Source organism: Mycolicibacter sinensis, from assembly GCF_001667375.1.
Lineage (GTDB): Bacteria > Actinomycetota > Actinomycetes > Mycobacteriales > Mycobacteriaceae > Mycobacterium > Mycobacterium sinense_A.
This window is the reverse complement of sequence record NZ_LZIN01000094.1, coordinates 1-55,911: the sequence shown is the minus strand read 5'-3', so window position 1 is coordinate 55,911 and position 55,911 is coordinate 1. Positions and strand designations below refer to the sequence as shown.

At 70.1% G+C, this 55,911-nt stretch carries 55 protein-coding genes, 1 pseudogene and 3 riboswitches (1 of these 59 only partly in view); of the genes and pseudogenes, 33 read left to right on the top strand and 23 right to left on the bottom strand.

The genetic code is table 11. The features are described 5' to 3' along the window. Positions 1–891: the 5' portion of an amidohydrolase gene (locus A5771_RS18835; RefSeq protein WP_064856714.1), read on the bottom strand. 288 nt of this gene lie to the left of the window's left edge; the window shows 891 of its 1,179 coding nt (coding positions 1–891); its start codon is at positions 889–891; the stop codon falls past the left edge of the window. Positions 892–934: 43 nt separating this feature from the next. On the opposite strand from A5771_RS18835, the gene A5771_RS18830 reads away from it, so the two are divergent. Continuing rightward, positions 935–1,723, top strand: a complete 789-nt coding sequence (locus A5771_RS18830; protein WP_064856713.1) for a purine-nucleoside phosphorylase — start codon at positions 935–937, stop codon at positions 1,721–1,723. After that, on the top strand, positions 1,720–3,327 hold the full coding sequence (locus A5771_RS18825) for a phospho-sugar mutase (RefSeq protein WP_064856712.1): 1,608 nt from the start codon (positions 1,720–1,722) through the stop codon (positions 3,325–3,327). Before A5771_RS18830 ends, A5771_RS18825 begins: the two co-directional genes overlap by 4 nt. Before the next feature lies 1 nt (position 3,328). Here the strand turns inward: A5771_RS18825 and upp are convergent, their stop codons facing one another. The 4 genes from upp to A5771_RS18805 form a co-directional block, all read right to left on the bottom strand. Next, positions 3,329–3,952, bottom strand: coding sequence for a uracil phosphoribosyltransferase (upp, locus tag A5771_RS18820; RefSeq protein ID WP_064856711.1), 624 nt, complete (start codon positions 3,950–3,952; stop codon positions 3,329–3,331). An 18-nt stretch (positions 3,953–3,970) separates the two neighbouring features. Next, on the bottom strand, positions 3,971–5,326 hold the full coding sequence (locus tag A5771_RS18815) for a PE-PPE domain-containing protein (RefSeq protein ID WP_064856710.1): 1,356 nt from the start codon (positions 5,324–5,326) through the stop codon (positions 3,971–3,973). Between the two features lie 4 nt (positions 5,327–5,330). Then, positions 5,331–6,746, bottom strand: a complete 1,416-nt coding sequence (locus tag A5771_RS18810) for a PE-PPE domain-containing protein (RefSeq protein WP_234783115.1) — start codon at positions 6,744–6,746, stop codon at positions 5,331–5,333. Between the two features lie 135 nt (positions 6,747–6,881). Continuing rightward, positions 6,882–8,351, bottom strand: a complete 1,470-nt coding sequence (locus A5771_RS18805) for a PE-PPE domain-containing protein (protein WP_082947321.1) — start codon at positions 8,349–8,351, stop codon at positions 6,882–6,884. A gap of 207 nt (positions 8,352–8,558) precedes the next feature. Between A5771_RS18805 and satS the strand changes: the two genes are divergently transcribed. Continuing rightward, complete coding sequence (gene satS / locus A5771_RS18800; protein ID WP_064856708.1) at positions 8,559–9,827, top strand: protein export chaperone SatS; 1,269 nt, start codon at positions 8,559–8,561, stop codon at positions 9,825–9,827. Positions 9,828–10,048: 221 nt separating this feature from the next. Continuing rightward, positions 10,049–10,570 (top strand): LGFP repeat-containing protein, encoded by a 522-nt coding sequence (locus tag A5771_RS23620; protein WP_234783114.1) that lies wholly within the window; start codon positions 10,049–10,051, stop codon positions 10,568–10,570. Between the two features lie 90 nt (positions 10,571–10,660). Here the strand turns inward: A5771_RS23620 and A5771_RS18790 are convergent, their stop codons facing one another. Genes A5771_RS18790 through A5771_RS18780 form a run of 3 tightly spaced genes read right to left on the bottom strand, consistent with a single transcriptional unit; the run spans position 10,661 to position 13,409 of the window. Then, positions 10,661–11,749 carry an adenosine deaminase gene (locus A5771_RS18790; RefSeq protein WP_064856707.1) on the bottom strand — a complete coding sequence of 363 codons (1,089 nt, stop codon included), beginning with the start codon at positions 11,747–11,749 and terminating at the stop codon, positions 10,661–10,663. Continuing rightward, positions 11,746–13,026: a thymidine phosphorylase gene (locus A5771_RS18785; protein WP_064856706.1), complete on the bottom strand. Its 1,281-nt coding sequence runs from the start codon at positions 13,024–13,026 to the stop codon at positions 11,746–11,748. The genes A5771_RS18790 and A5771_RS18785 overlap by 4 nt, the downstream gene beginning before the upstream one ends. Then, entirely contained in the window at positions 13,017–13,409 is a 393-nt protein-coding gene (locus A5771_RS18780) for a cytidine deaminase (RefSeq protein WP_064856705.1), read from the bottom strand. The genes A5771_RS18785 and A5771_RS18780 overlap by 10 nt, the downstream gene beginning before the upstream one ends. 229 nt (positions 13,410–13,638) lie before the next feature. Between A5771_RS18780 and sdhC the strand changes: the two genes are divergently transcribed. From sdhC to A5771_RS18750, 6 genes are all read left to right on the top strand, one after another. Next, positions 13,639–14,073 carry a succinate dehydrogenase, cytochrome b556 subunit gene (sdhC, locus tag A5771_RS18775; RefSeq protein ID WP_207545479.1) on the top strand — a complete coding sequence of 145 codons (435 nt, stop codon included), beginning with the start codon at positions 13,639–13,641 and terminating at the stop codon, positions 14,071–14,073. Then, on the top strand, positions 14,070–14,537 hold the full coding sequence (locus A5771_RS18770) for a succinate dehydrogenase hydrophobic membrane anchor subunit (RefSeq protein ID WP_064856703.1): 468 nt from the start codon (positions 14,070–14,072) through the stop codon (positions 14,535–14,537). The genes sdhC and A5771_RS18770 overlap by 4 nt, the downstream gene beginning before the upstream one ends. 31 nt (positions 14,538–14,568) lie before the next feature. Then, entirely contained in the window at positions 14,569–16,323 is a 1,755-nt protein-coding gene (sdhA, locus tag A5771_RS18765; RefSeq protein ID WP_064856702.1) for a succinate dehydrogenase flavoprotein subunit, read from the top strand. Then, on the top strand, positions 16,323–17,192 hold the full coding sequence (locus tag A5771_RS18760; protein ID WP_234783113.1) for a succinate dehydrogenase iron-sulfur subunit: 870 nt from the start codon (positions 16,323–16,325) through the stop codon (positions 17,190–17,192). Before sdhA ends, A5771_RS18760 begins: the two co-directional genes overlap by 1 nt. Positions 17,193–17,297: 105 nt before the next feature. Further along, positions 17,298–18,089 (top strand): 3-oxo-5-alpha-steroid 4-dehydrogenase, encoded by a 792-nt coding sequence (locus A5771_RS18755; RefSeq protein ID WP_064856701.1) that lies wholly within the window; start codon positions 17,298–17,300, stop codon positions 18,087–18,089. A gap of 49 nt (positions 18,090–18,138) precedes the next feature. After that, the gene (locus tag A5771_RS18750; RefSeq protein ID WP_064856700.1) at positions 18,139–18,732 is read left to right on the top strand and encodes a carboxymuconolactone decarboxylase family protein; all 594 of its coding nucleotides are present in this window, start codon (positions 18,139–18,141) and stop codon (positions 18,730–18,732) included. Here A5771_RS18750 and A5771_RS18745 read toward each other — a convergent pair. From A5771_RS18745 to A5771_RS18735, 3 genes are read right to left on the bottom strand one after another with little or no spacing between them, the layout of a single operon-like run. Continuing rightward, positions 18,720–19,211 carry a PPOX class F420-dependent oxidoreductase gene (locus A5771_RS18745; RefSeq protein ID WP_064856699.1) on the bottom strand — a complete coding sequence of 164 codons (492 nt, stop codon included), beginning with the start codon at positions 19,209–19,211 and terminating at the stop codon, positions 18,720–18,722. The two genes, A5771_RS18750 and A5771_RS18745, sit on opposite strands and share 13 nt — an antisense overlap. Before the next feature lie 2 nt (positions 19,212–19,213). Beyond that, complete coding sequence (locus A5771_RS18740; protein WP_064856698.1) at positions 19,214–20,137, bottom strand: sigma-70 family RNA polymerase sigma factor; 924 nt, start codon at positions 20,135–20,137, stop codon at positions 19,214–19,216. 26 nt (positions 20,138–20,163) lie between these two features. Beyond that, complete coding sequence (locus tag A5771_RS18735) at positions 20,164–20,601, bottom strand: hypothetical protein (RefSeq protein ID WP_064856697.1); 438 nt, start codon at positions 20,599–20,601, stop codon at positions 20,164–20,166. 85 nt (positions 20,602–20,686) lie between these two features. Here A5771_RS18735 and A5771_RS18730 point away from each other — a divergent pair, with 85 nt between their 5' ends. From A5771_RS18730 to A5771_RS18695, 8 genes are all read left to right on the top strand, one after another. Further along, complete coding sequence (locus A5771_RS18730) at positions 20,687–21,688, top strand: SMP-30/gluconolactonase/LRE family protein (RefSeq protein WP_064856696.1); 1,002 nt, start codon at positions 20,687–20,689, stop codon at positions 21,686–21,688. Between the two features lie 33 nt (positions 21,689–21,721). After that, complete coding sequence (locus tag A5771_RS18725; RefSeq protein WP_064856695.1) at positions 21,722–21,946, top strand: hypothetical protein; 225 nt, start codon at positions 21,722–21,724, stop codon at positions 21,944–21,946. Next, entirely contained in the window at positions 21,939–22,280 is a 342-nt protein-coding gene (locus A5771_RS18720) for a type II toxin-antitoxin system PemK/MazF family toxin (protein WP_082947320.1), read from the top strand. The genes A5771_RS18725 and A5771_RS18720 overlap by 8 nt, the downstream gene beginning before the upstream one ends. A 72-nt stretch (positions 22,281–22,352) precedes the next feature. Next, the gene (locus tag A5771_RS18715; RefSeq protein ID WP_064856693.1) at positions 22,353–23,564 is read left to right on the top strand and encodes a D-alanyl-D-alanine carboxypeptidase family protein; all 1,212 of its coding nucleotides are present in this window, start codon (positions 22,353–22,355) and stop codon (positions 23,562–23,564) included. 41 nt (positions 23,565–23,605) lie between these two features. Then, on the top strand, positions 23,606–25,018 hold the full coding sequence (locus tag A5771_RS18710) for a sugar porter family MFS transporter (RefSeq protein ID WP_428844424.1): 1,413 nt from the start codon (positions 23,606–23,608) through the stop codon (positions 25,016–25,018). Further along, positions 25,009–26,136 carry an N-acetylglucosamine-6-phosphate deacetylase gene (nagA, locus tag A5771_RS18705; protein ID WP_064856691.1) on the top strand — a complete coding sequence of 376 codons (1,128 nt, stop codon included), beginning with the start codon at positions 25,009–25,011 and terminating at the stop codon, positions 26,134–26,136. The genes A5771_RS18710 and nagA overlap by 10 nt, the downstream gene beginning before the upstream one ends. Before the next feature lie 7 nt (positions 26,137–26,143). Further along, entirely contained in the window at positions 26,144–26,419 is a 276-nt protein-coding gene (locus A5771_RS18700; RefSeq protein ID WP_064856690.1) for a GNAT family N-acetyltransferase, read from the top strand. Between the two features lie 61 nt (positions 26,420–26,480). After that, positions 26,481–26,786, top strand: coding sequence for a DUF2563 family protein (locus tag A5771_RS18695; RefSeq protein ID WP_064856689.1), 306 nt, complete (start codon positions 26,481–26,483; stop codon positions 26,784–26,786). Positions 26,787–26,813: 27 nt separating this feature from the next. Here A5771_RS18695 and yhjD read toward each other — a convergent pair whose 3' ends face one another. Further along, positions 26,814–27,761 carry an inner membrane protein YhjD gene (gene yhjD / locus A5771_RS18690; RefSeq protein ID WP_064856688.1) on the bottom strand — a complete coding sequence of 316 codons (948 nt, stop codon included), beginning with the start codon at positions 27,759–27,761 and terminating at the stop codon, positions 26,814–26,816. Next, entirely contained in the window at positions 27,758–28,780 is a 1,023-nt protein-coding gene (gene trpS, locus A5771_RS18685; protein WP_064856687.1) for a tryptophan--tRNA ligase, read from the bottom strand. The genes yhjD and trpS overlap by 4 nt, the downstream gene beginning before the upstream one ends. A 78-nt stretch (positions 28,781–28,858) precedes the next feature. Here trpS and A5771_RS18680 point away from each other — a divergent pair, with 78 nt between their 5' ends. The 6 genes from A5771_RS18680 (at position 28,859) to cobM (ending at position 34,069) form a co-directional block, all read left to right on the top strand. Then, positions 28,859–29,476 carry a TetR/AcrR family transcriptional regulator gene (locus A5771_RS18680; RefSeq protein WP_064856686.1) on the top strand — a complete coding sequence of 206 codons (618 nt, stop codon included), beginning with the start codon at positions 28,859–28,861 and terminating at the stop codon, positions 29,474–29,476. Next, a complete protein-coding gene (locus A5771_RS18675) occupies positions 29,460–30,119 on the top strand; it encodes an enoyl-CoA hydratase-related protein (RefSeq protein WP_064856685.1) in 660 nt (219 codons plus the stop codon). The genes A5771_RS18680 and A5771_RS18675 overlap by 17 nt, the downstream gene beginning before the upstream one ends. A gap of 164 nt (positions 30,120–30,283) precedes the next feature. Then, positions 30,284–31,126 carry a nitrite reductase gene (locus A5771_RS18670; protein WP_064856684.1) on the top strand — a complete coding sequence of 281 codons (843 nt, stop codon included), beginning with the start codon at positions 30,284–30,286 and terminating at the stop codon, positions 31,124–31,126. Further along, positions 31,123–31,788 carry a precorrin-8X methylmutase gene (locus tag A5771_RS18665; RefSeq protein WP_064856683.1) on the top strand — a complete coding sequence of 222 codons (666 nt, stop codon included), beginning with the start codon at positions 31,123–31,125 and terminating at the stop codon, positions 31,786–31,788. The genes A5771_RS18670 and A5771_RS18665 overlap by 4 nt, the downstream gene beginning before the upstream one ends. Further along, a complete protein-coding gene (gene cobJ / locus A5771_RS18660) occupies positions 31,785–33,305 on the top strand; it encodes a precorrin-3B C(17)-methyltransferase (RefSeq protein WP_064856682.1) in 1,521 nt (506 codons plus the stop codon). The genes A5771_RS18665 and cobJ overlap by 4 nt, the downstream gene beginning before the upstream one ends. Then, on the top strand, positions 33,302–34,069 hold the full coding sequence (cobM, locus tag A5771_RS18655; protein ID WP_082947323.1) for a precorrin-4 C(11)-methyltransferase: 768 nt from the start codon (positions 33,302–33,304) through the stop codon (positions 34,067–34,069). The genes cobJ and cobM overlap by 4 nt, the downstream gene beginning before the upstream one ends. On the opposite strand, the gene A5771_RS18650 is transcribed toward cobM, so the two are convergent. Both A5771_RS18650 and A5771_RS18645 read right to left on the bottom strand, forming a co-directional pair. Beyond that, complete coding sequence (locus tag A5771_RS18650) at positions 34,055–35,263, bottom strand: bifunctional cobalt-precorrin-7 (C(5))-methyltransferase/cobalt-precorrin-6B (C(15))-methyltransferase (protein WP_064856680.1); 1,209 nt, start codon at positions 35,261–35,263, stop codon at positions 34,055–34,057. The genes cobM and A5771_RS18650 overlap by 15 nt on opposite strands. 2 nt (positions 35,264–35,265) lie before the next feature. Then, positions 35,266–36,063: a dienelactone hydrolase family protein gene (locus tag A5771_RS18645; RefSeq protein ID WP_064856679.1), complete on the bottom strand. Its 798-nt coding sequence runs from the start codon at positions 36,061–36,063 to the stop codon at positions 35,266–35,268. A gap of 23 nt (positions 36,064–36,086) precedes the next feature. After that, positions 36,087–36,216: riboswitch (cobalamin riboswitch) on the top strand. Between the two features lie 20 nt (positions 36,217–36,236). Between A5771_RS18645 and A5771_RS18640 the strand changes: the two genes are divergently transcribed. Genes A5771_RS18640 through A5771_RS18625 form a run of 4 tightly spaced genes read left to right on the top strand, consistent with a single transcriptional unit; the run spans position 36,237 to position 42,107 of the window. Continuing rightward, positions 36,237–38,201, top strand: coding sequence for a magnesium chelatase subunit D family protein (locus A5771_RS18640; RefSeq protein WP_064856678.1), 1,965 nt, complete (start codon positions 36,237–36,239; stop codon positions 38,199–38,201). After that, positions 38,201–38,815 carry a cob(I)yrinic acid a,c-diamide adenosyltransferase gene (gene cobO / locus A5771_RS18635; RefSeq protein ID WP_064856677.1) on the top strand — a complete coding sequence of 205 codons (615 nt, stop codon included), beginning with the start codon at positions 38,201–38,203 and terminating at the stop codon, positions 38,813–38,815. The genes A5771_RS18640 and cobO overlap by 1 nt, the downstream gene beginning before the upstream one ends. Continuing rightward, a complete protein-coding gene (locus A5771_RS18630; RefSeq protein ID WP_064856676.1) occupies positions 38,809–41,160 on the top strand; it encodes a cobyrinate a,c-diamide synthase in 2,352 nt (783 codons plus the stop codon). Before cobO ends, A5771_RS18630 begins: the two co-directional genes overlap by 7 nt. Continuing rightward, positions 41,157–42,107 carry a cobalamin biosynthesis protein gene (locus A5771_RS18625; protein WP_064856675.1) on the top strand — a complete coding sequence of 317 codons (951 nt, stop codon included), beginning with the start codon at positions 41,157–41,159 and terminating at the stop codon, positions 42,105–42,107. Before A5771_RS18630 ends, A5771_RS18625 begins: the two co-directional genes overlap by 4 nt. Before the next feature lie 296 nt (positions 42,108–42,403). On the opposite strand, the gene A5771_RS18620 is transcribed toward A5771_RS18625, so the two are convergent. Genes A5771_RS18620 through A5771_RS18610 form a run of 3 tightly spaced genes read right to left on the bottom strand, consistent with a single transcriptional unit; the run spans position 42,404 to position 43,508 of the window. Continuing rightward, the gene (locus A5771_RS18620; protein WP_064856674.1) at positions 42,404–42,769 is read right to left on the bottom strand and encodes a hypothetical protein; all 366 of its coding nucleotides are present in this window, start codon (positions 42,767–42,769) and stop codon (positions 42,404–42,406) included. An 11-nt stretch (positions 42,770–42,780) separates the two neighbouring features. Then, positions 42,781–43,203 (bottom strand): nitroreductase family deazaflavin-dependent oxidoreductase, encoded by a 423-nt coding sequence (locus A5771_RS18615; protein ID WP_064856673.1) that lies wholly within the window; start codon positions 43,201–43,203, stop codon positions 42,781–42,783. 14 nt (positions 43,204–43,217) lie between these two features. After that, a complete protein-coding gene (locus A5771_RS18610; RefSeq protein ID WP_064856672.1) occupies positions 43,218–43,508 on the bottom strand; it encodes an antibiotic biosynthesis monooxygenase family protein in 291 nt (96 codons plus the stop codon). 123 nt (positions 43,509–43,631) lie between these two features. Here A5771_RS18610 and A5771_RS18605 point away from each other — a divergent pair, with 123 nt between their 5' ends. After that, positions 43,632–44,093, top strand: coding sequence for a hypothetical protein (locus A5771_RS18605; protein WP_064856671.1), 462 nt, complete (start codon positions 43,632–43,634; stop codon positions 44,091–44,093). Here the strand turns inward: A5771_RS18605 and A5771_RS18600 are convergent. Genes A5771_RS18600 through A5771_RS18585 form a run of 4 tightly spaced genes read right to left on the bottom strand, consistent with a single transcriptional unit; the run spans position 44,079 to position 50,579 of the window. Continuing rightward, positions 44,079–44,810 (bottom strand): cobalt-precorrin-6A reductase, encoded by a 732-nt coding sequence (locus A5771_RS18600; RefSeq protein WP_064856670.1) that lies wholly within the window; start codon positions 44,808–44,810, stop codon positions 44,079–44,081. The two genes, A5771_RS18605 and A5771_RS18600, sit on opposite strands and share 15 nt — an antisense overlap. After that, positions 44,810–46,261: a cobyric acid synthase gene (locus A5771_RS18595; RefSeq protein WP_064856669.1), complete on the bottom strand. Its 1,452-nt coding sequence runs from the start codon at positions 46,259–46,261 to the stop codon at positions 44,810–44,812. The genes A5771_RS18600 and A5771_RS18595 overlap by 1 nt, the downstream gene beginning before the upstream one ends. Continuing rightward, positions 46,261–47,007 (bottom strand): precorrin-6A synthase (deacetylating), encoded by a 747-nt coding sequence (cobF, locus tag A5771_RS18590; RefSeq protein WP_064856668.1) that lies wholly within the window; start codon positions 47,005–47,007, stop codon positions 46,261–46,263. Before cobF ends, A5771_RS18595 begins: the two co-directional genes overlap by 1 nt. Beyond that, complete coding sequence (locus tag A5771_RS18585) at positions 47,004–50,579, bottom strand: cobaltochelatase subunit CobN (protein WP_064856667.1); 3,576 nt, start codon at positions 50,577–50,579, stop codon at positions 47,004–47,006. The genes cobF and A5771_RS18585 overlap by 4 nt, the downstream gene beginning before the upstream one ends. A gap of 31 nt (positions 50,580–50,610) precedes the next feature. Next, positions 50,611–50,708: riboswitch (cobalamin riboswitch) on the bottom strand. 19 nt (positions 50,709–50,727) lie between these two features. Further along, positions 50,728–50,906: riboswitch (cobalamin riboswitch) on the top strand. A gap of 37 nt (positions 50,907–50,943) precedes the next feature. On the opposite strand from A5771_RS18585, the gene A5771_RS18580 reads away from it, so the two are divergent. From A5771_RS18580 to A5771_RS18565, 4 genes are read left to right on the top strand one after another with little or no spacing between them, the layout of a single operon-like run. Continuing rightward, on the top strand, positions 50,944–52,143 hold the full coding sequence (locus tag A5771_RS18580) for an ABC transporter substrate-binding protein (protein WP_064856666.1): 1,200 nt from the start codon (positions 50,944–50,946) through the stop codon (positions 52,141–52,143). Then, positions 52,140–53,168, top strand: a complete 1,029-nt coding sequence (locus A5771_RS18575) for a FecCD family ABC transporter permease (RefSeq protein ID WP_064856665.1) — start codon at positions 52,140–52,142, stop codon at positions 53,166–53,168. Before A5771_RS18580 ends, A5771_RS18575 begins: the two co-directional genes overlap by 4 nt. Further along, positions 53,165–54,913 carry an ATP-binding cassette domain-containing protein gene (locus tag A5771_RS18570; RefSeq protein ID WP_064856664.1) on the top strand — a complete coding sequence of 583 codons (1,749 nt, stop codon included), beginning with the start codon at positions 53,165–53,167 and terminating at the stop codon, positions 54,911–54,913. The genes A5771_RS18575 and A5771_RS18570 overlap by 4 nt, the downstream gene beginning before the upstream one ends. Then, on the top strand, positions 54,910–55,488 hold the full coding sequence (locus tag A5771_RS18565) for a DUF7676 family protein (RefSeq protein WP_064856663.1): 579 nt from the start codon (positions 54,910–54,912) through the stop codon (positions 55,486–55,488). Before A5771_RS18570 ends, A5771_RS18565 begins: the two co-directional genes overlap by 4 nt. On the opposite strand, the pseudogene A5771_RS18560 reads toward A5771_RS18565, so the two are convergent. Next, positions 55,485–55,911: pseudogene (locus A5771_RS18560) on the bottom strand (hypothetical protein); the annotation flags it as partial. The gene A5771_RS18565 and the pseudogene A5771_RS18560 sit on opposite strands and share 4 nt — an antisense overlap.

Here is a 55,911-nt window from a genome sequence, read left to right as displayed (position 1 = left end):
GTGGTAGTACAGCGTGTGCTCGATATTCAGCGGCGCCAATAAAGAGGACACCGCGTCCTCGATGATGCACTGCATGGCCACCCAGGTGTCCCGGCTGGCGGTGCGCACGGTGCCGGCCAGCCGCCCGGCCTGCGGGATCGCGTTGGCCGCCGCTCCCGAGTTGACCGCCCCCCACACCAGCACCGTGCTGTTGCGCGGGTCGATGCGCCGGGACAGCACGCCGGGCAGCCCGGTGATCAGCACACCCAGCCCGTAGACCAGGTCAGCGGTCAGGTGCGGGCGGGACGTGTGGCCGCCGGGGCCGCCGACGGTGATCTCGATGGTGTCGGCCGCCGAGGTGATCGGCCCGGGGATGGTGGCCACCCGGCCGACCTGCAGTCGCGGGTCGCAGTGCAGCGCGAAGATCCGGCTGACACCGCTCAGCACCCCGGCCGCGATCGCGTCGATCGCACCGCCGGGCATCAACTCCTCGGCCGCCTGGAACACCAGCCGCACCCCGACCGGCAACTCCGGCGCCGAGGCCAGCGCCAGCGCGGCACCTAGCAGGATCGCGGTGTGCGCGTCGTGACCGCAGGCGTGCGTCACCCCCGGCACCAGCGAGGAGTAGGGCGCTCCGGTCTGCTCGGTCATCGGCAGGGCGTCGATGTCAGCCCGCAATGCGATACGTGGCCCGTCCTCTGGGCCGAAGTCGCAGATCAGTCCGGTTCCGCTGGGCAGCACCTTGGGATTGAGGCCGGCACCGGCAAGGCGTTCGGCGATGAACTGGGTGGTGGCGAACTCCTGGCGGCTCAGCTCCGGATGGCGGTGCAGATGCCGGCGCCAGGCGACCAGTTCGCCGGCGTTGAGGGCCAACCATGCCTGCGCGGCCTGCGACGCGGAAGCTGAGGGCATTCACGCAGTATCCCACCGTGGCCCCCGGCTAAGCTCAACGGCTGTGACGGTTCCGCTCACGATCCAGGCGGCCGAGGTCGTGGCCCGGCGCACCGGCGTCGACACCCATGACGTAGCGATCGTCCTCGGTTCCGGGTGGGCGCCGGCGGTGGCGGCGCTGGGCACCGCGACTGCGTCCTTGCCGATGGCCGACCTGCCCGGGTTCAGTGCACCGACCGCGGCGGGCCATCTCGGCGAACTGGTGTCGATCCCGGTCGGCACGCATCGGGTGCTGGTACTGGTCGGCCGGATCCACGCCTACGAGGGCCATCCGCTGATCGACGTGGTGCGGCCGGTGCGCACCGCCGTCGCGGCCGGCGCGAACACCGTGGTGCTGACCAACGCGGCCGGTGGGCTGCATGACAGCTTCGAGGTCGGCCAGCCGGTGCTGATCAGCGACCACCTGAACATGACCGGGCGCTCGCCGCTGGAGGGCGCGCACTTCGTCGACATGGTCGATGCCTACACCCCGGCCCTGCGCGCCCTGGCCCGCCAGGTCGACCCGGCGCTGGCCGAGGGCGTCTACGCCGGAATGTCCGGTCCGCAGTACGAGACCCCGGCCGAGATCCGGATGCTGCGCACCCTGGGCGCCGACCTGGTGGGCATGTCGACCGTGCACGAGGCGATCGCCGCCCGGGCGGCCGGGGCGCAGGTGCTGGGCGTGTCGCTGGTGACGAACCTGGCGGCCGGGATCACCGGCGAGCCGCTCAGCCACGCCGAGGTGCTGGCCGCCGGCCGGGAATCGGCGACCCGGATGGGCGAGTTGCTCGCCGAGGTCATCGCCCGGTTGTGACTCCCGAGGACTGGATCGCCCACGACCCAGACCCGGCGACCGCCGCGGAGGTGGCCGGCTGGGATGACGACGAACGGGCCGCCCGGTTCGCCGCACCGCTGCGTTTCGGCACCGCGGGCCTGCGCGGGCCGGTCCGGGGCGGGCCGGACGCGATGAACCTCGCCGTGGTGCTGCGCGCCACCTGGGCGGTGGCCCAGGTCCTGATCGCCCGCCGGTGCGCCGGTGCGACCGTGGTGGTCGGCCGCGACGCCCGCCACGGCTCGGCAGAGTTCGCCGCCGCGACCGCCGAAGTGCTTGCCGCAGCAGGGTTTTCCGTACTGCGGCTACCCGATCCGCAGCCCACGCCGGTGGTGGCATTCGCGGTGCGTCAGGCCGGCGCGGCGGCCGGTATTCAGATCACCGCCTCACACAACCCCGCCGGCGACAACGGTTACAAGGTGTACTTCGACGGCGGAGTGCAGATCGTGACACCGGTCGACACCGAGATCGAAGCCGCGATGGCCGCCGCTCCCCCCGCCGACACCATCGCCCGGCGCCCCGTCCCTCCCGCCGACGGCGAAGTGCTGCAGCGCTACATCGCGCGGGCCGCCGCGGTGCGGCGCCACCGCGGGCGGGTGCGGGTGGCGCTGACCCCGCTGCACGGAGTGGGCGGGGCGCTGGCGGTCGAGGTGCTGCGCGCCGCGGGATTCGACGATATCCACACCGTGGCAAGCCAATTCGCGCCCGACCCGGACTTCCCCACGGTGGCGTTCCCCAACCCGGAAGAACCGGGCGCCGCCGACGCGCTGCTGGCGCTGGCCGCCGAGGTCGATGCCGACATCGCGATCGCACTGGATCCCGACGCCGATCGGTGCGCGGTCGGTATCGGCGGCCCGGACGGCTGGCGGATGCTGACCGGCAACGAAACCGGTTGGCTGCTCGGCGATTACCTGCTTTCGGCGCTGCCTTCGGGTCGGACTTCAGGCGCGCTGGTGGCCAGCAGCGTGGTGTCGTCGCGGATGCTGGCGAGCATCGCGGGGCGCTACGGGGCCCGCCACGTCGAGACACTGACCGGGTTCAAGTGGCTCGCGCGCGCCGACGCGGATCTGCCCGGCGCCTTGGTCTATGCCTACGAGGAGGCGATCGGCTACTGCGTCGACCCGGATGCGGTGCGCGACAAGGACGGCATCAGCGCCGCGGTGCTGTCCTGCGATCTGGTCTCGGCACTACGCGACCGGGGCGCCTCGGTCGCCGGGGCGCTCGAGGAGTTGGCGCGCCGGCACGGTGTGCACGTCACCGACGCGGTGACGCGCCGGGTCGCCGACGTGGCCGAGGCCACCGCGGTGATGACCCGGCTGCGTGCCGACCCGCCCGGCGCGCTGGCCGGATTCGCCGTGACCGCAAGCGATCTGCTGCAGCGCTCCGGGCCGACCACCGACGCGCTGGAGTTCACCGGATGTCGCAACGGCACCTCGGTGCGGCTGGTGGTGCGGCCTTCGGGCACCGAGCCCAAGCTCAAGTGCTACCTCGAGGTGACCCGGGAACCGTCGGAGGATCCGGCCGGCGATCGAGCGGAGGCGTCGCGGGTCTGCGCGGCCGTCGCCGAGGACGTGCGCGCCTGGTAGCTCAGCGCGGCCCGAACTGACGGTCACCGGCATCACCGAGCCCCGGCACGATATAGGCGTTCTCGTCGAGCCCCTCGTCGACGGCGACGGTGAACAGCCGCACGCCCGGATCGGCATTGCCCAGGGCGGCAATGCCTTCCGGAGCGGCCACCACGCACAGCACGGTGATATCGGTGGCCCCGCGCTCGCGCAGCACCGCCACCGCATGCGTCATCGAGCCGCCGGTGGCCAGCATCGGGTCGAGCACCAGCACCGGCAGGGCACTGAGATCCTCGGGCAGCGCGGCGAGGTAGGGCACCGGCCGGAAGCTCTGCTCGTCGCGCACTACGCCGACAAAGCCCACGGTGGCCTCCGGCAACAGCGTCTGCGCCGCATCGACCATACCGAGGCCGGCCCGCAGCACCGGCACCAGCAGCGGCGGGCAGGCCAGTCGCGTCCCGGCCGCCTCTCCGCGCGGGGTGTGCACCGGCAGCGGGTCGCAGGCCGCGTCCCGGGTGGCCTCGTAGATCAGCATCAGGGTCAGATCGTGCAGCGCGGCCCGGAATCCGGCACCGCCGGTGCGCTCGTCGCGCAGGGAACTCAACCGGACCGCGGCCAGCGGGTGGTCGATGACACGCACATCCACGAGCTCAAACCCTACGGCTCACGCGCCGAGGAAGTTGAGGATCTCGAAGACCACCGCGCCCGTGTCCAGCAGCGGCGCAAGCGAGATCAGCGGCTCGCCGTTGAACACCGCATCCGGGCCGAGCCAGTCGGCGACGCCGTGGGACACCGCCAGCTCCTGCCAGGCGCCCAGCAGGTAGGCGTCCACCTCGTTGGTGAAGCGGTAGCCGGCCAGCAGCGCCTCGACGAACGAGTCCGGCAGCGGCTCACGGCCGGCGAAGCCGAGCAGGTCGTTGACCGGGTCGACGAAGCTGCGCACCGAGGCGTACTGCAGGCCGGCCAGCATCTGCAGCGGATCCATCCGCAACAGGAAGCCGGCAATACCGGAGCCCTCGGCCATCTGGCCGCTCGCGGTGACCGCGAAGGGCCCCGCGACGCCGGCGAACGGGTCACCCGGGTTGCCGTAGCCCCAATCGATGCCCAGTTTCAGGCCCGGCGCCAGGAAGTCGCCGATCACCTTGCCGAGGTCACCGAGCGCATAGATCGGCCACAGGATCGGCAATTGCTGCGGGATCAGGTAGAAGTCGGTGTCACCGATGGTGCCCAGATCGATGGTGTTGGCGAGGCCTTCGAAGTCGAGGTAGGAGAAATGCACCGTGGCCGTCCCGATCAGCGCGTTGATCATCGCCGGCAGGTTGGACGGGTCCTGCGGAAAGTTGGCCAGGCCGTCGTACTCGCCGGTGTAACTCTCGGTGGCGAAGCCGCTGGTGGGGGTCGGCCCGATGCTCAACGGGATGCCCAGAAACGGGAGGTGCACCGGCTGTTCGCTCAACACCGGCTGCGCCGGGAAGCGCGTCAGAATGCCGCCGAGCGGGTTGTTGGGGTTGCCGATCAGCACGAAGTGCAGATTGCCGGCGTCGTAGCCGCCGCCGGGCGGCTGGGCGAGCAGGTCGGCCATCTCCTGGGTGGCCACGGTGGCACTCTGCGAATAGCCGAACACCGTGACGCCATCGCCGGCCTGCAACCCCGGCACCAGGGCGGTGTGCAGGATCTCGACACCGCGGGCCACCGACTCGGCGAAGCTCAGGTACGGGTTCGGCGGGGGCAGGCACACCAGCGGGCAGAACTGCTCGGGGGTGATCAGGGGTTCGAACCGGTAGCCGGGAAACGTCGGCTGCCCGGGAAACCAGGGCGCGGCGGGCTGCAGGAACCGGTCCAGCACCGCGTCCAGGTAGCCGCCGACCGTCGGATCGGGGATGCTGGTCGGCCCCATCACCCAGCCGTCGCCGCCCAGCAGCGCGACGTCGTGCCGATGCGGCGGTCCGCCGCCGGCCACGCCCGCCAGCACCGACGCAGCCGCGAGCAGTGCTGCCCCCAGCGGACGCCGCTCAGGCATCGGCTCAGGCGTCGAGGTAGTTGAACATGCTGAAGCCCACCCCGATCAGGTCGAGCAGCGGCTGCGCGGAGATCAGCGGTGCCCCGTTGAAGATGGCGTCGGGGCCCAGCACGTCGAGCAGGTCCCACCGCCCGGCCAGGTCGTGCCACCCGGTCAGCAGCGCCTGGTCCAGCTCGATCGTCAGGTTGTAGCCGGTCAGCAACGAGTCGACGACTCCCTGTGACAGCGGAGCCTGCCCGGCGAAGTCCAGCAGGTGGTTGATGGTGTTGGTCAGACTCTGCACGCCGGCGTACTGCAGGCCGGCCAGCATCTGCAGCGGGTCCATCCGCAGCAGGAACCCGGCGACACCGGCGTCCTCGGACAGCTGGCCGGTCGCGGTGACCGCCCAGGCACCGGCGGCGCCGATCGGGTCGACACCGCCCACGGTGATGCCGGCGCCCGGGGCACCGGGGTTGCCGTAGGACCAGTCGATGACGACCTTCAGCAGCGGCGCCAGCGCGTCACCGAGCACCTTGCCGACATCGCCGAGCCCGTAGAGCGGTCCCAGGATCGGCAGCTGCACGGTGGGCAGCATGTAGAAGTCGTTCGACCCGATCGAGCCGAGATCGATCGCGTTGCCCAGGTTGTCGTTGAAGTAGGCGCCGTGCACCGCCGGAATCCCCATCAGTGCGTTGATTACGGCCAGCAGGTTGGTGGGGTCCACGGGGAAGTTCGACCAGCCGTCGTATTCGGTGCTGTAGATGCTGGCCGAGAAGTCGGTCGGGCCCGCGCCGATGCCCACCGGGATGCCGAGGAACGGGATGTGCTGCATGTTCCCGTCGAACCCGTCGGCGAAGTGCAGCCGGCTCAGGATGCCGCCGATCGGGCTGTTCGGGTCACCGATCAGCACGAAGTGCAGGTTGTCCGGGTCATAGGAACCGCCCGGGGCGTCGGCGAGCAACTTCTGCATCGCCAGGGTGGCGACCACCGCGCTCTGCGAGTAGCCGAACACCGTGACGGCGTCGCCGGCCTCCAGTTGCGGGCGGATCGCCGCGTCCAGGCTGGCGGCGCCCTCGGCCAGCGAGCCCGCGAAGTTCAGCTGCGGGACCGGCAACGGCTGGCAGATGATCGGGCAGAACTGCTCCGGGGTGACCAGGCCGTTGAACACGTAGTCCGGGAAGGCCGTCTGCCCGGGGAACCACGGGCTTGTGGGCTGCAGGTAGAACTCCCGCACCACATCCATGTAGTTGCCGATGGTCGGGTCGGACTGGCCGGTGCCGGTCATGATCCAGCCCTGCCCGGCCAGCAGCACCACATCGGCGATCAACTTCTCCAGCCGGTAGGCCAGCGCCGGTGCCAGCAGTGACGACAGAGCCAGCACGATCGCGCAGAGCGCGGCCAGCAGGGTCGCCCCCACCGCGTGCAGTCGCTTAGCCGTCATCGCAGACCTCCCGGTCGTCGCCGTTGTATCGCCAGACGATTCATATTGATCTATAAGGCGAATTTCAGGCTTTACCCTAGGGAGAAAACGCGCGTTGTCAAATACGCGCTACGGGCGGGTCCGAACGCCCGCGTCCTAGGCGCCGAAGAAATTGAAGACATCGAAGCCCGCCCCGACCAGCGCCAGCAGCCCGTCCCCGGGGACGCCGACCCCGCTCAGCACCGCGTCGGGGCCCAGCACATCGCCCAGGTCCATCGAGTTCGCCAGGCTGCTCCAGCCGTCGAGGATGAACTTGTCGATGGAGTTGACCAGGTCATAGCCGGTGATGACTTGCAGAAAATCGGTGATGCCGGTGATGGTGCTGATGTCCGAGGCCGACAGGGCGCCGCCGTTGGCGGCCGCGGCGACATCCGCCCACGGGCCGACGAGGCTTTGGATCAGCGCGTTCTGGGTGCCGGCCAGCATCTGCAGCGGGTCCATCTTCATGAACAGGCCCATCACGCCGGAGCCGTCGTAGAGCTCGCCCGTCGGCGTCATCGCCCACGGCCCACCGGCCACCCCGAACGCCTGCTGATAGGCGCTGCCGTTGATGAACTCGCCGGCCGGAATCTTGGAGAGCCCGTTGACGTCCGGGTCGCCGGCGTTGCCGTAGCCCCAGTTGATGAACAGCCGGGCCCAGGGCGAGAAGAAGTCGCCGAAGAACTGCCCGGCGGTGCCGCCGTTGAACATGAACTGCAGGATCGGCAGGTTCTGCGGGATCATGTAGAAGTTCGCGTCGCCGATGGTTCCGACGCTGACCGCACTGGCCAGCTGCTCGGCGCTGTAGAGCGGGTAGTACGGGTGCACGGTGAGGATGCCGATCAGGGCGTTGATCACGGCCAGGAGGTTGGTCGGGTCCTGCGGGAAGTTCGCCCAGCCGTCGTATTCACCGGTGTAGATGTCGGTCGAGATGTGGTCGGTGGGGGTGGGGGCCAGGCTCAGCGGGATGTTCACGAACGGCAGGTGCTGGTCGTCGGGGAACTGGAAGCGGTCCAGGATGCCGCCGATCGCGTTGTTGGGGTCGCCGATCAGCACGAAGTGCAGATTGCCGAGCTGGTCCAGGGTCGGATAGCCCGCCGCTCCCGCGTTGGTGATCAGGTCGTTCATCGCGATGGTGCTGATGGTGGCGCTCTGCGAGTAGCCGAACACCGTGACGTTGTCCCCGGCCAGCAGCTGCGGAACGATCGACTGGTGCAGCGCCGCCACACCGGCATTCAGCGAGTCACCGAAGTTGAGCGGGGCCTGGCCGGGAATGCACACGAACGGGCAGAACTGCTCCGGGGTGGTCAGGCCACCGAAGGTGTAGCCGGGAAACGACGGCTGACCGTCGAAAAGCGGCGACGACGGCTGCAGGTAGTTCGCGAGGATCTGGCTGATGTAGGGGCCGACGGTCGGGTCCGGGACCCCGGTGCCGCTCATGATCCAGCCTTCGTCGGCCAGCAGCCGCAGCCGGGCGATGAGCTGATCCGTCCCGGAACTGCCCACCAGCGCTGTCACGCCCAGCATCGCGGCGCACAGCACCGCCAAGACCATCGCCACCACCGGGCGCAACCGCCTAGACGTCATCACGACCTCCCCGACCCCGCGGAATTATGCGCTGCTTCACACATCCCGGTGCTGTGAACCTAACCAAAAGATGAGTGCACCGCCATTGTTAACACGAGAAATTCAGGGTTCGTTATTCGCCGCCGCCCGGCGGCGTTAATCGCCGCGCTAATCCCGGCTCGAATCCCGGTTCGGGCACCCGGCGAGCACCTGGTTACTCTGTGCGCCATGGCAGCTGACCTCGTACCGATCCGTCTTACGGTGACCGCTGGTGACCGCTACACGTTGTGGGCGCCGCGCTGGCGCGACGCCGGCGACGAGTGGGAGGCGTTCCTTGGCAAGGACGAGGACCTGTACGGCTTCGCCACCGCGGCCGACCTGGTGGCATTCGTGCGGACCAACGCCGATAACGACCTGGTGGATCACCCGGCCTGGCCGCGACTGGTCGAGGCCAACGCGCACAAGCTCAACCCGGTCGCCGGGCGCCACTACGACCTGATCGCGGTCGAGGAACTGCTCGCCGAGAAGCCGACCAAGAAATCCGTGCGGACGGTGGCCGACGCGATGGAGGTCGTCTCCTCGATCGGGTCGGTGTGCGACCTGACCGCGGTGACGAAGTTCTTCAACGGCAACCCGAGCCTGGGCACCCTGGCCGGCGGCGTCGACAACTTCAGCGGCCGAGCCGGCCGCAAGCGGTGGAACGCCCTCGCCGACATCGTCGGCCGCAGCTGGGGCAATGTGCTGGCCGCGGTCGAGGAAGTGCTCAGCACGCCCGACGTCGATGCCGCCGCGTCGTCGAAGGCGGCCGACGAGCTGGCCGAAGAGCCCCCGGCCGAGCTGGAGGAGACGGCCTCGGACGAAGCGGCAGAGAGCGAGGACGCCGCCTTGGTCGAGACGGCCGCCGCCACCAGCGAGCGCGCCACCAGCGATCGGGTGGTGCTCGGCGGTGACGCGGACTTCTGGACCAAGGTGGGCATCGATCCGATCCGGATCATCACCGACAACGGGACGTTCTTCACGCTGCGCTGCTACCTCGGCGACCAGCCGGTGTTCCTCGGCCGCAACGGGCGCATCAGCGTCTTCGGCTCCGAGCGCGCCCTGGCCCGCTACCTGGCCGACGAGCACGACCACGACCTGTCGGACCTGAGCACCTACGACGACATCCGCACCGCCGCGACCGACGGCTCACTGGCGATCGACATCACCGACGACAACGTCTATGTGCTGTCCGGCATGGTCGACGATCTGACCGACGGCCCCGACGCCGTGGACCGCGAGCAACTCGAATTGGCCGTCGAACTGCTGCAGGACGTGGGCACTTACGCCGAGGACGGCGTCGTCGCCGAAACCCTCAAACCGGACCGCGCCCTGGGCCGGCTGGTGAGCTATGTGCTCGACCGAGAATCGGTCGCCGCTCCCCAGCGCCCGTTCGCTCCGGCGGTCAAGGAATGGGAACAACTGGAGCAGTTCATGCAGTCCCGGCTGCGCCGCGAGTAACACCCGAGCGCAGGTAAGCCGGGCTTGAGCATCGCCGGAATTCACCGACAATTAACTGCATTCATTTACCCGATTTCATTGCCGCGGCGGCGTATCCCCGATAACATCTGGCCCGATAACCCTCTGGCCGGGCCATCTCGTTTTGCGGGGCCCTCCCAAATTCGAAAGGACTACACATGCGCAAGGCAACGCAACGAGCCGCAGCTGTATCCGCCGCAGTTTTGGGCGTCGCATTGATCGGCACGGGGTGCGACAACACCAAAGAGAAGTCCAGCGAAGCCCTGAGTTCGGCGAGCTCGGTTGCCTCCTCGGCCAGCTCGGTGCTCTCGTCCGCGGTCAGCACCACCCCCGCCGAGGAGAGCGAGGCGGCCAGCTCGACCGAGATGACCGGCGCGGACGGCAAGGAGTACACCGTAGCCGGCCCGATCCTGGCCAAGCTGGACTCCCTGGACGCCGCGGCCAAGCAGGACCTGGGCGAGCCCACCGGTCCCGAGCAGAAGAACCCCGACGGCGGCACCTACCAGCAGTTCGACGGCGGCGTGATCGTTCACACCACCCGGTCCTATGTGGTGTGGGGCAAGATCCGTGACAAGTGGAACGAGCTGGGCGGCTCGCAGGGCAAGTTGGGTTACCCGACCAGCGACGAGACCACCAACGCCGACGGCTCCAAGCAGTCCACCTTCGAGCACGGCGTCATCACCTGGAAAGAGGGCGACCCGGAGGCCACGGTCACCGAGCACTGATCCGAAGTCGGAGGCCGGGCAATCGCATTCGCGATTGTCCGGCTTTCGTCGTTTTCACCGGAGTTGCTGTGCCGAAGAATCCGGCCGAAATCAACCGACCAGAACGGCGAATCGCGGCTTGATCACTTCCTCGATGATCTCCACCCGCTGATCGAACGGGATGAACGCCGACTTCATCGCATTCACGGTGAACCGCTGAAGATCGGTCCAGCCGTAGCCGAACGTCTCGGCCAGCACCAGCATCTCCTTGCTCATGGTGGTGTCGCTCATCAGCCGGTTGTCGGTATTGACCGTTACCCGCAACCGGGCACGGGCCAGCAGGTCGAAGGGGTGCTCGGCGATGCTGTCGACCGCACCGGTCTGCACATTGGAGCTCGGGCACAGCTCCAACGGGATCCGCTTGTCACGCAGGATCGCCGCCAGCCTTCCCAAGCGCACCGTACCGTCGTCGTCGACGGTGATGTCGTCGGTGATCCGCACCCCGTGTCCGAGCCGGTCGGCGGCGCAGAATGCGATCGCCTCGTGGATGGAAGGCAGCCCGAATGCCTCGCCGGCGTGGATGGTGAAGCGGGCGTTGTGGTCTCGCATGTACTCGAACGCGTCCAGGTGCCGGGTCGGTGGATACCCGGCTTCCGCGCCGGCGATGTCGAAGCCGACCACGCCCTTGTCGCGGAACCGGATGGCCAGCTCGGCGATCTCCCGCGACAACGCGTTGTGACGCATCGCGGTCACCAGGCAGCGCACGGTGATCTCCCGGCCGGCGGCCGCGGCGCGGCGCTCCCCGTCGGCGAATCCGGCCAGCACCGCGTCGGTCACCTCGTCGAACGACAGCCCGCCCTCGATGTGCAGTTCGGGCGCGAACCGCACCTCGGCGTAGACGACCGCGTCGTGGGCCAGATCCTCCACGCATTCGGCGGCGACCCGGTGCAGCGCCTCGGGGGTCTGCATCACCGCGACGGTGTGGCTGAACGGCTCCAGGTAGCGCTCCAGCGAGCCACTGTGCGAGCGGGTGCGAAACCAGGTCGCCAGCTCGTCGGGATCGGTGGTGGGCAGCCCCTCGTAGCCGACCTGCCCGGCGATGTCGACAACGGTGGCCGGGCGCAGGCCGCCGTCCAGGTGGTCGTGCAGCAGCGCCTTGGGCGCCTGCCGGATCGTCTCCAAAGTCAGCGGTGTGGTCATGGGGTCGCTCCGATGATCAGTGGCCGCGGGGCCGCCGGGGTATCGCAGATGCGCCAGCCGCCGTCCAGTTCGTCACGTGCCGGCCCGAACCGTTCGGGTGTGTCGGTGTACAGCGTGAACAGCGTCTCCCCGGCGCGGACGGGCTCGTTCGGCCGACGGTGGATCCGCACCCCGGCCCCGGCCTGCACCCGCTCACCCGGGCGGGAACGGCCCGCGCCCAGCCGCCATGCCGCCATACCCACCGCCATCGCGTCGATTTCCCCCATTGTGCCGTCCCGTGCTGCGGTGACGGTCTCCGAACACGCCGCGACGGGCAGTGGAACGCTCAGATCACCGCCCTGAGCGGCGACCATCGCGACGAAGGCGTCCATCGCGGTGCCGTCGGCCAGCGTGGCCGCCGGGTCCCGGTCGCCGATCCCGGCCAGAGCGAGCATCTCGGCGGCCAACGCCACCGTCAACGCCACTACGTCGTCGGGTCCGCCACCGGCCAGCACCTCCAACGCCTCGGCGACCTCGAGAGCGTTGCCGGCGGTGGCCCCCAGCGGGGTGTTCATGTCGGTGAGCAGCGCCCGGGTGGGCACCTCGTGCGCCGCGCCCAGTTCGACCATCATGTCGGCCAGTTGCCGGGCTTGGGCCGCCGACTTCATGAAGGCGCCCGAGCCGACCTTGACGTCGAGCACCAGCGCGCCGGCGCCCTCGGCCAGTTTCTTGCTCATCACCGAGCTGGCGATCAGCGGCAGCGACTCGACGGTGGCGGTGATGTCGCGCAGCGCGTAGAGCTTGGCGTCGGCGGGCGCGAGTGCACCTGCGGCGAAGATCGCCGCCCCCACGGTTGCCAGCTGCTCACGCAGCCGCGCGGTCGGCAGCACCGGGTCGAAACCGGCGATCGACTCCAGCTTGTCCAGGGTGCCGCCGGTGTGCCCCAGGCCGCGCCCGGAGGCCTGCGGCACCGCGGCACCGCAGGCGGCGACCACCGCGACCAGCGGCAGGGTGATCTTGTCGCCCACCCCGCCGGTGGAGTGCTTGTCAACAGTGGGGCGACCCAGGTCGCGCCAGTCCATCCGTTCCCCGGAGGCGATCATCGCCGCAGTCCAGCGCGCGGTCTCCGCGGCGTCCATCCCGCGCAGGAAGATCGCCATCAACAGCGCCGCCATCTGCTCCTCGGCGATCTCGGCGGCCGTGTAGGCCTCGATCAGCCAGTCGATGGCGTCGTCGGCCAACCGGTGGCCGTCGCGTTTGGTGGCGATCAGCGTCGGAGCGTCGAACTTCACCGCCATGCGTCGGGCCCGAAGGCATCCGGCAGCAGTTCGGTCAACCGCCGCGCACCGTCGGGGTGGTCGATGAGCAGCTCAGGACCGCCGTGTTCCAGCAGCACCTGACGGCACCGCCCGCACGGCATCAGCAGATTACCCGCGGCGTCGGTGCATGACAGTGCCACCAGCCGTCCGCCCCCGTCGGCGTACAGCGCGGCGACCACCCCGCACTCGGCGCAGAGGCCCAGGCCATATGAGACATTCTCCACATTGCAGCCGGCGAGCAGGCGTCCGTCGCCGGTCAGTGCCGCCGCTCCGACCCGCAGCCCCGAGTACGGCGCGTAGGCGCTCGCTGCCACCGAAATTGCCTTGCGCCGCAACAGTTCCCAGTCGATTACGTCAGACACCTACGCTGCGTCCATATCGTTTCGAGTACATCGCGCCACCCCGTCCGTCCGCATCGGCTTGTCGAATGTCACCCTAACTTCGGCTGTTCCTACCCGCCGGTAACTTCGCCGTGGTCGTTTCCACCCTGTGGAGGGGTTTAGAGTCCAAGCCGAGGTTTATCGGCAGCGATGGCGTTGTGTAGCTGCCGCGAGCGTGGATCAAACGGGTGGCTACCGATATTTGGAGGCGCTGATGACGGCGACATCCGCCGATGCGGCGACGCCCGGGACGCAGGCTGGCGCCCGGCGTCCCCGGCGGCAGAGTCTGTATAAGGGCGACCCCGGAATGTGGGCGTTCGCCCTGCACCGGATCACCGGTGCGGCCATCTTCTTCTTCCTGTTCGTGCACGTGATCGACACGGCCCTGGTGCGGGTCAGCCCGCAGGCCTACACCGAGGTCATCGAGACCTACAAGACGCCGATCGTCGGCCTGATGGAGCTGGGCCTGGTGGCCGCGGTGCTCTTCCACGGCCTCAACGGAATCCGGCTGATCCTGATCGACTTCTGGTGGCAGGGCTGCCGCTGGCAGCGCCAGATGCTGGTGGCGGTCGCCGCGATCTGGCTGGTGGTGATGGTTCCGGTGGTGGTCCGGATCGGCATGCACATGGCGGAGCGATTCTTATGAGCACACCTGACCTGCAACTAGGCCGGGGCGCGCTGGCCCCGGTCCGCGGCCCGGACCGCGACCGCCCGGCCAGCCTGGGCGACCCGCGCTCGCCGCGGCGGCACGCCGGGATGCCCAACTTCGAGAAGTACACCTGGCTGTTCATGCGCTTCTCCGGCGCGGTGCTGATCTTCCTGGTGCTCGGCCACCTGTTCATCATGCTGATGTGGGACGACGGGGTGTACCGGATCGATTTCAACTACGTGGCGGAGCGCTGGCACTCGCCGTACTGGCAGATGTGGGACCTGGCCCTGCTGTGGCTGGCCGAACTGCACGGCGCCAACGGCCTGCGCACGATCATCGCCGACTACACCCGCAGCGCGCGCAGCCGGTTCTGGCTGCTGACCCTGCTGGCGTTCTCGGTGGTCTTCACGCTGGCGCTCGGCAGCTACGTGCTGCTGAGCTTCGACCCGAACATTTCTTGACGGCAATCGGTAGCGAACGGGTGATATCGCGGTGATTCAGGAACATCGATACGACGTGGTGATCGTCGGCGCCGGCGGCGCCGGGATGCGCGCGGCCGTCGAGGCGGCGCCGCGGGCCCGCACCGCGGTGCTGACCAAGCTGTACCCCACGCGCAGTCACACCGGCGCCGCGCAGGGCGGCATGTGCGCCGCGCTGGCCAACGTCGAGGACGACAACTGGGAGTGGCACGCCTTCGACACCGTCAAGGGCGGCGACTACCTGGCCGATCAGGACGCGGTGGAGATCATGGCCAAGGAGGCCATCGACGCGGTGCTGGACCTGGAGAACATGGGCATGCCGTTCTCCCGCACCCCGGAGGGCAGCATCGACCAGCGCCGGTTCGGCGGGCACACCCGCGACCACGGCAAGGCACCGGTGCGCCGCTCCTGTTATGCCGCCGACCGCACCGGCCACATGATCCTGCAGACGCTCTACCAGAACTGCGTCAAGCACAACGTGGAGTTCTTCAACGAGTTCTATGTGCTGGACCTGGTGCTCACCGAGACCCCGTCGGGCCCGGTGGCCACCGGCGTGGTGGCCTACGAGCTGGCCACCGGCGAGATCCATGTCTTTCACGCCAAGGCGATCGTGCTGGCCACCGGCGGGTCGGGCCGGATGTACAAGACCACCTCCAACGCCCACACCCTGACCGGCGACGGCATGGGCGTCGTCTTCCGCAAGGGACTGCCGCTGGAGGACATGGAGTTCCACCAGTTCCATCCGACGGGCCTGGCCGGGCTGGGCATCCTGATCTCGGAGGCCGTGCGCGGTGAGGGCGGACGACTGCTCAACGCCGACGGCGAGCGGTTCATGGAGCGCTACGCCCCGACGATCGTCGACCTGGCGCCGCGCGACATCGTGGCCCGTTCGATGGTGCTCGAGGTCCTCGAAGGCCGCGGCGCCGGGCCGAACAAGGACTACGTCTACATCGACGTGCGCCACCTCGGCGCCGACGTGCTCGAGGAGAAGCTGCCCGACATCACCGAGTTCGCCCGCACCTACCTGGGCGTAGACCCCGTCACCGAGCTGGTGCCGGTCTACCCGACCTGCCACTACGTGATGGGCGGCATCCCGACCACGGTCACCGGGCAGGTGCTGCGGGACAACACCGCCACCGTGCCCGGCCTGTACGCCGCCGGCGAGTGTGCCTGCGTGTCGGTGCACGGCGCCAACCGGCTGGGCACCAACTCGCTGCTGGACATCAACGTCTTCGGCCGCCGCGCCGGTATCGCCGCCGCCGAGTACGCCAACTCCCACGACTTCACCGAGATGCCCGCGAACCCGGCCGAGATGGTGGTCAACTGGGTCGGCGACATCCTGTCCGAGCACGGCAACGAACGCGTCGCCGACATCCGCGGTGCCCTGCAGCAGTCGATGGACAACAACGCCGCGGTGTTCCGCACCGAGAAGACCCTCAAGCAGGCGCTCAGCGACATTCACGCTCTGAAGGAGCGGTACGCCCGAATTACCGTGCACGACAAGGGCAAACGCTTCAACTCCGATCTGCTCGAGGCGATCGAGCTGGGCTTCCTGCTGGAGCTGGCCGAGGTCACCGTGGTCGGCGCCTTGAACCGCCAGGAATCCCGCGGTGGGCATGCCCGCGAGGACTACCCCAACCGCGACGACGTCAACTACATGCGCCACACCATGGCCTACAAGGAAGGCCCCGACCTGATCGCCGACATCCGGTTGGACTACAAGCCGGTGGTGCAGACCCGGTACGAACCGAAGGAACGGAAGTACTGATGTCCTCCTCAACTGGTTCAGGCTGCTGCTCGTCCGAGTCCGGATGCTGCTCGCCGGCTCCGTCGAGTGCCCCACCGGCGGCCCTGGTCGACGGCCCGCCGGCCGGTGACCCGCCGCTGCCCCCGATCCCCGAGGGCGCCCGGATGGTCACCCTCAAGATCGCCCGCTACAACCCGGAGAACCCCGACGCCTACGCCGCCACCGACGGCTGGCAGAGCTTCCGGGTGCCGGCGCTGCCCACCGACCGGTTGCTCAACCTGCTCATCTACGTCAAGAGCTACCTGGACGGCACGCTGACCTTCCGCCGGTCCTGCGCGCACGGGGTGTGCGGCTCCGACGGCGTGCGGGTCAACGGCAACAACAAGCTGGCCTGCAAGATGCTGATGCGCGACATCCTGCCGAAGAACCCGGCCAAGGAGCTGACGCTGACCATCGAGCCGATGCGCGGCCTGCCGGTGGAAAAAGACCTCGTGGTCAACATGGAACCGTTCATGGACGCCTACAAGGCGATCAAGCCCTACCTGATCACCAGCGGCAACCCGCCCACCAAGGAGTGGATCCAGAGCCCGCACGACCGGCACCGCTACGACGACACCACCAAGTGCATCCTGTGTGCCATCTGCACCACCAGCTGCCCGGTGTACTGGAGCGAGGGAACGTATTTCGGCCCGGCGGCGATCGTCAACGCCCACCGGTTCATCTTCGACTCGCGTGACGAGGGTGCCGCCGAGCGCCTGGACATCCTCAACGAGGTCGACGGGGTGTGGCGCTGCCGCACCACGTTCAACTGCACCGACGCCTGCCCGCGCGGTATCGAGATCACCAAGGCCATCCAGGAGGTCAAGCGGGCCCTGATGTTCGCCCGCTGACCGTCCTTTTGCGCGAACAGTCGCCAAAGCCCCCATTTCGACCCGGAATTGGGGGCTTTCGCGTCTGCTCGCCACGTCGAGAACCGGACGTGATAGGACACTGGGATGCATTGGTACACCGGTAACACCGTCTACGACACCCTTCTGACCGCGGCGTTCGGCTTCGCCGCGTTCGTGATCATCGGCGGCTTCTTCGGCCAGAGCTCCTACGGGCGGTTCTCCTCGACGAAGCTCGGTTTCAACCTGAACCCGAAGTTCGGCTGGTGGCTGATGGAGATCCCGGCGACGGTGGTGTTCTTGGCCGCCTACCTGTGCGGGCCGGCCCGGTTCGAGCCGACTTCTCTTGTGCTGGCCGGGATCTGGGCGCTGCATTACGCCAACCGCGGCTGGTTCTTCCCGCTGGCGATCCGCCAGGTGCCTGGCAAGCGCAGCACCTTCAACATCTCGGTGGTGGTGATGGGCATGCTGGTCACGACGATGCACGGCTACCTCAACGGTGCGCTGTTCAGCCACGACTACCTGGGCCAGTACGGCAGCGCCTGGTTGACCGATCCGCGCTTCGTGGTGGGCCTGGTGATCTACCTGTGCGGGTTCGCGCTGATCGTGAACTCCGAGTCGATCGTGCGCAACCTGCGCGACAAGAACAACCCCGGTGCCGCCGAGTACCGGATTCCGTTCGGCGGCGGCTTCCGGTTCGTCACCAGCCCGGCCTACCTGGGCGAGCTCATCGCCTGGACGGGGTTCGCGGTGCTGACCTGGGCGCTGCCCGGCGTGGTGATCCTGCTGATCACCGCCGGCAACCTGATCCCCCGGGCGCTGCAGACCCACCGCTGGTATCAGGAGAAATTCGCCGACTACCCCGCCGACCGCAAGGCCCTGGTGCCGTTCCTGCTGTGACGCCGCGGCACGCCCGTCACATACCGCCGGGCTGTCTCGTCTAAGGGGTATGACTACTCCACCTCGCATCGAACCCCTGCCCCCGAAGCGCACCAACCTGCTGACCCGCGCCATGTACCGCTACGCAAAGCGCCGCTTCGGTGAGGTCCCCGAGCCCTTCACCGTCATCGCGCATCACCCGCGGTTGCTGGTGGCCGCCGCCGCCCACGAAGGGCTGCTGCAGTCCGCGTCACGCAAGCTGCCCGCCGAAGTGCGCGACCTGGCGGTGTTCTGGACCGCCCGCACCATCGGCTGCTCGTGGTGCGTCGACTTCGGCTCGATGCTGCAACGCCTGGAAGGCATGGACCTGGAACGGCTGCAAAGTATCGACGACTACGCGACCTCCCCGCGCTTCACCGCCGACGAACGGGCCGCCATCGGCTACGCCGACGCGATCACCGCCGACCCGCACTCGGTCACCGACGAGCAGGTCGCCGATCTGCGCCAACGGTTCGGCGACGACGGCGTCATCGAGCTGACGTATCAGATCGGGGTCGAGAACATGCGGGCCCGGATGTATGCGGCACTGGGCATCACCGAGCAGGGCTTCAACTCCGGGGACGCCTGCCGGGTGCCGTGGCTCACCGAAGATCATCGAGGCTGAGCGGCAGGGCTGATCTCGACGTAGGCGATCGCCACGCCCGTCGCGGCGCTGCCCTTGTCCAGGCCACGCTCGAAGATCTTCATCGGCAGGCTCCAGTTCGCCGCGATCACCTGCTCAGCATGGGCATGCTCGGACTCCGGCAAGATCCGGGCGATCCCCGCCGCGGGTCGGCCCCTGGGTTTCCCGCGCAGACTGCTGGGCACCACGATGACGTTCGGGTTGTTGCGGATCCGTTTGACCTTGCCGGTCGATGCGTCGGTGCGGACGTAGATCCGGCCGTCGGCGACACCGTGGTTGATCGGGCTGGGCATGGCCTCCCCGGACCGCTTGAACGTCACGAGCACGATCTGCCGGGTTCGCTCGAAGCCGGTGAATTCCGTGGCGGCGGGCTCCCCGATGTCGAACGCCTCGCGGTGGCGCATCTTGTCCATCGCGCGAAACATCAAAGCGCCCATCACCTTGGGGATGCTCTGGGCCATACTTACTCTCCGATCGACTCGCGGGACGGATCAGCCCGCAGCGGGGAACCGGTGAACTTGTCCGGATTGGCGATGTCCCAGACGGCGTAGACCAGACCGTCGCGCACCGTCATCGCGGTGACACGCGGCAGCAGCTCGGCGAACCCGTCGGCACCCGGCGCCCCGGGCGTGTAAGCACCCAGTTCGCCGTTGACCAGCGCCAGCTGATTCGCGGTCACCAGGGTCGGCCCGTACCGGCGCGCCAGGCCGAACAGGAACCGCGCCACCTTCTCCGGACCCCGGATCACCCGGACCGCGGTCGGCGCCCGGCGGTTGGAGTCCCCGGTGAACGTCACGTCCGGGTGCAGCAGCGCCACCACCGCGTCCAGGTCACCGGCGGCCATCGCGGCCATCAGCGACCCGACCGCCTCGGCGTGCCGCGGATCGGGTTGCGGCGGCGGATCGGCGCTGACGGCCTTGCGGGCGCGCGACGCCAGCTGCCGCGCGGCGGCCTCGCTGGTGTGCAGCACCGCGGCCACCTCGGAAAACGGCAGCGCGAACCCGTCGTGCAGCACGAACGCCACCCGCTGATCCGGGCTCAGCCGCTCCAGCACCACCATCGCGGCGAACCGGGCGTCTTCGCCGGCCACCACCGCCGACAGCGGATCGGAGTCGTCGGGTGCGGTCACCACCGGCTCCGGAAGCCATTCGCCCACATAGGATTCCCGGCGCCGCGATGCCGAGCGCAACCGGTCCAGGCCGAGCCGGCTCACCACCGTCGTCAACCAGGCCCTCGGGTCGGCGATCTGGTCGCGCTCGGCGGCCGCGAAGCGCAACCAGGCGTCCTGCACGATGTCCTCGGCGTCGGCGAACATGCCGGTGAGCCGGTAGGCCACCGCCATGAGATGCGGCCGCAACGCCTCGAAGTCCTCGACCGCCGCCGTCATTGCACCAGACTAGGCGCGCAGATTCCTCACTGCGGCTGGTCGGCACCGGGCCACAGGCCGACCAGCGCGATCACGCAGACCGCCAGCATCGCCACGCTCAAGCTGTACAGACCGGCGTCGACGAGATTCTCCTGCCACGCGGCGCCATGGTGACCGGCGCCCACGATCGGAGTCGTCCGGCCGGTGCCGAAGATCGCTGCCGCCAGGGTGGTAGCCCAATTGATATAGGTGCCGTAGAGCGCCAACCAGAACAGCCCCGTCAGCCAGCGCGCCGAGAGCCGCAAGCGGCCCCACAACAGACCGAGCACCACGAGGAACACGCCGTTCATCACGCCTTCCAGGTGCGCGGACAACCCCATGCGGGGATTGTTCATCGGCCCGGTCACCAAACCGGTGAGCAAACCCAGCAGGAACAGCAAGACGCCGAACCACAGCAGGAGCCGGCCCTTGTCGACACGTCTCATCAGCCCTCCTCGGATCCAAACACGACACTATTCCGTCGGGCGCATTGCCAACCGGATTAGCGGAGACCGCCTTAATGTCGTCGACATGAGCCCCAAGCCGCGCATCTCCCCCGTCCGCTGGCGGCCCCCGCCCTCGCCCCCGCTGCCCCCGCCCGACCCGATGCCGAAGCTGACCGTCGTGGAGATTCCCGGCACCGCCGCCGAGGACGTCGTCGTCGACGCCGACGGCACCATCTGGACCGGCGTCGAGGACGGGCGCATCATCGCCGTCGGCCCGGACGGCGCGGCGCCCAAGGTGGTGACCAATACCGGCGGGCGCCCGCTGGGGCTGGCCTTCACCCGCGATCACCGGCTGCTGATCTGCGACAGCTACCGCGGCCTGCTGCGCTACGACCCGAAGAGCGGGAAGCTGGAAACCCTGGTCAGCCATGTGGCCGGCCGGCCGCTGATGTTCTGCTCCAATGCGGTCGAATCCTCCGACGGCACAATCTATTTCACCGAGTCCACCGACCGGTTCCGTTATCAGTACTACAAGGCTTCGGTGATCGAGGCCCGCGCCAGCGGGTCCCTGCTGCAGCTCAGCCCGGACGGGAAGGCCACCGTGCTGGCATCGGGCCTGCACTTCGCCAACGGCGTCACGCTGACCGCCGACGAATCGGCGGTGGTGTTCGCCGAGAGCACCGGATGCCGGTTGTCCAAGTACTGGCTGACCGGGCCGCGCCGCGGTTCGATCACCGCGCTGGTCAGCGAACTGCCCGGCCATCCGGACAACATCTCCACCGGGCGCGACGGGCGGATCTGGGTGGCGATGGTCTCCGATCGCAGCGCGGTGTCGGAGTGGCTCACCCCGCGCGCACCGGTGCTGCGCACGCTGCTGTGGCGGTTGCTGCCGTATCGCTGGCTGCCGGATGTGAAGTCCGGGGCATGGGTGATCGGATTCGACGCCGACGACGGCCGGGTGCTCAGCCAGTTCCGCAGCACCGACCCGGGCTTCGGCCTGGCGACCGGGGTGGTCGAGAACGGTGACCGGCTGTGGCTGGGCCGCATCGGCGGATCGGGTGTGGCGTACTTCCGGCTCAGCCAATGATCCCCGCGGCAGCGCCGTATTAGACTACGGTTTATGTCTACACCGACGACTACAATCCGGGTACCGGTGCAGACCCGCGACCGGCTGGCAGCCCAGGCCCGCGAGCGGGGTGTCTCGATGGCCGACCTGCTCGCCGAACTGGCCGCCGGCGCCGAGCGAGAAGCCGCTTTCCGCGCCGAACGCGACGCCACCAGGGCCGAGGCGGCGCTCCCCGACTTGCGCGACTGGGATGCCACGGTCGGCGACGGCCTTGCCTGAACCGCGCCGCGGTGACCTCTGGCTCGTCGCCCTGGGCGCCGCCCGCACCGGCGAACCCGGCAAGCACCGTCCCGCGGTGGTGATGTCCGTCGATGACCTGCTGGCCGGCATCGACGACGAACTGGTCATCGTGGTGCCGGTGTCGAGCTCGCTGGCGCACACCCCGCTGCGCCCGCACGTCTCGCCGGCCGAGGGCGTCGATACCCCGAGCGTGGCGGTCTGCCGCGGCGTACGGGCGGTGGCCCGTAGCCGGCTGCTGGAGCGTCTCGGCACGCTGCAGCCGGACACGCTGCGCGAAATCGAACGCGGCCTCGCATTGATCCTCGGAATTTAGAACCCACCCGTCCCACCAGTCACAGCGTGGCTCCCCGATTTCACGCCGTCGTTGCCCTACCCTGCACACACGATGACTTTTGTGCGCTCGGTATCAGCCCTGGTGACAGTGGGTTTCCTCGCCACCGCCGCCCCTCTGGCGGCGGCCGACCCCACCCCGGGGCTCAACGCGGGAACCGTCAGCTGCCCGTACCAAGTCAGCACCCCGCCCGCGGTGGACGCCTCGGAGGTGCCGCTGGCCGGCGACGCCCCCCTGCCGCTGCCGGTGCCGGCCACCCCGGTCGGTGGGGAGGCCTTGGCCGGCTGCGGGATCATCGCCGCGCCCGATACCCCGCCGGTGCCCGGCGACATCTCCGCCGAGGCCTGGCTGGTGGCCGACCTGGACAGCGGCGCGGTGATCGCCGCCCGTGACCCGCACGGCCGCCACCGGCCCGCCAGCGTGATCAAGGTGCTGACCGCGATGGCGTCGCTGAACGAGCTGGACCTGAACACCGTCGTCCACGGCACCCAGGAGGACGCCAACGCCGAAGGCACCCGGGTCGGCGTCGGCCCCGGCGGCAACTTCACCGTCAACCAGCTGCTGCACGGGCTGCTGATGGGATCGGGCAACGACGCCGCCCACGCCCTGGCCATGCAACTCGGCGGATGGGACGCGGCACTACACAAGATCAACGCCCTGGCCGCCCAACTGGGCGGCCGCGACACCCGCGCCGCCACCCCCTCCGGGCTGGACGGGCCGGGCATGAGCACCTCGGCCTACGACATCGGGCTGTTCTACCGCTACGCCTGGAACAACCCGATGTTCGCCAACATCGTCGCCACCCGAAACTTCGACTTCCCCGGCTACGGCGACGTGCCCGGCTACACCCTGGAGAACGACAACCAGCTGCTCCATAACTACCCGGGCGCCCTGGGCGGCAAGACCGGCTACACCGACGACGCCGGGCAGACGTTTGTCGGCGCGGCCACCCGGGACGGCCGGCGGCTGGTGGCGGTGCTGCTGCGCGGCACCCGGCAGCCGATCCCCCCGTGGCAGCAGGCCGCGCACCTGCTCGACTACGGCTTCGCCACCCCGCCGGGCACCCGGATCGGGACCCTGATCGAACCCGACCCGGCGCTGGTCGCGCCGCGCGCCGACGCCGCCGGCCCGAACCCCCAGGCCCTGGCGCTGACACCGGCCGACGACACGGTGCCGGTACGGGTCGGGGTCGGCATCTTCGGCACGATCATCGTGTTCGCGCTCATCCTGGGCGCCCGGTCGGTGAATCGCCGGCCGCAATACTGACCCCATCCCTTACCGTGACCTAGATGGGCCGAATCGGGGAACTGCGCCGATCCTCGCCGCTGGCACTGCTGGTCGGCTTGGCCGCCGCCAGCGTCGGCGTCATCTACGGCTACGACCTGTCCAATATCGCCGGAGCGCTGCTGTTCATCGAGGCCGACTTGGGGCTGACCGCCGGCCAACAGGAGATGGTGGCCACCGCCACGGTGATCGGCGAGATCGCCGGCGCCGCCGCTGGCGGCTGGCTGGCGAACACGATCGGTCGCAAGAATTCGATGGTCGCAGTGGCGATCACCTACGCGGCCTTCGCGCTGCTGGGCGCGGCGTCGACGTCGGTGCCGATGCTGACCGTGGCCCGGCTGCTGCTCGGCATCACCATCGGAGTCTCGGTGGTGGTGGTGCCGGTGTTCGTGGCCGAGTCGGCGCCGGCCGATGCCCGCGGCGCGCTGCTGGTCACCTACGGCGTGGCCACCGTGATCGGGATCATCGCCGGCTACCTGTGCGCCTACTGGCTGGCCGGCACCGGCAGCTGGCGGGCGATGCTGGGTCTGGCCGCGATACCCGCCGCGCTGGTGACGCTGTTGCTGGCCCGCATTCCCGACACCGCCCGCTGGTATCTGCTCAAGGGCCGCGTCGCGGAGGCGCACCGCACGCTGCAGCGGATCGAACCGAACGCCGAGGCCGCGCAACGGGAGCTGGCCGAGATCAGCCGGACGCTACGCGAGGAACAGGCCGGCGGGGTCGGAGTGCTGCGCGAGATGCTGCGGCCGCCGTATCTGCGGGCGACGCTGTTCGTGGTCACGTTGGGCTTTTTCGTCCAGATCACCGGGATCAACGCGATCGTCTATTACAGTCCCCGGCTGTTCGAAAAGATGGGCTTTGAAGGCGATTTCGCGCTGCTGGTACTGCCGGCGCTGGTGCAGGTCGCGGCGCTGGCGGCGATGCTGGTCTCGCTGGCGCTGATCGACCGGGTGGGCCGCCGCCCCCTCCTGCTGTCCGGGATCACCGCGATGGTCGCCGCCAATGCGCTGCTGATCGCCGTCTTCGCCGCCGGCCCTAAATTCGGTGACGCGCTGGCCGCGGTCCAGTTCGGCGGGGTGCTGCTGTTCACCGTGGGCTACACCTCCGGCTTCGGGTCGCTGGTGTGGGTGTACGCCGGGGAGAGCCTGCCCGCACGGCTGCGCTCGATGGGCTCCTCGGCGATGCTGACCTCGAACCTCACGGCCAATGCCGTTGTCGCCGCGGTGTTTTTGACCATGCTCACCTCGCTGGGCGGCGCCGGCACGTTCGCGGTATTCGGGGTGCTGGCGCTGCTGAGCCTGGCCTTCGTCTACCGCTACGCCCCGGAGACCAAAGGCCGCCAGCTCGAAGACATCCGGCACTTCTGGGAGAACGGCGGCCGCTGGCCGGCAGACCAAGCGCCTGCTCCGGAGATCGGTGCGTCGGCGTGTCGGTGATCGCGGCCGGCGCCGTGGTGCTCGAGGGCCGGGTCGCCCGGCCCGGCTGGCTCTCGGTCGAGGACGGGCGGATCGCCGATTGCGGGTCCGGACCCGTTCGCGCCGACGACGATTTCGCCGATTGCGTTGTGGTGCCGGGCTTTGTCGACATGCACTGCCACGGCGGCGGCGGCGTCTCCTACCCCGAAGACGCCGGCCGCGCCGCTGGTCTGCACACGTTCCACGGCACCACCGGCGGGCTGGCCAGCCTGGTGACCGCGCCCCCCGAGGTGCTGCTGGCCCAAGTACGCAGCCTGGCCGAGGCGACCCGGCACGGCGTGGTGGACGGCATTCACCTGGAGGGGCCGTGGCTGAGCGGGCGGCATTGCGGTGCGCACGATCCGTCGTGGCTGCGCGCACCCGATCGTGCGGAGCTCGACGCGCTGCTGGCCGCCGGCGACGGTGTGATCCGGATGGTCACCCTGGCACCCGAGCTGCCCGGTGCAACGGCTGCGATCCGGTGCCTGGTGGACGCGGGAGTCGTTGTGGCGCTGGGCCATACCGACGCCTCCTATGAGCAGACGCAGGACGCGATAGCGGCCGGTGCGACCGTGGGAACCCACCTGTTCAACGCGATGCGCTCGTTGCATCACCGCGAGCCGGGACCGGTGCCGGCGTTGCTGGCCGACCCACGGGTGACCGTCGAGGTGATCGCCGACGGTGTGCATGTGCACCCGGGCGTGATCCGGCATGTCGTGGCGTCCGCCGGCCCTGACCGGGTGGCGCTGGTCACCGATGCGATGGCCGCCGCCGGGGCGGGCGACGGCGCATTCACCCTGGGTGGGCTGGGCGTCGACGTCGCCGGCGGAGTGGCCCGGCTGCGCGGCACGGCCACCATCGCCGGCAGCACCGCCACCATGGACCGGCTGTTCGCGACAGCGGTGGGCCTGCTAGGCGGCGACGATGCGGCGCTGGCCGCGGCGGTGCACATGACCGCCACCACCCCGGCCCGCGCGCTCGGCCTGGCCAGCGCCGGGGTTTTGGCCGCCGGGTCCGCGGCTAACCTGGTGGTGATGACCGCCGACCTGCAGGTGCACCGCGTCATGCGGCGTGGAAGTTGGCTGATCCAACCGAAATGAGGGAATCATGAGCGAGCCCACCATCACCGATGTCCCCGAGCAGAACCGCTACGAGATCAGCGTCGACGGGACGCGAGCCGGGCTGGCCGCCTATCACGACAGCGGCGACCGGCGCGATTTCCACCACACCGAGATCGACAAGGCGTTCGGCGGCCAGGGGCTGGCCACCAAGCTGATCGCCTTCGCGCTGGCCGACACCAAGGCCGCGGGCAAGCAGATCGTGCCGAGTTGCTCGTTCGTGGAGGCCTACGTGGCCAAACACCCGGAGTACGCCGCTCAATAAGGTGAATTGACGCAGCTCAGCTCGGTGGTAGCGTTGATCGCCACCGAATGAGGGGGCCGCGATGTTTGTCGACCGGGGCAAGTTGCGTTACGGCGCTGCCGATTCCGGCGCGGCCGGTGAGCACGCCCAGGCCGGCGGCGAGCATCTGGCCGGGGCCGCGCCGGTGACCGGGATGTTCGGAGATTTCCCGGACGCGCACGGAATGCACGAGACCCTCAGCACGGCTCATGAGCACCACCGCACGCTGCTGGACCGCCACCGCGAGGTCCTCGAAGGCGTGGCGGCGAAGGCCAACTACGCCGAAAAGCGGTTCGGGGCGATGGACGAACACCACGCGCAGGTGCTACGTGCGGTGCGGCCCGATTAGCCGGCGGCCCGGGCAGCCGGTGGTCTGCTACCCGTTTGCGGAACCGGTCACACCGTCGCGTCCGGCAGGCCGGTCGGTGGGCAGGTTGTCCGACGATGTCGCCGCCCACGCGGTGGCGAACAGGATCAGCCGCACGGTGATGTAGGCGAACACCAGCAGGCCCAGCACCGGTCCGAACACCGCCCCGGCCGGGCCGTTGATCACCGACTGCAGGTACACCGAGCCGGCCTGTTTGAACAATTCGTAGCCGACCGCGGCGATCACGCCGGCTCGCGCCGCACTGGCCAGGCTGACCGACTCGCGGGGCAGCCGGGCGATCATCCAGGTGAACAGCAGCCATGACACCGCCACCGCCATCCCCACCGACGCCACCCGCAATACCGCGCCGAGCAGGTCGAAGTCGGGGACGCCGAGCCAGCGCAGGATCTTGCGCATCAGCTTCGGCTCGGCCAGCGCGGTCAGCGCGATCGTGAGGAGCATGGCACCGAACGCCCACCCCATGGCGACCAGGTCCGACAGCTTCGCCGAGACGAAACCCTGCTTCTCCGAACGGGTTTCCCACATCTCGGAGAGCGCCTCGCGCAGGTGTTCCATCCAGGTCAGGCCCACCCAGGCGGCCGTCGCCAGACCGATCACCCCCACCGAGGCGCGCGAGGAGATCGCGCTGTCCATCAACGACACCAGCTCGTTGCCGAATTCGCCGGGGGCCAGGTGCTTGATCCGGCGTTCGATCCCGTCGAGCATCTCCGGCCGCCGCGACAGCAGGAAACCGCCGACGGAGAACCCGACCATCGCCAGCGGGAACAACGCGAAGATGGTGTAGTAGCTCATCCCGGCGGCGAAGAAGTTGCCCTGGCGCTCGTCGTAGCGTTCCTGCGCCCGCACCACGTGGTCGAACCAGCCGTAACGCGCGCGCAGCCGGTCGATGATGCCCGGCTTAGCGGGCTTGGCCTCGTCGGTCACGGCTTTATTCATCGCGCCGGCGGAAGGAATCCCACCCGGTCGTACACCCGCGCGATGGTCGTGGCGGCCCTCGCCCGGGCCCGCTCGGCGCCGGCGGCCAGCACCGCCTGCAACTCGCCCGGGTCGGCCAGCAATTCGTCGACCCGGGCCTTGATCGGCGTGACGAACTCGGCGACGGCCTCGGCGGTCTCCTTCTTCAGGTCCCCATAGCCGCGGCCGGCGTAGCCGTCCACCAATTTCTCGACGCTCGCACCGGTGATCGCGGACTGGATGGTCAACAGGTTCGACACCCCGGCCTTGGTCTCCGGGTCGTAGCGGATCTCGCGTTCGGAGTCGGTGACCGCCGAGCGAATCTTCTTGGCGCTCACGGCTGGATCGTCGAGCAGGCTGATCAGGCCGGCGTCGGTGGCCGCCGACTTGCTCATCTTCGACGTCGGGTCGGCCAGGTCGTAGATCTTGGCGGTGGCCTTGGGGATCATCGGCTCGGGCACGACGAAGGTGTCGGGGAACCTCGCGTTGAACCGCTGTGCGACGTCGCGGGCCAGTTCCAGGTGCTGGCGCTGGTCCTCGCCGACCGGCACCACCTCGGTGTCGTAGAGGAGCACATCGGCGGCCATCAGCACCGGGTAGGTGAACAGGCCCACGGTGGTGGAGTCCGATCCCTGCCGCTGCGACTTGTCCTTGAACTGCGTCATCCGCGAGGCCTGCCCGAATCCGGTGAAACAGCCCAGCACCCAGGCCAGCTCGGCATGCGCCGGCACGTGGCTTTGCACGAAGATCGCACTGCGAGCCGGGTCGATGCCCAGCGCCAGGTACTGCGCAGCGGTGACCAGCGTGCTTTTCCGGAGCGTCGCGGGGTCCCAGCCCGGGACGGTGATGGCGTGCATGTCGACGACGCAGAACAGCGCGTCGTGATCGTCCTGCAGGTCCGCCCAGTGGGTGATCGCCCCCAGCGCATTGCCGAGGTGCAGTGACGCCGAGGTGGGCTGGACGCCGGAGAAGACGACGGGACGGGATCCGGAAGCGCTCATGATTGCTCGATCCTGTCACGCCGTTGCGCTGCTGGGCGCACCTGGTAACAGAGCGGTTGCTCTGTTACTGTGGCCGCCATGGCCCGCCCGCGCGTGCACGACCCCGATCGGGTGCTGGACGCCGTCGAGTCGCTGGCGGCGCGCTCCGGTGCGGCCGCGGTGACGATCCGCGCCGTCGGCGAGGCGACCGGCGCCTCCAACGGCGCCGTCTATCACGGTTTCGGGTCGCGAGCCGGGCTGGTGGCCGCCGCCTGGCTGCGGGCCGCGCGGCGCTTCCTGGCGCTGCAGGACGAGCTGGTGAGTGCCGCAGCGATACCGGTAGACGCGGTGATCGCGGCCGCCGATGCCCCGGTGGCCTTCGCCGAACGACACGCCGATGCCTCCCGGCTGCTGCAGGCGGTCCGGCACGACACCCTGCTGGGTGACGACCTGCCGGAGGAGGTCGGCGCCGAGCTGCGCGGTGTTGAGGCCGAGCTGGTCGGGCTGCTGATCCGGCTGGCGGACGCGCTGTGGGACCGGCGCGACGCCGCCGCCGTCGACACCGTCACCACCTGCGTGGTCGACCTGCCCACCGCGATCGTGCTCAGCCGGAACCGGCTGCGCAGCAGCATCGCCCGCGCCCAGCTACACGCCGCCGTACGTGCCGTCCTGGCCGTCGGCCCGAGAAAGGAACCCCCGCGTGAACCTGACCTATGACGACCAGATCGCCGTACTGAACCTCGGCGACGACGAGAACCGTTTCTCCCCAGGCTTTCTCGACGAGATCGATACCGTGCTCGACGACGTGGTGGGCGCCAACAAAAAGGGGGAGGCGCACGGCCTGGTCACCACCGCGGGCGACAAGTTCTACTCCAACGGCCTGGACCTGGACTGGCTGGCCGCCAACAGTGACCGCGGGGACTGGTACGTCGGGCGGGTGCACGCGTTGCTGGCGAAGGTGCTGACCCTGCCGATCCCGACCGCGGCGGCGGTGGTCGGGCACGCGTTCGGGGCCGGCGCGATGCTGGCGATCGCCCACGATTTCCGGGTGATGCGCGCCGACCGCGGCTTCTTCTGCTTCCCCGAGGCCGACATCCGGATCCCGTTCACCCCCGGGATGGCCGCGCTGATCCAGGCCAAGCTCACCCCGCAGGCGCAGGTGGCGTCGATGACCACCGGCCGCCGCTTCGGCGGGGTGGACGCCGCGGCTATCGGCATCGTGGACGGCACCGCCGGCGAGGGCGCGGTGACCCCGGCGGCGACCGAGTTACTGCGGCCGCTGGCCGGCAAGGACCCCGGCACCCTGGGCGCGATCAAGACCACCATGTTCGGGCCGGCGGTGGCGGCGCTCAGCGGGTAAATCCCACCTGTCTCGCCCGTCACCGGGGGGAGGACGCATGTCGGTTGCGCTCTGAGCGACAATCGGGCGGTGCAACCACACGCACGCACCGGCGCGAGGACTCGTGTTGTCGCTATAAGCCGGGCAACTGCGGTATTTCATCCCCCACGTGGCGGGTGGGGCAGATGAGGACGAGGGCCGACCGGTGCCCGGGCGTGCTGCGGCCCTGGGTGGCCGACGACGGGCTGCTGGTGCGGTTGCGCCTGGTCGGCGGCCGGCTGCCAGCCGCTTCGCTGGCCCGCTTGCTGCAGGTAAGCGCCGAGTTCGCCGACGGTTCGGTCTATCTGACCAAGCGGGCCAACCTGCAGCTGCGCGGGCTGGCCGATCACCGGGGTGAGCTCATCCCCGAGGCGGTGGCCGCCCTGGAGTCGACCAGACTATTGCCGTCGCGCAGCCACGAGCTGGTCCGCAACATCCTGGTGTCCCCGCAGAGCGGGTATGCCGGCGGGCGGGCGGACCTGCGCCCGGTGGCGGCGCGGCTGGACGCGCTGCTCTGCGGTGACCCGCAGCTTGCCGGGCTGCCCGGACGGTTCCTGTTCGTCCTCGACGACGGCCGCGGCGACCTGCTGGACCGGCAAGCCGATGCCGGCCTGGTCGCGCTCAGCCGCTCGGCGGCACAACTGCGGATCGGAGAGCATTGGGGTGCGGTGATCGGCGTCGAAGACGCCGCCACCCGGCTCGCCGAGCTGGCGGGTGCGTTCCAGGAGGCCCGCGGCGGGCGACCGGACGCGCCCTGGCACATCCGCGAGCTGTCGAGCCCGCTGGCACCGATCGGGACTGCCGACCCGCGCATCCCGGCCCCGTCGGGTCCGTTACCGTTTGGCAGCGTGCCCGGCGGCATCCACGTGCACGTGCCCGACGGCGTGCTCACGCCGGCCCACGGACGGTCACTGTTGAAGCACACCGAGCTGGTGGTGACGCCGTGGCAGGGTGTCTTCATCCCCCAAGCCCAGGAGGCGAATCGGTGAGCAGGCCCACCCGCCCCTCTCGGCGCTACGACTACATCGCCGACGGCCCCGCGATCTACCTCGAATCGTTCGCCACCATCCGCCGCGAGTCCGACCTGTCGCACATCCCGGCCACTGCCGAGCGGCTCGCGGTGCGGATGATCCACGGCGCCGGGCAGACCGACGTCGCCAAAGACCTGCTGATCCACCCCGAGGCGGTGCCGGCCGGGCGCGCCGCACTCGACGGCGGCGCACCGATCCTCTGCGATGCCCGGATGGTGGCGGTCGGGGTGACCGCCGGGCGGCTGCCGGCCGGCAATGAGGTGCGCTGCTATCTGCGCGACGAACGGGTCCCTGCGCTGGCCGCCGAGTGGGGTACCACCCGTTCGGCGGCGGCGGTCTCCTTGTGGGAGCCCGAGCTGTCGGGTGCCGTCGTCGCCATCGGCAACGCTCCCACGGCGCTGTTCCATCTGCTCGAGCTGATCATCGACGGCGGGCCGCGCCCAGCTGTGATCGTCGGCTGCCCGGTGGGGTTCATCGGCGCCGCCGAGTCCAAGGCGGCGTTGGCCGCGCTGCGAGCCGAGCACGACATCGATATCCCGTTCGTGACGGTGCGCGGCCGCCGCGGCGGCTCGGCGATCACCTCCTCGGCCCTGAATGCACTCGCCTCGGATGCCGAATGACCGGCCGTTTTTACGGGGTGGGCCTCGGGCCGGGTGACCCCGAGCTGATCACCCGCAAAGCAGCCCGGATCATCGCCGACGCCGACGTGGTCGCCTACCACGCAGGCGTCAACAAGGCGTCGTATGCCAGGACCATCGCCGCGGACCTGATCGCCAGCGGCGTCATCGAGGAAGAGCTGCGCTATCCGGTCACCACCGGGGTCACCGATCACCCCGGCGGCTATGCCGGAGCGCTGGCCGACTTCTACGAGGCCTCGGCGTCACGGCTGGCCGCCCACCTGACCGCGGGTCGCACGGTGGCGCTGCTGACCGAGGGCGACCCGCTGTTCTACGGCTCCTTCATGTACATGCACGACCGGCTGTCCGCCCGCTTCGCCACCGAGATCATCCCCGGTGTCCCCGCGTTCAGCGCCGCCACCGCAGCGCTCGGGATGCCGCTGGTGCGCCAGACCGACGTGCTGACCGTGCTGCCGGGCACCCTGCCGGAGCATGAGCTGGCGATGCGGCTGGCCGACACCGACGGCGCCATCATCATGAAGCTCGGCCGCACCTTCCCCGCCGTGCGCCGCGCCCTGGCCGCCGCCGGCCGCCTCGAGCACGCTTGGTATGTGGAGCGGGCCAGTCATCCGCAACAGCGCTGGCTGCCGGTCGCCAGCATCGACGAAGCGGACGAGGCCGCCATCCCCTATCTGTCGCTGATCGTCGTCGACGGCGATTCCCGCAACGGGCAACGGTCGCGGACGTCGTCCGATCCGGTGCCGGCCGTTGTCGAGCCGGTCGCCGAGCCGGCCGAGTTGCTGGTGGTCGGGCTCGGCCCGGGGCCCGGCGAGTGGTTGACCGGCGAGGCGGCCGCGGCGCTGGCCGCCGTCGATCACTTGGTGGGCTACGGGCCCTACCTCGCGCGGATTCCACAGCGGGCCGGGTTGCAGCGGCACTCCTCGGGCAACACCGTCGAGCTGGATCGGGCCCGCTTCGCGCTGGATCTGGCGCTGCGCGGTGAGAAGGTGGCGGTGGTCTCCGGTGGTGATGCCGGCGTGTTCGGGATGGCCGCCGCGGTGTTCGAGGCAGCCGAAGATGCGCGGTATCAGCATGTTTCGATACGGGTGCTGCCCGGCGTGTCGGCTGTGCAAGCGGTGGCGGCGGCCGCCGGCGCCCCGATCGGGGCCGACTTCGCGGTGTTGAGCCTCTCCGATCGCCTCAAACCGTGGGAGGTGATCGAGGCCCGGCTGGCCGCGATCGCGCAGGCCGATCTGGTGCTGGCGGTCTACAACCCGGCCTCGCGGGCCCGGCCCGACCAGATCGCCCTGGCCCGCAAAGTGCTGCTGGAACACCGCGCCCCGCAGACCGTGGTGGTGGTCGGCCGTGACATCGGCCGGGCCGGGGAGTCGCTGACCGTGACCACCCTGGGCGAGCTGGACACCGATGCGGTCGACATGAAATGCCTTGTCCTGGTGGGAGCGTCGTCGACGCGGGTAACGTCCGCGGGCCGGGTGTGGACGCCCCGGTGGGTGCGGTGAGCGTCCCGGTTCATTTCGTCGGCGCCGGACCCGGTGCCGCGGATCTGCTGACGCTGCGGGCGGCCCGGCTGCTGGCCGAGGCCGACGTGGTGCTCTACCCGGGTAGCTATCTGGACCAGGGGGTGCTCGAACATTGTTGCGCCACGGCCGATCTGATCGACACCGCCAAGTTGGACCTGGAGGCAATCGTGCACTGGATGGTCACCGCTCACCGGGCGGGCCGGCGGGTGGTGCGACTGGTGTCGGGCGATCCGTCGATCTACAGCGCGGTGTTCGAGCAGACCCGCCGGCTCGACGCCGCCGGGGTGCCGTGGGACATCACCCCCGGCGTGCCGGCCTATGCCGCGGCGGCCGCGGTGCTCGGCCGCGAGCTCACGGTGCCGCTGGTGACGCAGTCGGTGGTGCTGACCCGGGTGCAGGCCGCCTCCACCGCGATGCCGGAGTCCGAGTCGCTGGCCGGTTTCGCAGCGACCGGGGCCACCCTGGTTCTGCACTTGGCGATCACCCGGACCCGGGAACTGATGGGCGAGCTGGAAGCCGAGTATGGAGCGGACTGCCCGGTCGCGGTGGTCTACCGGGCGTCGCAACCCGGTGAACTAGTGCTGCGCGGCACCGTCGCCGACATCGCCGACGCGGTCGAGGCAGCTGGGTTGCGTTCGGCCGCAGTGATTCTCATCGGGCGTGCGGTTGCCGCTATTGCGGACCCGTGTGGCGGGGAGAGTCATCTCTACGACGCGGCCCGAGACCGGTCAAGGCAGGGTTAGCGCCCACTGGGTGACGGCACGGGCGGGCCGCCAGCCGGTCAAAGCACCGAGCGGGGCGGCGTGTTCGACCTGGATACGGGTCAGCTCGCCGCCGCGCTCGGCGTAGGCCAGGGCCAGCTGCGCCTCGGTTTCCAGCGTGACAGCGTGGGCGACCAGTCGCCCGCCGGGCCGCAGCGCGACCAGGCAGGCGTCGAGCACCCCGGGCCGGCTCAGCCCGCCCCCGATGAAGATGGCGTCCGGACAAGGTAAGCCTGCCAGCGCCGTCGGGGCTTCGGCGCAGACGACGCGCAGCGCAGGTACACCGAGGTTCCGGGCGTTGGCCGAGATGCGCTGCGCCCTGGTCGGATCGGCTTCGATGGCGATGGCCCGGCAGCTCGGATGAGCGCGCATCCACTCGATGCCGACCGAGCCCGCGCCGGCACCGACATCCCACAGCAGCTGTCCGGGCGCCGGTGCCAGCCGCGCCAATGCCGAGGCCCGCAGGTCGCGTTTGGTCAGCTGCCCGTCGTGGTCGTAGGCGTCATCGGGAAGGCCGGCCGCCCAGCCTGTGAGCAGCGGACCGGCGAATTCCACCGCGACGATGTTGAGCCGCGGCACCGGGTCTTTAAGGGACGCGAACGTCTCGGCGGTGATCTCCCGCCGTGATTCGGTCTGGCCACCCAGGTCACCTAGCACCGTCATCCGGCTCGCCCCATAGCCGCGCTCGACCAGCAGGGCCGCCAGCTGCGCGGGCGTCGTCTCGTCGGCGGAGAGCACCAGCACCCGCCGGCCCGGCACCAGCTCGCGCAGCACCGCATGGACGTCGCCGGCCCGGATGACCGCGGCCGACTCGGCCGGCCAGCCCAACCGGGCCCGGGCCAGCGTCACCGCGGACACCGCCGGAACGATAGTGACCCGGTCGGCGCCGAACAGGTCGATCAGCGTGTTGCCCACCCCGGAGAGCAGCGGGTCACCGGAGGCCAGCGCGACCACCCGTCGCCCGGCCAGGCCGGCGAACAGCGCCGGCAGCCCGGCCCGCAGCGGCGACGGCCAATCGTGGCGTTGTTGGCCGTCGACCGCGGGCAGCAGGTCCAGGTGGCGCGGCGCGCCGATCACGACATCGGCGCTGCGCACGGTCTCCCGCGCGGGCCCGGCAAGGCCCTCCCAGCCGTCGGCGCCGATCCCGATGACCACGAGTCGTTCGGCGGCGGACACAGCTAGCTCAGCCGCTCGGTGAGAAACTGCACCACCCGCTTGCGCGCCTCGTAGGCGGGGTGGCCGTCGACCTCGCGGATCTGGTCGGTGAGCACCGAGTGGGCCATCCGGGACAGCCCGTGCGGATTGCCCGGCGAGGAGTCGATCTCGATCACCTCGAACGCGTCCCCGAGCCGGGCTTTCAGCGTCTGAAAGCGGTCGCCGGGAGCCATCTTGTCCTCGCTGAACCGCAGGCCCAAGGCGCACAGGCCGTCGTTGGCCGCCCGGTCGGCGACCACCCCCAGCTCGACCTCGGAGAGTCCCGGGTCGCGGCGATGTTTGAGCGTCAGCGGGAACGGCACGGACGGCTGGCTGAGCACCGGCGCCAGCACGGCGTCGTCGACGGCAGCGGCCAGCGCGAAGCCGCCGGTGAAGCACTGGCCGATCACCCCGACGCCCTTGCCGGGCGTCTTCTCGTTGAGGTCGCGGGCCAGCGCCCGCAGGAACTGGGCGACCGGACGCTGCTTGTCGGTGGCGAACGCGGCGAACTCCCGGGTCACACAGGCACGGGCGATCGTCGTCAGCGCGTAGCCGGGCGTGAGCGCCTTACCGGGCTCGCCGAACAACGAGGGAATCGCCACGGTGAAGCCGTTGTCCACCAGGTGATTTCCCAAGCCCAGCACCCCGGGGTGTACTCCCGGCATCTCGGGGATCAGTACCACCCCGGGGCCCTGCCCCTTGCGGTACACGTCGTGGGTGAAACCGCCGCCGGTGAACGGCGCCGGGGTCCATCCGGTCAGGTCTGCTTCGGGTGCAGTCATCTGTGAGTGTCCTTTCGGTTGGTGTTAGGGTATCGGCGCGAGGTGCCAGGGAAGTCGGTGTGACTCCGACGCAGGCCCGCTACGGTGTTCCGCGGTGTTTGTTCGACAGGCGCCGCGGTCAGTCCGAATACCGGCTTCGCGTTGCCAACACCGGCATCACGAGCGGAGCCTCAATGCAACAGCTGTACCCGTTCCCTGCCGTCCTCGGCGGCGACCCGGAGTCCCCGGGCGGCCTCGACGACATGGCGCTGGCGCTCGTCCTGAGCGCGATCTCCCCCGGTATCGGCGGCGTGCTCATCCGCGGCGAGAAGGGCACCGCCAAGTCGACTTTGGTACGGGCGCTTGCCCAGGTGCTGCCGCCTATCGAGGTGATCGCGGACGACCGGTTCTCCTCCGATCCCGCCGAGGCCAACCCGCTCTCCCCCGACGGCCCGTTCCCCGCCGACGCCGCCGTGCAGACCCGCCCGGTGCGGCTGGTGGAGCTGCCGGTCGGCGCCACCGAGGACCGGGTGGTGGGGTCGATCCACCTGGAGCGCGCGCTGGGTGCCGGCGTGGTGGAGTTCGAGCCGGGGCTGCTGGCCCGGGCCAACCGCGGCATCCTCTACGTCGACGAGGTGAATCTGCTCGCCGACCACCTGGTGGACCTGCTGCTGGATGCCGCCGCCATGGGGCGACTGACCGTCGAACGCGACGGCGTCTCGGTCACCCACGCGGCACGCTTCGTGATCGTCGGGACGATGAACCCCGAGGAGGGCGAGCTGCGGCCACAGCTGCTCGACCGATTCGGGCTGACCGTTGAGGTTTCCGCGCCGCGCGATCCGGCAGTGCGCGCCGAGGCGGTACGCCGACGGTTGGCCTTCGACGCCGATCCCGCGGGTTTCGTCGCCGGGTACGGCGCGGCCGAAGAGCGGCTGCGCACCCGGATTCACACTGCGCAGCAGCTGCTTTCTCGGGTGCAGCTCACCGACGCCGCGCTGGTCAAGGTCGGCGAGATCTGCGCGGCGTTCGACGTGGACGGCCTGCGCGGCGACATCGTCTGTGCCCGCACCGCGGTCGCCCATGCGGCATGGCACGGCCGCGACGCGGTCAACCTCGAGGATCTGCGGGTCGCCGCCCGGCTGGCGCTGCCGCACCGCCGGCGGCGCAAGCCGTTCGACGCCCCCGGTCTCGATGAGGCCGAACTCGACGAGGTGCTGCCGCCGGAGGATCCCGGTCCCGAGCCCGAGCCGGATCCGGACGGTCCGCCGGAGGGCGGGAACGCCCCGCCGTCCCCCGAACAGAGCGGGCCGGCGCCGGGTGGGTCCGGCTCAACCTCGACCGTTGGATCCGACTCCCCTTACCGCGCGCGGCTTTTCACCGTCGACGGGGTGGGCGCGGGCCGCGCCGGGCGGCGCAGCCGGGCCCGCACCAGTTCCGGACGCCGGGTGGCCGCCACCGCATCCGGCGCCACGGGCGGGCTGCACCTGCTGGAGACGCTACGGGCCGCCGCGCCACATCAAGGCGCCCGCGGCCGGGTGGACGGCCGGATGATCCTGGAGGCCGGCGATCTTCGCCGTGCCGTCCGGGAGGGCCGGGAGGCCAACCTGGTTTTGTTCGTGGTGGACACCTCCGGGTCGATGGCCGCCGCCGAGCGGATGCGCCACGTCAAGACCGCGATCTTGTCGCTGCTGCTGGATGCCTACCGCCGCCGGGACCGGATCGCGGTGGTGACGTTTCGCGCTACGCGGGCCGAGGTGGTGCTCCCCGCGACCGGGTCGGTGGAAATCGCCGCGGTACGCCTCGATGAGTTGCCCGCCGGCGGCCGCACCCCGTTGGCCGAGGGCCTGCTGCAAGCCGGGGAGGTGATCCGCCGGGAACGGCTGCGCGACCCGGCGTGTCGCCCGTTGCTGGTGGTGCTGACCGACGGCCGGGCCACCGCCGGCGCCGATCCGGTCGAGCGGTCCCGCCGGGCCGCGGCTCAGCTTGCCGGGCTTGGCTTTTCGGCGGTGGTGGTGGATTGCGAGAGCGGCCGGATGCGGCTCGGGTTGGCGCGCGGCCTGGCTGAGCATTTGCGGGCCGAATACGTTCCGCTGCCGCAGCTCAGCGCCGAGGCGCTCACCGACATTGTTCGCGACGCCACTGGCAAGGGAGCTGCCTGATGCCGCAAGGACAACCGTTGACGGTGCCCGACGACAACCTGACCACCCGCCAGCGCCGCAACCGGCCGCTGCTGATGGTGCACACCGGCGACGGCAAGGGTAAGTCCACCGCAGCGTTCGGATTGGCGCTGCGCGGCTGGAATCAGGGCTTTCGGATCGGGGTGTTCCAGTTCGTGAAATCCGCGAAATGGCGGGTCGGCGAACAGGCGGTGCTGGAGCGGCTCGGCGCCCTGCACGACGAGACCGGCGAGGGCGGCCCGGTGCAGTGGCACAAGATGGGCTCGGGCTGGTCGTGGAGCCGCAAGTCCGGCAGCACCGAGGATCACGCCGGCGACGCGCTGGCCGGCTGGACCGAGATCAAGCGCCGCCTGGCCGAGCAGGCCCATGACCTCTACGTCCTCGACGAATTCACCTACCCGATCGACTGGGGCTGGGTGGACGTCGACGACGTGGTGGCGACGCTGCGCACCCGGCCGGGCCACCAGCACGTCGTCATCACCGGCCGTCGCGCCCATCCGCGCCTGGTCGAGGCCGCCGACCTGGTCACCGAGATGACCAAGGTGAAGCATCCGATGGACGCCGGCCAAAAGGGCCAGCGCGGGATCGAATGGTAAGTCTCCCCCGGGTCATCGTGGCCGCGCCCGCGTCCGGGCACGGCAAGACCACCGTGGCGGTCGGGCTGATGGCGGCGCTGGCCGCACGGGGGCTGTCCGTTAGCGGGCACAAGGTCGGCCCGGACTACATCGATCCGGGCTATCACGCGCTGGCCACCGGTCGTCCGGCTCGCAACCTGGACCCGGTGCTGGTCGGTGCCGAGCGGATCGTGCCGCTGCTGCTGCACGGTGCTTCTTGCGCCGATATCGCCGTGATCGAAGGCGTGATGGGGCTTTTCGACGGCCGGCTCGGCTCTGACGGCGAGGCCTCCACCGCTCACGTCGCGGCACTGACCGGCTCCCCGGTGTTGCTGGTCGTCGACATCTCGCACGCGTCGCGCACCCACGCGGCGGTGGTGGCGGGCCTGGCCGGCTTCGACCCGGAGGTTCAGGTGGCCGGCGTGGTGCTTAACAAGGCCGGCAGTGCTCGGCACGCCGAGGAGGTCTCTGCGGCTTTGCGGTGCACCGGAATTCCGGTGTTGGGAGTGCTACCTCGCGATGCGGGGGTGCAGGCCCCCTCTCGCCACCTCGGGCTGGTGCCGGCCGCCGAACGCGACGAGTCCGCTGCGATGCTGGACCGGCTGACCGGGCTGATCGCGCAGCACGTCGACCTCGAGGCGGTGGTTGCCGTGGCGCGGCAGGCGCCGGATCTGGTTGGTGCCGTGTGGGACCCGGCGGCCGAGGTGCGAGCTGCGTCGTCGGCGCGTCCGGTGGTGGCGGTCGCCGGCGGGCGAGCATTCACGTTCGGCTACACCGAGACCTTCGAGCTGCTGCGCGCCGCGGGCTGCGATGTAGTCTGCTTCGACCCGCTGTCCGACTCAGGCCTGCCGCACGGTACCGCGGGGGTTTATCTGGGCGGCGGGTTCCCGGAGGTCTACGCCGCGCAGCTGGCCGCCAACACCGCGCTGCTGGGTTCGCTGCGGGCGGCGATCGCCGCGGGGGTGCCGACCGTCGCCGAATGCGGCGGGTTGGCGTACCTGTGCCGCAGTATCGGCGAGGTGCCCGGGGTGGGTGCGCTGCCCGCCGCTGCGGAGATGTCACCGCGCCTGACGCTGGGCTACCGGGATGCCGTGGCGCCGACGGGCTCGCTGTTGGCGGAGGCCGGCTTCCGGGTGACCGGGCATGAATTCCACCGCACCCGAGTCAGTTTCGATGGGCCGGTCGATCCCGCCTGGCAGCTGCCGGACGGTGCGGACGGTGTGGCCGGGCCGCGCCTGCACGCGTCGTACCTGCATACCCATTGGGCCGGTTATCCGCGGCTGGCTCAGCGCTTCGCCGACGCCGTGCATGCGTTCACCGGCCCGGATCTGCACCATCACGGCGATACCGAGGTGCGTTCGGGGCTGGTGGATTTCGCGGTGAACGTCTACGTCGGGCCGCGGCCGGACTGGCTCGATGCCGCCCTGCACGCCTCGCTCGCCGACGCCTTGGCTTATCCGGATGCGTCCGCCGCCCGCGCTGCGCTGGCGGCCCGGCACGGCGTTGGCTCCGATGCAGTGCTGCCCACCGCGGGCGCCTCGGAGGCCTTTGATCTGGTGGCCCGGCTACGCCGGTGGCGACGGCCGGTGGTGGTCCACCCGCAGTACACCGGGCCGCACGCCGCGCTGATCGCCGCCGGCCACACCGTCGATGCTGTGCTGTGCCGTGCCGAGGACGGTTTCGCGCTGCACCCCTCCGCGGTGCCGGACGACGCCGACCTCGTCGTCGTCGGCAACCCGACCAACCCGACCGGGGTGCTGCATCCGGCTTCGCTGTTGCGCCGGCTGCTGCGGCCCGGGCGGGTGGTTCTGGTCGACGAGGCATTCCTGGATGCTGTGCCGGGTGAGCCGGAAAGCCTGGCCGGTTTCTCGCAGCCGGGCCTGCTGGTGACGCGCAGCCTGACCAAGCACTGGTCGATCCCCGGGGTGCGGGCGGGGTATTTGGTGGGCGATCCGTTGTTGATCGCCGATGCGGCGCGGCTGCAGATTCCCTGGTCGGTGTCGGCGCCGGCGCTGGCCGCCATGCTGGCCTGCTCTGATGCGCGGGCGCTGGCCGAAAGCGAGTGCCGGGCACAGGAGTTGGCGTTGTGGCGTTCTGGGCTGAGCGAGCCGCTCGGCTCGCGCGGGGTGTCGTTCGTCGCCGGTGTCGCCCCGTATGTGCTGGCCCGGCCCGGCGCCGGTGTACATGCCGCATTGCGGGACAACGGCATTGCGGTGCGGCGAGCCGACACTTTCCCGGGCCTCGACGATAGCTGGGTGCGGATCGCGGTGCGTCCACCGGAGCTGACCGATCGGTTGCTGGCGGCGCTGGATCGGATTCTCGGATGATGTCGGCGCGGGCTCTGGGGCTGACGCTCGGTTTTGTCGCCGACCGCGCCTGCGGGGACCCGCGGCGGTGGCATCCGGTCGCCGGATTCGGGAGGTGGGCGCTGGCGTTGGAGCAGCGGATCTACCGCGACAGCCGCTGGAGCGGCGTGGCTCATGTGCTGGTGTTGGTCGGCGGCGCCACCGGGCTGGCGTACGCCGCTGAGCGGTCGGCTCGAATCCCATGGGCGCGAATTGCGTTGACCGCCCTGGCGACCTGGGCGGTGCTCGGGGGACGTTCCCTGGAACGCGAGGCGTGTGCGGTGCATGGCTTGCTGGCCGTCGGAGACCTGGACCGGGCCCGTGTTGCTGTGCGCAACCTGGTCGGTCGCGACACCGCCGCGCTGGGACCCGACGAGATCGCCCGGGCTGTCGTCGAATCCGTCGCGGAGAACACCTCCGATGCGGTGGTGGCGTCGTTGGTGTGGGGTGCGGCGGCCGGGATTCCGGGTCTGGTGGCGCACCGCGCCGTCAACACCCTGGACGCGATGATCGGCCACCGCAACGCCCGCTACGGCCGCTTCGGCTGGGCGGCGGCTCGACTGGATGACGTGCTGGGCCTACCCGCCTCCCGGCTGAGCGGAGTCCTGGCTGCCGCCTTGGGGCTGGATTCCCTTGGCGCGCTGCGGGCGTGGCGTCGCGATGCCCGGCACCATCCCAGCCCGAACGCCGGGGTGGTCGAGGCCGCCTTCGCGGGAGCCTTGGGTCTGCAGCTCGGTGGCGTCAACATCTATGACGGCAACCGGCGCGAGGATCGGGCGCTGATGGGCGACGGCCGGGCACCCGCGGTCGCCGATATTCCGCGGGCGGTGCGGCTGGCCCGGCGGGTGGGGGTCGGTGCGGTGGTCAGCGCGGTGATTCTGGGTGCGCGGACGTCCCGACGAGCGTGGTCGTCCGCAGTTGTGGGTTGATCCACAGATCCGGCCCGAACCCGGTTTTACGCGCCGTTGGAGGGCCTGGCCGGCTTTAGCGTCAGGTCCGTGCCCCCACAATCCTGGGTGACGTTGATCATCGGCGGTCTGCGTCGTCGTCACCTGGCAGCAGAAGAACCGGGCCGACCGGCGTAGCGAATGGTGGCGACGCACCACCTGGGCTTTTGAGCGGACGTTCGACCAGAGCAACAGCCAGGCCGGACTCGGCTGGTCCCTGCTGGCCACGCTGATGCGGTCTAAACTGGTGACCGTCGATGACGGCTCGTGCCGGCAGCTCAGTGGTGGGCGATCAAGTCGGCGACGTGGTCTTCCTCGTCTGGCCGGACCCGGCCGGCAGCAGCAGATTCCAGTCGCCATTTCGTCACCAGCCCGTCGGGTCCGGTCAGTTCTCCGGCGGCGAGCGCTTCGCCGACGAGGCGCCGGACGCGTGATTCGTCGGCGGCTTCGGCGGCGAACAGCACCCGCAATACAAGGTCGTCGCCGACGACTTGGCTGGCGACGTGGTGGGGCGCAAGCGGGCACGGCGGCGGGTGGTCCCAGCTTCCGCACAGCGCCTTGGCGATGGCGCCACCGGGCGCGTTAGCGCTACCACCGGGCTGGATCACCACCACCGCGTCGTGGGCGTAGGCACGGCGAACCATGAGTCGGGACGCTACGTGGTTCTGGTCAACTCGAGGACCGGGATGACCCGATCGGTGCGCTCCCGGTAGGTGGCGAAACCCGGGTAGCGCTCGGCCTGGATCGCGTAGAGCCGGTCGTGTTCTGCGCCGGTGATCTCGGTGGCGGTGACAGGAAAGGTCTCGGTACCGATCTCGGCCGTGGCCGACGAATTCGCCCGCAGATTGTGATACCAGCTGGGATGGCTGTCCTTGCCTTCATTGGAGGCGAACACGAAGATCCGCCCGCTCTCGGGCAGGTACATCATCGGGCTGGTGCGCGGCTGCCCTGATTTGGCGCCGGTGGTGGTCAGCAGCAGGACCGGGGCGCCCTCGAACGGGCCGCCCAGTTTTCCGCCATTGCTGCGGAACTCCGCGATGTTGCGCGCATTGAATTCCAAGGTTCTCTTGGCGTCCACGGGTGCATGACCCCCTAGTCGATGCCGACGAAGTGCTCGATCACCGGCGGGGACTCGTAGAACTCGTGCAACAGTGCCCGCCACTGCTGAAATTCCGGCGACTTCCGGAACCCCTCGGTGTGTGCTTCGACAGTCTCCCACTGCACCAGCAGCAGATAAAGGCTCGGCGACTCGATCGAACGGGACATCGAAATCGCCAGGAAGCCCGGCTGGGCCGAGATCAGCGGTCTCGCCTTGGCGAACGCCGCTTCGAACTCGGCTTCGCGACCGGGGCGGATGGGCAGCACACCATGCTCGACAATCACGCCCGCCAGTCTGCCGCAAGCCCTGTGTTGAGCATTACGCCCCTCCCCACTTGTCTGTGACCGAGTTGAACAGATACATTTTCTGCAACCGGCAGACACAGATAACTCGGAAGGCACCGGGGTATGGGCGCAATCGCAGCAGCAGTTGTCTTCGCCTGGCTGGGCATGGTGCTGGCGATCTCGTTTCTCGAGGCGCCGCTGAAGTTCCGGGCGCCGGGGGTCACCCTGCACCTGGGGTTGGGCATCGGCCGGCTGGTGTTCCGGGCGCTCAACGCGGTCGAAATCGTGCTGGCGGCGGTGGTGGTGGTGATCACGGTCGCCGCCGATCCCCCGGGACGGCTCGCGCCGGCGGCGGTCGGCGTAGCGGTTAGCGTGCTGGCGACTCAGTCGCTGTTCGTCCGGCCCCGGCTGCGTCGCCGCTCCGACGCGGTGCTGGCCGCCCGGGACAACCTGCGCGCCGCAACGCCCGGCGGGATGATCGAACGCTCACACGCCCACTACGCCTACGCCGGGCTGGAAGTGGTCAAGGTCGCCGCGCTGCTGACCGCCGGCGCCGCCCTGCAGGTCGGGTCAGTCGCCGGTTAGTACCCAGGTCAGCGCCTGCCCGACGTCGTACACGCACCTCACCCCGGACGGCCGGGGAGGGCGGCGCACAATGACGACTGGCAGCCCGAGTTCCTCGGCGGCCAGCATCTTCGGCCAGGTGTACTCGCCCCCGGAATCCTTGGTCACCACCACGTCGGCGCGGTGCTCACGCAGCAACGCGAGCTCGCCGGGCAGCGCATAGGGCCCCCGGTCGGTGACCACCGTCCAGGCCGGCGGCACCGTCATCGACGGCGGGTCGACGACGCGCGCCAACACCGCCGCCTCCGCCAGCTCCGGCAGGTAGGACGCCAGCTGTTGGCGCCCGATGGTCAGCACCGGCCGCCGGCCCAACCGGGCCGCGCTGGCGGCGGCCTGCTCGTGCGAGTCGGCCCACTGCCAGGACGGCCTGCCCCGCTCCGCCCAGCCGGGCCGCTCCAGGCGCAGCAGCGGGCGACCGGCAGCGGCGCACGCCGCGGCGGCGTTGGCCGACATGGTGATGGCGAACGGGTGGGTGGCATCCACGACGGCGTCATAGTCCGCCAACACCGCACGCAGGCCCTCGATTCCGCCGAATCCGCCGACCCGCACCGCCCCGACCGGCAGCCGCGGATTGGCAACCCGGCCGGCCAGCGACGTGGTGACGTCGACACCGGCGGCCACCAGTCGCTCGGCCAACGCCCGGGCCTCCGCGGTTCCACCGAGCAGCAGCAGGCGCATCACGGCGCCCCCGGCGGCAGGAACGGCAGACCCGGCGGCGGCCCGCCACGCGCCAAGTCCAGCACGGCGTCGACGTCCAGGTGCTCCTCGATCAGATCGGCCAGCAAGTCGAGCCGGTGCTCCCGCGCGGCCGGAAACGACACCCCCGACGGCTCCAGGCCCAGGGTTTCGGCCAAGAACGCCGCGCGCGGCGCATCGCCCTCCAGCGCACCGTGCCGCATGGTGCCGAACACCTGACCGGCCCGGACGCCGCCATGAAATTCCTGCACGCCCTCACCGCGGGTGATCCGGCCGTGGTGGATTTCGTAGCCGCCGTCGGACAGCCGCAGCACTTTGTCTGCGCCGAAACGGGTTTCGACGTCCAGCAGACCCAGCCCGGCCGCCTCGCCCGGCGCGCCCTCGATGCCGTCGGGGTCACGGATCGCCCGGCCCAGCATCTGAAAGCCTCCGCAGATCCCCAACACCGGCTTACCGGCGGCCGCGTGCGCCACTACCGCAGCGTCCAATCCGCGCGAGCGCATCCAGGCCAGGTCGGACCGCGTCGCGCGGGTTCCCGGCAGCACCACCAGATCGGCGTCGGAGACCCCGCGCGGATCGGAGGCGAACACCACATCCAGATCGGGTTCCACACCGAGCGCGTCCAGGTCGGTGAAGTTGCTGATTCGCGGCAGCCGGATCACCGCAACGCGCCGCGCCCCGGTGCGCGCCGAGCGCCTGCCGTCTAGATCGAGCGCGTCCTCGGAGTCCAGCCACAGCCCCGGGTGCCACGGCAGGGTGCCGAAAACCCGCCGGCCGGTGAGTCGCTCCAGGTCGGCCAGGCCGGGCGCCAATAACTGCTGCCGGCCGCGGAACTTGTTGACGATAAACCCGGCCACCAGGTCCTGGTCTTCGCCCGACAACAACGCGACGGTGCCGAAGAACGCCGCGAACACCCCGCCCCGGTCCACATCGCCGACGACCAAGACCGGCAGACCAGCATGCCGCGCCAGGCCCATATTGACGTAATCGCCGGACCGCAGGTTGATTTCGGTCGGGCTACCCGCCCCCTCGGCGATCACCACGTCGTAGCGTCCCGTGAGGTCGTCGAAGGCGCGGTGGGCGCTGTCGGCCAGCTCGCGGCGGCCCTGCATCCAATTCGACGACGACACCTCGCCCCACGGCCGGCCCATCAGCACCACATGACTGCGGTGGTCACTACCGGGCTTGAGCAGCACCGGGTTCATCGCCGGCTCGGGGACGGCCCGCGCAGCCATCGCTTGAATCCATTGCGCCCGGCCGATTTCGGTGCCGAGGCCATCCGCACCGACAACCACCATCGAGTTGTTCGACATGTTCTGCGCCTTGTACGGCGCCACTCTTACCCCGCGGCGGGCCAGCGCCCGGCACAGCCCGGTGGCGACCACGGTCTTGCCGGCGTCGCTGGTGGTTCCGGCGATCAGCAGCCCCGCCATCAGGGCCTGCGCACCAAGAACACATCCATCACCCAGCCCGCTTCGGACTTCGCGGCGCGGCGGGCAGCCGCGATCTCGTCAACGACATCAGAGACCCGGCCACTGACTAGCCGCTCCCCCGCCGCACCGAGGTTGGCGCCCCACCAGATCGCCCAATCCGCCACCGCGGAAAGGTCGAGTCCCTCCGGGTTGAGCATGGCGACGATGTTGTCCTGGCCCGCGGCGATCGCCTCCGCAAGCCGCCGGCCGGTGGTGATGTGCACCGGCCGGCCCACCTCATGCAGCACGATCCGGTGCCGTGCCGCCAGCAGTTGCGGGGCGCTGATACCGGGGAGCACGTCGTAATCCACTTCCAGACCAGAGGCTTTCACCCGCTGAATGATGCGGATCGTCGAGTCGTAGAGCGCCGGGTCGCCCCAGACCAGGAAGGCCGCGGTACCGCCGCGCTCCCGAAGCTCCTCGGCGTATCGCGCCGCCCGGGCCGCATGCCAGTCGGCCACCGCCCGCGCATAATCGGGTCCACTCAGATCCGCTGACCGGTCGCGGGGCGGGTCCGAGACCGTGACGATGGGCACCGACTCGGCATAGGCGTCGACGACAGCCCGCCGCAACGCCAGCAGGCCGTCCTCAGTTCCTTTCGCCCCCTTATCCGGGGCCAGTACGTAGTCGACCGACCGCAGCGCCTCGGCGACCTCGGGCGTGACGTGCTGCGGGCCCATCCCGATCCCGAGAATCCAGACTTTCACCGGTCCTCCAGGTCTCCTTCGACCTCCAGGTAGGCCTGTTGCAATGCTGCCATGGTCTCCGGGTCCGGGTCCGCCCACAGCCCCCGGTCGGCGGCCTCCTTCAGCCGCTCCACGATGCCCTGCAGCGCCCATGGATTGGATTTGTCGAGGAATTCCCGGGTGGCCGGGTCGAGCACGTACTCGGCGGCGAGCTTCTCATACATCCAGTCGTGCACCACCCCGGCGGTTGCGTCGAAGCCGAACAGGTAGTCGACGGTGGCGGCCAGTTCGAACGCGCCCTTGTAGCCGTGCCGGCGCATCGCGGAGATCCAGCGCGGGTTGACCACCCGGGCCCGGAACACCCGGGCGGTCTCCTCGGCCAGGGTGCGGGTGCGCACGGCATCCGTCGACGTCGAGTCCCCCACATAGGCTTTCGGATCGGAGCCAGACAACGCCCGCACGGTGGCGATCATGCCGCCGTGGTAGACGAAGTAGTCGTCAGAATCGGCGATGTCGTGCTCGCGGGTGTCGATGTTCTTGGCCGCCACCTTGATGCGGCGGTAGTTGGTGCGCATATCGTCGGTGGCCGCCGCACCGTCCAGCCCGCGGCCGTAGGCGAATCCACCCCAGGCGGTGTAAACCTCGGCCAGATCCTTGTCATCACGCCAGGTTCCCGCCTCGATCAGCTGCAGGATGCCGGCCCCATAGGAGCCCGGCGCGGAACCGAAGACCCGGGTGGTGGCCCGGCGCAGGTCGCCGTGGGAGGCCAGGTCGGCGCGGGCGTGGGCGGCGACGAAGTTCTGACCGTCCGGCTCGTCGAGGGTCGCCACCAGCTGCACGGCGTCGTCGAGCATCATCACCACGTGCGGGAAGGCGTCGCGGAAGAAACCCGAGATCCGCACCGTCACATCGATTCTGGGTCGGCCGAGTTCTTCCAGCGAGATCACCTCGAGCCCGGACACCCGCCGGGAGGCCTCGTCCCAGTCGGGCCGCACCCCGAGCAACGCCAGCACCTCGGCGATGTCGTCGCCGGACGTGCGCATCGCCGAGGTGCCCCACACCGACAACCCCACCGACTCCGGATAGCGGCCGGTGTCGTCGAGGTAGCGCTGCACCAGCGAGTCCGCCATCGCCTGCCCGGTCTGCCAGGCCAGCCGCGACGGCACCGCACGGGGGTCGACGGTGTAGAAGTTGCGTCCGGTGGGCAGCACGTTGACCAGGCCGCGCAGCGGCGACCCGGATGGCCCTGGGCGCACGAAGCCGCCGGCCAGCGCGTGCAGCACCGAGTCCAGCTCGGCCACCGTACCCGCCAGCCGCGGAACCACTTCGGTGGCAGCGAATCTCAGCACGCGGCAGACCTCGGGATCGGGGTGCAGCGAATCGGCCGTCCCGGCCTCCCAGCCGGCCGCCTCCATGGCTTCGACCAGCCCTCGGGCGCGCTGCTCGATCTCATCGACCGCCGAACCCGCCGCGTCGTCTTTCAAGCCGAGCGCGGCCCGCAGGCCGGGCACCGCGTGGTCCACCCCGCCCCATACCTGCGGGGCGCGCAGGATCGCCAGCACCAGGTTCACCCGCTCCGCGCCCGTCGGCGCACCGCCGAGCACGTGCAGTCCGTCGCGGATTTGGGCGTCCTTGATCTCACAGAGCCAGCCGTCGACATGCAGCAGGAAGTCGTCGAATTCCTCGTCCTCGGGCCGCTCGTCCAGGCCGAGATCCCGGTGCATCTCCGCGGCGCGCATCAGGTTCCAGATCTCGCCGCGGATCGCCGGCAGCTTGCCCGGATCCATCGAGGCGATATTGCCGTACTCATCGAGCAACTGCTCCAGCCGCGCAATGTCGCCGTAGGACTCCGCGCGCGCCATCGGCGGGATCAGGTGATCGACGATCACCGCGTGCGCGCGGCGTTTGGCCTGCGCGCCCTCGCCGGGGTCGTTGACCAGGAACGGGTAGATCAGCGGCAGGTCGGCGATCATCGCGTCGGTAGCGCACGCGGAAGAGAGCGCCGCGGTCTTGCCGGGCAGCCATTCCATCGAGCCGTGCTTGCCCAGGTGGATCACCGCGTGCGCACCGAACCCCCTGTCCAGCCAACGATATGCGGCCAGATAATGGTGGCTCGGCGGCAACTCCGGATCGTGATAGATCGCCACCGGGTTCTCCCCGAAGCCGCGCGGCGGCTGGATCATCAGCACGATGTTGCCGGATCGCAGTGCGGCCAGCACGATTTCGCCGGCGTCGTTGACGAACAACTTGCCCGGCGCCGGGCCCCACGCCGTCGTCATCGCGTCGCGCAGCGTGTCGGGCAGCTCCGCGGCCCAGGAGGCGTACTGGTCAGCGGTCACCCGTACCTGCGCCTCGGTCAGCTGCGCGGCGGACAGCCAGTCCTCATCCTGGCCGCCGGCTTCGATCAGGGTGTGAATCAGCCGGTCCCCCGCCTGCGTCTCATCCTCGACCCCCAGCACCCCGAAACCGTCTCCGACGTCATACCCTTCGGCGGCCAGCCGGTGCAGCAGCCGCACCGCCGACGCCGGAGTGTCCAGACCGACCGCGTTGCCGACCCGGGAGTGCTTGGTGGGATAGGCCGACAGCACCAGCGCGAGCCTCTTGTCCCGGTTCGGAATGCGCCGCAGCACCGCGTGATTCACTACGACACCGGCGACCCGGGCGCAGCGTTCCACATCGGCGGCGTAGTGTGGCAGCCCGTCGTCGTCGATCTCCTTGAACGAGAACGGCACGGTGATGATCCGGCCGTCGAATTCCGGGATGGCGATCTGGGTGGCCGAATCCAGTGGCGTCACGCCGTCGTCGTTGGCCTCCCAGTCCGCCCGCGACGACGCCAGACACAGACCCTGGAACACCGGAATGTCCAGCGCCGCGATCTTTTCGATGTCCCACGCGCCGTCGTCGTCGCCGGCGCTGACGGTCGCGGTGGCGTTCATCGCCCCGCCGGCCGCCAGCATGCAGACCACCACCGCGTCCAGCTCCCCCAGCGCGTCGTAGAGCTCGTCGGGGGCGTTGCGCAGCGATGCGGCGAAGATCGGCACCCCGACCGCCCGGCCGGTGACGTCGATCGCGTCGGCCAGCGCGTGCGCGAATCCGGCGTTGCCGCTGACCTCGTGGGCCCGGTAGTACAGCACCCCGACCCGCACCGCATCGGGCGCGTCAACCGGCTCCCGAGACCCATACCCCCATTCCGGGATCACCGCCGGTTCCTCAAAACCCTCCCCAGTGAGCAGCACCGTGTCGCAGAGGAACGCGTGCAGCTGGGCCAGGTTGGCCGGTCCGCCTTCGGCGAGGTAGGCGTGCGCTTGGGCGGCCAGCCCGATCGGGACCGTCGAGCACTCCATCAGCTCGGCGTTGGGTGAGCGCTCCCCGCCGAGCACCACCAGCGGCAGTCCGGTCGCGCGCAGCAACTTCAGTTCGTCGGCGATCTCGGCCGACGAGCCCAGGATTCGCAGCACCACAACATCAACGCCACCGTTGACCAGCGGTTCGATGTCGTGGCGTGCGGGGTTCCCGAGCCGGTACGCCACGCCGCTGGCCCGCGCGGACAGCAGGTCGGTGTCGGAGGTGGAGAGCAGGACGATACGCCGCATAATCGGTTCCTCCCGGGGGTTCGCGCCCCGCATAGTCGGATGCCCCGCGGCCAGTATCTGGCTAACACAGTGGCGGAACCGCGCCGGATTCGCACCGGACTTCCTGACGCCACGAGACGGCGGCAAGCCTAACGCAACACGGCGTGCAACAATGTCGCCGGTAAGGCGATGACAACACAGTGAGGAAGCCGGTGGGAATCCGGCGCGGTCCCGCCACTGTCATCGGGGAGTGACCCTCAGCAGCCACGGCCCGCCGATTGTGGGGCCGGAAGGCGAGGCGAACAGTGATCCGAGAGCCAGGAGACTCACGTCATCGCGTCCTGCGAACCGGGGCGGTGTACCCCGAGGAAGCTGATGCACGCCCATGTCCCGTGCGCTGCGAGTAGTCCCTGCGCTGGTAATGGCGCTGGCCCTGACGCTGGCCCCAGCGCTGGCCGGCTGCTCGGGCAACCACGCCGCTACCGTGGCGGCCCGGCAGGACTGCATCACCGACTTCGACCCGGACACCGACTACTTTCCGGACAAGTCGACGCTGTCCGAGGCCACCAACTTCCGCCTCGACTACCACCGCAGCTACCAGGTGCTGACCGTGCACCGGCCCTACCTCGGCGGCAAACCGGTCTCGTATGTCTTGGTGCGCTGCGGTGTCCCGGCCCCGGCGCTGACCGGCGAACTTGCTCGCGCGCAACGGATCACGGTGCCAGTGCACAGCCTGTACTCGGGCTCGACGACGCACCTGGGGATGATCACCGAACTCGACCGGGCCGGGGTGGTCACCGGGGTGGCGAACCCGGCCGCGGTCGCCGACCCGCAGATCCGCGAGCGGATCGGCGCCGGCGCGGCGATCGGCTACGCGCCGGGCGGACCGGTCAACATCGAGAGTGTGCTGCGCGCCGGCCCCGACGTGCTGGTCACCGAGGGCATGGACGACCCCGGCCATCCCAAGCTGCGCCAGGCCGGCATCCCGGTGCTCGCCGACGCCGAATGGCTGGAGCCCACCCCGCTGGGCCGGGCCGAGTGGATTAAGGTTTTCGCCGCGCTGACCGGCACCGAGCGCCAGGCCGCGCAGGCCTACCAGGGCATCCGCGACCGCTACCGCGCGCTGGCCAGGCAGGCCGCACGGGTCGAGCCCGTCGACGTGTTGGTCGGCACCATGCATTCGGGCAGCTGGTCCATGCCCACCGGGGCCAGCTACGCCGGCCGTCTGATCGCCGACGCCGGCGGTAGCTATCCCTGGCTGACCGACGGCGGCGCCGAGACCCGGCAGCTGAACTTCGAATCGGTCTACGCCCGCGCGGGAAGCGCCCCGCTGTGGCTGGTCACCGACGACTGGAAAACGGTCGACGACGCGGTGGCGCGGGACCGCCGGTACGGCGAATTGACCGCGGTGCGCAGCGGGCAGGTGTGGTCGGCCACCAAGGCGATCGGGCCCGGCGGGGGCAACTTGTACTGGGAACGCGGCACCGCCCGACCGGATCTGCTGCTGGCCGACCTGGTCGCGATCCTGCACCCGGAGCAGGCCGGCGACCACACTTTCGAGTTCTACCGGCAGGTGCAGCGATGAAGGCACGTACGACGCTGGTGCTGGCCGGGCTGGCCGCCGCCGTGGTGGTGCTGGCCCTGCTGGGTCTGGCGCTGGGGCCGGTGCGGGTGCCGCTGGCCGACACCGTCCGGGCGCTGGTCGGCGCCGAACCCTCGGACCCGCGTTGGCAGGTGATCGTGACGAACATGCGGTTGCCGCGGGTGCTCACCGCACTGGCCGCCGGTGCTGCGCTCGGGGTCGCCGGCCTGCAACTGCAGACCCTGTTCCGCAACACCCTGGCCGACCCGTACATCCTCGGGGTCAGCTCCGGGGCCAGCCTCGGGGTGGCGCTGGTGGTGCTGGCCGGGGGGGCGGCCGGTTTCAGCACCGCCGGCGCCAGCCGCGCCGGGCAGGTCCTCGCGGCTGCGCTGGGGGCCGCGGCGATGCTGACGTTGGTGCTGGGGCTGTCGCGCTGGACCCGCTCGGCGGCGACGCTGCTGTTGATCGGGGTGATGTTGGGTGCGGCCAGCACCGCGCTGGTGAGTCTGGCGCTAGTGTATTCCGACCCGCAGCGGGTGCAGCAGTATCTGCTGTGGGGCCTGGGCAGTTTCGCCGCGACCGGCTGGGACGACCTGCGATTGCTACTGCCGCTGGTGGCCGTCGGGCTGGTTACCGCGGCGATGACGATCCGGCCGCTCAACGCCCTGCTGCTCGGCGAGAGTTACGCGGCGACAATGGGAATCAACGTGCACCGCGCCCGGGTCGTCACGGTCGCCTCGGCGTCGCTGCTGGCGGGCGTGACGACCGCGTTCTGCGGGCCGATCGCGTTCCTCGGGCTGGTCGTGCCGCACGTGGCCCGCATCGCCGTCGGTACCTCCGACCACCGCGTGGTGCTGCCGACGGTGGTCTTGCTGGGCGCGGTCGCCGCGCTGGCGTGCGGCACCGTCAGTCAGGTGCCCGGCAGCAACCTGGTCATCCCGGTCAATGCCGTCACCGCGCTGGTGGGGGCGCCGGTCGTGATCACCGTGCTGCTGCGGGCCCGCCGCGGATCAGGGATGCCGTCATGAACCCGGCGGTTGAGCTGGCCGGCCTGGCGATCGGCTACCGCAACCGGCGCCGATCGACAACCGTGGCGGCCGGCCTGGACGCGCAGGCCCGCCGCGGTGAGTTGACCGTGCTGATCGGCCCCAACGGCGCCGGAAAGTCCACCCTGATCCGCACCCTGGCCGGGTTGCAGCCCGCGCTCGGCGGCCGGGTGCTGCTCGACGGCGCCGACCTGACCGGGCTGCCGCGCGACGAGCTGGCCCGCCGGGTCGCGGTGGTACTGACCGAGCGGATCGACCCGGGCTTGCTCTCGGCACGCGAACTCGTTGCTCTGGGCCGCATCCCGCACCTGGGGTTGGGCGCCCGACTGCGCCGTGAGGACGACGAGATCATCGACTGGGCGCTGACCGCGGCCGGCGCGCGGCATCTGGCGTCGCGGCCGGCGGCGGAGCTGTCCGACGGGGAATGCCAGCGTGTCCTGACCGCGCGTGCACTGGCTCAACAGCCCGGCCTGCTGGTGCTCGACGAGCCGACCGCGTTCTTGGACGTGTCCTCGCGAGCCGGGCTGTTCGGGCTGCTGCGCAAGCTGGCCCGCGACCAGCAGCTGGCCGTGGTGCTGAGCACCCACGACCTGGAATTGGCGCTGCGGGTGGCCGACCGGGTGTGGCTGCTGGATCCGGCGGGCACGCTAGCGGACACCGTCGGCGAGGAACTGATGCTGTCGGGACGCATCGGGGCGATGTTCGACACCGACACGCTGCGCTTCGACGCGTCCAGCGGCATGTTCGCGTTCGGCACCGGGGGCGGTGCGCGCCGGGCCGCCCGCGTCGACGCCCCGGAGCCGTTGCGCGCCGCGCTGATCCGGGTGCTGTCCCGCGAGGGCTGGGACACCGGCGAGCCTGCCGAAATGGTCGTCACCGCAACCGGTCCCGACGCAGTCACGCTGCGCTCGGCAGCGTCGGCCACCCGCACCACGTTGCATGACCTGCCGCAATGGCTGCGTGCCCTGCCCGCGACCCCGCACCGCTGCGCGCCCGACGATCGGGTGGTGTCGGCGCTGACCGAACTAGCCACGGTCAGCCCGTATTTCGCGGTGTCCACCGGTGCGGTCGAAGGCGGCGGCTGGCGTCCGGTTTCCCGGCTCTACACCGCCCAAACGCTGCTCGCCGACGTCGTCGGCAATGTCGGAGACCGTATCGGGGCATCGGATCTTCGGGTTGCGGCGTCGGCGTTTTTCCTCGGGTTCGCGGCGCGACTGTGGTCGATCGGGCTGGGCGCACTCGCCGAGCACGGGCTGCTGCTGGATCTGGACCCCGACGAGCTCTGGTACGCCGAATCCGACGGGACCGTCCGGCTGCATCTGGCCGATCCGGTGGCCTGGCAGGGATCTGGTCTCGATTCGCTGCTGGCCGACGACATCCTCAGCAGGCATCTGACGCCCTTGGCCGCCGCGGTGCGACGGCTCGGCCCGATCTCGGCGAAGCTGCTGCACGGCAACGCCGCCTCCGCCGTCCTCGGTGCGGCCCGCGCCCTGCACCGGCATCGCGGCGCGCAACTGGCGGCCGAGCCCTGCTGGGAGCTCGCGCGCGCGGTCTGTGCTGACGAACGCCTCAGCGACACAATCCGTTTCAACGACTCCGGCACCGACTACCGGCGCGCCACCTGCTGCCTGTTCTACCGCACGCCCGGCGCCGGCCTGTGCGTCGACTGCGCGCTCACCCACAAACCCCAGGTTCGAACGGACCGAAAGAGGAAGGGATCCACATGACCGAAACCGCAACCGAAATTGTCGCCGATCCCCCGATCGTCGACACCGAAGACCGTGGCCGCGAACAACTGTGGCCGCTGCCCACCGATCAGCAGAGCCTGCTGGATCTGCTGCACCTGTGCTTCGACGAGTACTGGGACGAGATCTGGTTCGGCATCATCATGCAGGGCGCCGCCTGGGAGGTGGCGGCCCCCAACGCACCGCGCAAGATCGCGATGCTCGACGGTTATGCCACCGTCGATTTCGGCCGCTGGCACTTTCACCTGTGCATCGGCAAGCACCGGGCCAGCGGCTCGGAGCTGGGCCGGATCCGCCGGTGCACCCGCGCGGAGCTGTACCGGCGGATCGGCAAGGACGGCAACCCGATGTCCTGGGGGGTGCGGCTGTTCAACGGGCGCGACGAGCAGATGATGACGTTGATGCTGCCGAACCCGTTCCTCACCAACGACCAGCAGATCCGCGACGAGCCCGAGTGGGGCCAGCTGGAGCTGTGGGACAAGCTGCGGGACAAGTATCTCGGGCTGGGCCCGGACCCGTTGGATCGCAGCGGGAATCGGATCCGCTGCGGCGGCTAACTCTCCTCGGCCGGCCAGGTGTTCGGCATCATCGGGCTGACCGCGCCGCCGCCGAATCCGTCGTCGGCCAGCGCGGTCAGCCCGGCCGGGCGCGCGCCGGCCACCCGCTGCGATCCGCCGGCGAATCCGCCGGCGCCCCGCTGCGAGGCGGTCGCCATAGCCGGCTCGGGCTCGAGATCCATGTACTCGTAGCCGCGGCCCAGCATTCCGGCCTTCGCGCGGCGCCGGCGACGTTGCGGCGCAACCTGTTCCGCCGCCTCCGCCGCGGGGACATCCGCACTGTCGGGTTTCGGCGCCGGCTTCTTGCGCGCGCTGGTCCCCGAGGCCCGTCGGGCACCCATGTCCAGGCCGCCGACCATGTACATATATGCCGGCATGGTCACCGACGGCGGCCCTGCCGGGGTCGGCGGCGGGGCGCCGGGC

Excerpts from the sequence above, each read along its gene's own strand:
- A5771_RS18580 (WP_064856666.1), top strand. The coding sequence starts at position 50,944 with ATGTCCCGTGCGCTGCGAGTAGTCCCTGCGCTGGTAATGGCGCTGGCC.
- A5771_RS18700 (WP_064856690.1), top strand. The coding sequence starts at position 26,144 with ATGAGCGAGCCCACCATCACCGATGTCCCCGAGCAGAACCGCTACGAG.
- A5771_RS18570 (WP_064856664.1), top strand. The coding sequence starts at position 53,165 with ATGAACCCGGCGGTTGAGCTGGCCGGCCTGGCGATCGGCTACCGCAAC.
- A5771_RS18565 (WP_064856663.1), top strand. The coding sequence starts at position 54,910 with ATGACCGAAACCGCAACCGAAATTGTCGCCGATCCCCCGATCGTCGAC.
- A5771_RS18745 (WP_064856699.1), bottom strand. The coding sequence starts at position 19,211 with ATGGCCCAGAGCATCCCCAAGGTGATGGGCGCTTTGATGTTTCGCGCG.
- A5771_RS18810 (WP_234783115.1), bottom strand. The coding sequence starts at position 6,746 with ATGACGGCTAAGCGACTGCACGCGGTGGGGGCGACCCTGCTGGCCGCG.
- A5771_RS18625 (WP_064856675.1), top strand. The coding sequence starts at position 41,157 with ATGATGTCGGCGCGGGCTCTGGGGCTGACGCTCGGTTTTGTCGCCGAC.
- A5771_RS18585 (WP_064856667.1), bottom strand. The coding sequence starts at position 50,579 with ATGCGGCGTATCGTCCTGCTCTCCACCTCCGACACCGACCTGCTGTCC.
- A5771_RS18575 (WP_064856665.1), top strand. The coding sequence starts at position 52,140 with ATGAAGGCACGTACGACGCTGGTGCTGGCCGGGCTGGCCGCCGCCGTG.
- A5771_RS18760 (WP_234783113.1), top strand. The coding sequence starts at position 16,323 with ATGTCCTCCTCAACTGGTTCAGGCTGCTGCTCGTCCGAGTCCGGATGC.
- A5771_RS18680 (WP_064856686.1), top strand. The coding sequence starts at position 28,859 with ATGGCCCGCCCGCGCGTGCACGACCCCGATCGGGTGCTGGACGCCGTC.
- A5771_RS18735 (WP_064856697.1), bottom strand. The coding sequence starts at position 20,601 with ATGAGACGTGTCGACAAGGGCCGGCTCCTGCTGTGGTTCGGCGTCTTG.
- A5771_RS18595 (WP_064856669.1), bottom strand. The coding sequence starts at position 46,261 with ATGGCGGGGCTGCTGATCGCCGGAACCACCAGCGACGCCGGCAAGACC.
- A5771_RS18600 (WP_064856670.1), bottom strand. The coding sequence starts at position 44,810 with ATGCGCCTGCTGCTGCTCGGTGGAACCGCGGAGGCCCGGGCGTTGGCC.
- A5771_RS18790 (WP_064856707.1), bottom strand. The coding sequence starts at position 11,749 with ATGACCACACCGCTGACTTTGGAGACGATCCGGCAGGCGCCCAAGGCG.
- A5771_RS18640 (WP_064856678.1), top strand. The coding sequence starts at position 36,237 with ATGCAACAGCTGTACCCGTTCCCTGCCGTCCTCGGCGGCGACCCGGAG.
- A5771_RS18805 (WP_082947321.1), bottom strand. The coding sequence starts at position 8,351 with ATGACGTCTAGGCGGTTGCGCCCGGTGGTGGCGATGGTCTTGGCGGTG.
- A5771_RS18750 (WP_064856700.1), top strand. The coding sequence starts at position 18,139 with ATGACTACTCCACCTCGCATCGAACCCCTGCCCCCGAAGCGCACCAAC.
- yhjD (WP_064856688.1), bottom strand. The coding sequence starts at position 27,761 with ATGAATAAAGCCGTGACCGACGAGGCCAAGCCCGCTAAGCCGGGCATC.
- A5771_RS18670 (WP_064856684.1), top strand. The coding sequence starts at position 30,284 with ATGAGGACGAGGGCCGACCGGTGCCCGGGCGTGCTGCGGCCCTGGGTG.
- A5771_RS18770 (WP_064856703.1), top strand. The coding sequence starts at position 14,070 with ATGAGCACACCTGACCTGCAACTAGGCCGGGGCGCGCTGGCCCCGGTC.
- A5771_RS18785 (WP_064856706.1), bottom strand. The coding sequence starts at position 13,026 with ATGGCGGTGAAGTTCGACGCTCCGACGCTGATCGCCACCAAACGCGAC.
- A5771_RS18755 (WP_064856701.1), top strand. The coding sequence starts at position 17,298 with ATGCATTGGTACACCGGTAACACCGTCTACGACACCCTTCTGACCGCG.
- A5771_RS18815 (WP_064856710.1), bottom strand. The coding sequence starts at position 5,326 with ATGCCTGAGCGGCGTCCGCTGGGGGCAGCACTGCTCGCGGCTGCGTCG.
- A5771_RS18725 (WP_064856695.1), top strand. The coding sequence starts at position 21,722 with ATGTCTACACCGACGACTACAATCCGGGTACCGGTGCAGACCCGCGAC.
- cobJ (WP_064856682.1), top strand. The coding sequence starts at position 31,785 with ATGACCGGCCGTTTTTACGGGGTGGGCCTCGGGCCGGGTGACCCCGAG.
- A5771_RS18715 (WP_064856693.1), top strand. The coding sequence starts at position 22,353 with ATGACTTTTGTGCGCTCGGTATCAGCCCTGGTGACAGTGGGTTTCCTC.
- A5771_RS18740 (WP_064856698.1), bottom strand. The coding sequence starts at position 20,137 with ATGACGGCGGCGGTCGAGGACTTCGAGGCGTTGCGGCCGCATCTCATG.
- A5771_RS18605 (WP_064856671.1), top strand. The coding sequence starts at position 43,632 with ATGGGCGCAATCGCAGCAGCAGTTGTCTTCGCCTGGCTGGGCATGGTG.
- trpS (WP_064856687.1), bottom strand. The coding sequence starts at position 28,780 with ATGAGCGCTTCCGGATCCCGTCCCGTCGTCTTCTCCGGCGTCCAGCCC.
- A5771_RS18630 (WP_064856676.1), top strand. The coding sequence starts at position 38,809 with ATGGTAAGTCTCCCCCGGGTCATCGTGGCCGCGCCCGCGTCCGGGCAC.
- A5771_RS18620 (WP_064856674.1), bottom strand. The coding sequence starts at position 42,769 with ATGGTTCGCCGTGCCTACGCCCACGACGCGGTGGTGGTGATCCAGCCC.
- A5771_RS18695 (WP_064856689.1), top strand. The coding sequence starts at position 26,481 with ATGTTTGTCGACCGGGGCAAGTTGCGTTACGGCGCTGCCGATTCCGGC.
- A5771_RS18730 (WP_064856696.1), top strand. The coding sequence starts at position 20,687 with ATGAGCCCCAAGCCGCGCATCTCCCCCGTCCGCTGGCGGCCCCCGCCC.
- satS (WP_064856708.1), top strand. The coding sequence starts at position 8,559 with ATGGCAGCTGACCTCGTACCGATCCGTCTTACGGTGACCGCTGGTGAC.
- A5771_RS18645 (WP_064856679.1), bottom strand. The coding sequence starts at position 36,063 with ATGACTGCACCCGAAGCAGACCTGACCGGATGGACCCCGGCGCCGTTC.
- cobO (WP_064856677.1), top strand. The coding sequence starts at position 38,201 with ATGCCGCAAGGACAACCGTTGACGGTGCCCGACGACAACCTGACCACC.